Source organism: Photorhabdus sp. RM71S, assembly GCF_042879355.1.
In the GTDB taxonomy this organism is placed as follows: Bacteria; Pseudomonadota; Gammaproteobacteria; order Enterobacterales; family Enterobacteriaceae; genus Photorhabdus; species Photorhabdus kayaii.
This window is the reverse complement of record NZ_JBHFKV010000037.1, coordinates 1-52,461: the sequence shown is the minus strand read 5'-3', so window position 1 is coordinate 52,461 and position 52,461 is coordinate 1. Positions and strand designations below refer to the sequence as shown.

Sequence of the window (52,461 nt, the reverse complement as noted above, 5' to 3'; positions counted from 1 at the left end):
TGGCATCGCCCGGTAGCTAAGTGCGGGAGAGATAACCGCTGAAAGCATCTAAGCGGGAAACTTGCCTTGAGATGAGTCTTCCCTTGACTTGAGGTCACGGAAGGAACGTTTGAGACGAAGACGTGGATAGGCTGGGTGTGTAAGTGCAGCGATGCATTGAGCTGACCAGTACTAATGAACCGAGAGGCTTAACCTTACAACACCGAAGGTGTTTTGGCGCCGGAAGACAGTGAATAGCTGTCAGAAGCCGGCAGAGAGATGAAATTTTCAGCTTGTTCAGAGATTGGTTCGGGCGGTTGTGGCAGCAAGGAGCGACAACGGCCGGAATGAAACCGAATATGCCTGGCGGCGATAGCGCGGCGGTCCCACCTGACCCCATGCCGAACTCAGCAGTGAAACGCCGTAGCGCCGATGGTAGTGTGGGGTCTCCCCATGTGAGAGTAGGGAACTGCCAGGCTTTAAATACAGTAGAAACCCTCAGCGAGAGCTGGGGGTTTTTGCGTATCAGGGTCTGTATCATTTTATTTTTCCATATGAAAGGTTAAATCTATGGTCACCCTCGTTGTTGCAACACGCATTTTGATGAATTTGGGGCTTGCTTATGCTTAAATCTATCCGGCGTCACTATAGGCAAGGATGCCCGCGCCTCGATGAGTTACGCGCCTGATGTTCCTAAAAAACCACTCGGCTTTAATAAGCCATCTTAACCTTTAGGTTTCTCATCAGGTCGATAGGCCGTTCATGTCATCAATTATCAGTCTTCGCAAAACCAGTGGGATAACGTTTAAATTTATTCATAATGACGCAGGATCAGGCGTCAAATACCGTGTGCTGTGTCGTGATTAGGGGTCACGTCAAGCGGCTTTGCCCGGTATCCAACTGTCAGACAGGAGGAGATGCTGAGGTTAAGGCAAAACTATTTGTCATTGATAAAAGGGATGTGCACTTTATTTTTGGAGTTGCACTTTATACATCTGTTCTTTTCTTTAGAAAAAAGAATACCTTTATTTTATATTATCCTTTTGGTTTTTACTTCATTATTTGTAATAACCGATTTAACATTGGCTCATTATGTATATAAAATAAAACTGGATTATAATTATCTTTTCTTGCTTTTTAGAACTGTGTTTTATACATATATATGGATACCTTATTTTATTATATATATTACGATTAAAAGAACATTTATACCCGTCATCTTTCAAGTTGCCTCTTTGTTGGCTGCACTCGCTCACCCCGGTCACATAGTTATCTATGCTCCCGGGGATTCACTCCCTTGCCGTCGCGATGCATCTTGAAATCCATTGGGTATATAAAGTAATGATTAAAATTAAACTATTTTGCAAACAATATTCAGCAAGAAACAAGAGCAGGTAAATTTTTTGTAACTAATATTTATTTAAAAAATATGACAGTCAAAACTATCCTAGCCTTGTGAATTGTTCTCAAAAATTAGATAATTTAAATCACGCGTTCATTAAGGTCTGAGTCCTGTATTTTTCTGGGTCCAGACTATTTAATTTCTACCTGATTCGTAAGCGTGTGGAAAAAAGGGTAACAGTGTTATGGTCAAGAAAATGTAGCAGATTTCTTGGATGAAGGTTATGAGATGAATTATATTGGTAGTGTTAGTAAATTGGATAAATATGTTGGTTATGGAATGAAAAAGGAAAATTTGTTTTTTGCATCTCTCCAGAATTCACCTCTTTATCTAAAGTGAAAGGAATTTGTAGTTCAGTTGTTAATAGTGGCTATAATGGAGTAATGATTTTGGCGCCTAATTCTTTCTTTACAGCTAAACAATTAGTTGAATATTATACCGAGATTATCAAGGCCGGGGAAGGGGATAATTCAAAGGTTGTATAGACTTCCGGAAATAATTTCATCATTAAATAAATATTAATATATTGTAAGATGTAAAAGGTGGTTAATTGATTCCTATCAGATAGATGTTCACTCTATACCCAATGGATTTCAAGATGGATCGCGACGGCAAGGGAGTGAATCCCCGGGAGCATAGATAACTATGTGACCGGGGTGAGCGAGTGCAGCCAACAAAGAGGCAACTTGAAAGATGACGGGTATAAATGTTATCCCTTTCTTCCCTATACAAGGCTTGTATCTGGACTATTTGAGATAGATATGATCCATTATTTTTGTGGTTTATCTTAGACTCAGTTTTTTAACCTGATGGTAATACAGAACCTTAACAGGATTAACTTTAAAATTAATTATTGCTTAATTTTCTTATCTGGAGATTTTAATTTTACTTAAAAAATTTCTTGCTTTTTTAAAATGAGAATATTTATAAGAATTTTTTGATAGAATAGGATTTTGGTTCATATATTATTAGTGTGATTTATATTCAGGCAGTGGGGTAATTAAATCACATTTTTATTATTATAAATCTTTATAAATTAGGATTGAAAGAATCAATTGATTTAATAATAAGCTTTTCTCCGCATTTTTGACAGATATAATGACTTTCTCCTCGCAGAATTTTATTATGGCGTCGTAGAGTTAGTTCATGTTGTTGGCAACTACAGTAATAAGTAAAAGTTTGACTACGTACTGAGTCGACTTTAAATTTGTGTGTACGGCTAGCTGGAACGTTCAGTACTTTTTCCATCATCCAACGCCACTGTTTTCCATGTGGAGGCACTTTCCCAAAGTAGCGATAAACCAATAGATGAGCTAATTCGTGAGGCACAACTTCATTAATAAAAGTTTGTTGATTTTCAATCAATAATACTGGATTAAGGCGGATTTCCCAATTTTTTATATAGGCACTGCCCGCAGTAGTTCCCCTCTGGCGGTAGTTTATTGTAGGTTCAGGAAAATCACGGTTGAGATATAAGTTTGCTTGTTGCAGTTTTTGCTGCAAAATATTCATAATGGCTTGTTGTAGAGAAATTGGAACGTTAACTAATTTCATGTATTGAAAGTAAATAGGCAAGGATCAGTGAATTTTATTAGAAATCCTGAAACAAGCTGATAATAATATTGTTAGGGATTCTTCAATTGTCAGCTAATGCTAAAAAAGCCGAGTTCAGTTATCTAAACCGGGCTTTTTGTTTTTATACCCGTCATCTTTCAAGTTGCCTCTTTGTTGGCTGCATTCGCTCACCCCGGTCACATAGTTACCTATGCTCCCGGGGATTCACTCCCTTGCCGTCGCGATCCATCTTGAAATCCATAGGGTATATATTTTTACATATTCATCGCTGATAGCTTTAGACCCGCAGCATCACGCAGTGCTTCTGCTTTATCAGTGGCTTCCCACGGGAACTGTGGACGACCAAAATGACCATAAGCGGCAGTATCACGATAGATTGGGTGCAATAGATCCAGCATCTGAATCAAACCATGAGGACGTAAATCAAAGAATTCACGTACCAGTAGAGTCAAAGTTGCTGTTGAAACTTTTTCAGTGCCGAATGTTTCCACCATGATGGAAGTGGGTTCTGCAACGCCGATAGCGTAAGAAACTTGAATTTCGCAACGATCAGCCAGACCCGCCGCGACAATATTTTTTGCCACATAGCGTGCAGCATAAGCCGCTGAACGGTCGACTTTGGATGGATCTTTACCGGAGAATGCTCCGCCACCATGACGTGCCATGCCACCGTAAGTATCTACGATGATTTTACGACCAGTCAGACCACAGTCACCCATTGGGCCGCCAATGACAAAACGACCGGTTGGATTAATGAAATATTTGGTTGTTGGATTTAACCATTCAGCAGGCAGTACCGGCTTGATGATCTCTTCCATGACCGCTTCTTGCAGATCTTTCTGACTAATATTTTCAGCATGCTGTGTGGAAAGTACAACCGCGTCAACGCCGACAATTTTGTCGTTATTGTATTGGAAAGTGACTTGGCTTTTAGCATCGGGGCGTAACCACGGCAGTACACCATTTTTCCGAACTTCAGCTTGACGCTGAACCAGACGGTGTGCATAGGTGATAGGCGCAGGCATGAGTACATCAGTTTCGTTGGTTGCATAACCAAACATTAGCCCTTGGTCACCAGCACCTTGTTGCAGGGGATCTTCACGGTCAACACCTTGGTTAATATCCGGTGATTGTTTACCAATGGCACTTAATACTGCACATGAGTTTGCATCAAAACCCATTTCAGAATTAACATAACCAATCTCTCGAACTGTTTGTCGCGTAATTTCTTCAATATCAACCCAAGCGCTGGTAGTAATTTCACCACCAACCATGACCATGCCGGTTTTAACATAGGTTTCGCAGGCAACTCGTGCTTTTGGATCTTGTTCTAGAATAGCATCAAGAACGGCATCAGATATTTGGTCTGCAATTTTATCAGGATGCCCTTCGGAAACAGATTCGGAAGTGAAAAGGTATGTGGTCATTATATAACGTTACCTTAAAATATAATTTCAGTTTGGAAATGGATGGATTAACATCTAGATGGCTATTTTAGGGTAATTCTTATCCATGTGCTAGATTTTTTTAGTTCAGCGAGTAATTTTCATTGGATGAATGAATAATTTCTTGGTTTGTATGTCAGTTTTGTTCAATTTCATTTTGCAATTTTATGTGATTGCGAGTATAAACTGCGGCCGTAGTTGAACTATTTTTGCTACAGACTCGCAGAAAGCTAACTAGCTTCTGTTTCTCAATCGAGAAAATGGCTCCTTAGATATGAGTCATGTGTGGGGGTGAATGGGGTAATGAACCATTATCTGCTGATTGCTAATGGCCAACAGCCACACTTGTCGTCGGATGTATCCGCGTCTTTTTCCTTTCTTTTCAATATGTCTTTAATTCGATGTTATCTGTTGTCAGCAAACAGGCCGGATATGTCGGACAGTCGTATTGTCACTCGGTAATTTTGTCGTTGTTTAGTAGTAACTAAACGCTTTTTACAACCTGAGAGCATGCTGTTCCCTGATATTTCTCAACACGCGAGATTATGGTGTTTTGGGTTATTTATTAATTACAGGCGAAGGCGAAAAACTCTAACTCCCTTAAGGAGACTGCCATGAATGATAATATCGCTCGTAAAATGCAACAGACTTACAATATTGCATATTGGGGAGGGAGTTACTACTACGTCAATGATCTTGGCAATGTTAGTGTGTGTCCAAATCCTGATTTGCCGGGGGCAAAAATTGATCTTGCGGAATTGGTGAAAAAAGTTCAGCAGGAGCAGAAACATTTGCGTTTGCCAGCGCTATTTTGTTTCCCTCAAATCCTGCAACATCGTTTGCGTTCAATCAATGCTGCATTTAAACGTGCCAGAGAGTTATATGGTTATAAAGGCGATTACTTTTTAGTTTATCCCATTAAAGTTAACCAACAACGCCGCGTTATTGAATCACTGGCCAGTTCCGGTGAACCTTTAGGGCTTGAGGCTGGCTCTAAAGCGGAATTAATGGCAGTGCTGGCCCATGCGGGTATGACTCGTACCGTCATCGTGTGTAATGGATATAAAGATCGTGAATATATTCGTCTGGCGCTAATAGGTGAGAAGTTAGGTCACAAGGTTTATTTGGTGATCGAAAAGATGTCTGAGATTGCCCAAGTATTGGAAGAAGCTGAACGATTGAATGTGATCCCGCGTTTGGGAGTCCGTGCACGTTTGGCATCTCAGGGTTCAGGTAAATGGCAAGCCAGTGGCGGTGAAAAATCGAAGTTTGGGCTGGCGGCAACTCAGGTATTGCAATTGGTTGAGATTTTGCGCGCAGTGGATCGACTTGATAGTCTGCAATTGTTGCATTTTCACCTTGGCTCACAGTTGGCGAATATCCGTGATATTGCAACAGGTGTCCGTGAGTCAGCGCGTTTTTATGTCGAGTTACATAAACTCGGGGTAAATATTCAATGTTTTGATGTTGGTGGTGGACTGGGGGTCGATTATGAAGGGACCCGTTCTCAATCTGATTGTTCTGTGAACTATGGGTTGAATGAATATGCCAACAATGTCATCTGGGGTATTGGTGATGCTTGTGATGAACATGGTTTACCCCATCCTACGGTTATCACGGAATCCGGTCGTGCCCTGACCGCTCACCATACTGTCTTGGTCTCTAATGTTATCGGGGTTGAGCGTAATGAATTTACGCAGACGACACCACCGGCAGAAGATGCTTCCCGCCCGCTCACCAGTTTGTGGGAAACATGGCAGGAGATGCATTCAGAAGGAAATAGACGCTCTTTACGTGAATCGCTGCATGATGGTCAGCTCGATCTGCATGATGTTCATACACAATATGCTCATGGCATGCTGGATTTGACAGAACGGGCGTGGGCGGAAGAGTTATATCTGAATATCTGTCGCCGTATTCAACAGGATCTTGATCCAAGCAACCGTGCTCACCGGCCAATTATTGATGAGTTGCAAGAGCGTATGGCAGACAAATTCTATGTGAATTTCTCACTGTTCCAGTCTCTGCCTGATGCATGGGGTATCGATCAGTTATTTCCTGTGTTACCCATTGAGGGACTGGATAAGCCGTTGGATCGCCGTGCGGTATTGTTAGATATCACCTGTGACTCCGATGGTATTGTTGATCATTATGTGGATGGTGATGGTGTAGCCGCGACCATGCCGATGCCCGCTTATGATCCTGATTGCCCGCCAATGATTGGTTTCTTTATGGTGGGAGCATATCAGGAAATTCTTGGCAATATGCATAACCTGTTTGGCGATACAGCGGCTATTGATGTTTATGTATTCGATAATGGCGAAGTGACCTATAACCAAAGTGAAGAGGGGGATTCAGTCGCGGATATGCTGCAATATGTGAAACTGGACCCTAATGTACTGATGGCTCGCTTCCGTGATCAAGTAAAAGGCACGGATTTGGATACAGGCTTGCAAGAGCAATTTTTACTGGAATTTGAAAGTGGTCTTTATGGCTACACATATCTGGAAGATGAATAATCTTCTGGTGTTAATTAAGCCTCCTGTATACAGATAACGTTATTTAATATAAACCAGATGCGGAGATGCAGAGAAATAGGGTTATCTCAGAAATATCCCATTTCGTCATGGCATGGGCATCCTGGAATTAAATAGCTTTGTTCTGTCGGGAAACTTTTGAGGATATATCTCATGACAATAAGTACCTTGGGCAACCAACAAGATGACTCTCTGGTTTCTAATGCCTTCGGTTTCCTGCGCTTTCCGCTGAATTTCCAGCCATATTCCAGCGATGCAGAGTGGGTAATTACTGGCGTACCATTTGACATAGCAACATCAGGTCGTGCAGGTAGTCGCCACGGGCCTGCGGCCATTCGTCAGGCTTCTACTAACTTGGCATGGGAAAGCCGCCGTTGGCCGTGGGATTTTAAGCTACGCAATTGTCTTAAAGTTGTAGATTGCGGTGATGTGGTCTTCAACTTTGGTGATGCTCAGGATATGAGTGATAAATTACAAGCTCATGCTGAAAAAGTGCTGGCTTCCGGTAAGCGTATGCTCTCTTTTGGTGGTGACCACTTTATTACTTTGCCTTTGTTGCGCGCTCATGCCAAACATTTCGGTAAAATGGCTCTGGTTCATTTTGATGCTCATGCTGACACCTATCCAAACGGTAGCCAATTTGATCACGGTACCATGTTCTATCACGCACCAAATGAAGGGTTGATCGATCCGCATCATTCAGTACAAATTGGTATTCGTACTGAACATGGACGGGACGATGGTTTTACGGTGCTGGATGCTGATCAGGTTAATGACCGTAGTGTGGATGATTTGCTTGCTCAGATAAAAGAGACGGTTGGTGATATGCCGGTTTACCTGACTTTCGATATCGATTGTCTTGATCCAGCTTTTGCGCCGGGTACGGGTACGCCAGTCATTGGTGGCCTGACAACCGATCGTGCACTGAAATTGCTGCGTGGTTTGCAACCGCTAAATATTGTCGGTATGGATGTGGTAGAAGTTGCTCCAGCTTATGATCAGTCTGAAATTACGGCTCTGGCAGGTGCGACTATTGCACTGGAGATGCTTTATTTACAGGCATCTAAGAAGCGCTAAAGAGCACGTAGTCTTAGTATAGTCTTAGGGGATAGTGAAATAAGCTCGTACTGAGTTGTGGCGCTATCCCTTGAAACTCGGCTGTTATTTGGATTGATGTAACCTTTATATGCTTTTCTGGAGGCTCTTTGTCATTTTTTACATGTGAGCATCAATTAACCGGATGTCATATTGAGAGAAAATACTATTGGCTGAAATCAGTGTCAGTCCTTCCATCTGAGATTAAACAATTAGCTGCGCATTGCCATATATGCCCGTGGAGGGCTGCCTACCATATTTTTAAAAAAGGTGGCGAAAGCGCTATCGCTGGAAAAAGCCAGTTGACTGGCGACGTCAGATTGGCCGTATCCCTCTGCTAGTAGCTCAATTGCTTTGATTAGCCGCCATTGTTGCCGCCACTGTTGATAGTTCAGCCCAGTTTCACGCCGGAAGATGCGGCTAATGGTTTTTTCCGATGCGCCGATATAACTAGCCAGCTCGTACAGCGGCGGTACTGTGACCATATCGGCTAAATTTCTCAGGCGGCGGTCACTGGGTAGGGGCAGCAGGGTTAATTCGCGTGGTGCCAGTTGTATCTCATCCAGGCATACCGCTAGAATATTAGCGGTAGCACCGTGCTGCCAGTTGGTGTCGAACTCAGCGATGGCAATGCGCTCCAGCACTTCGCGTAGCAAAGGTGAAGCCGTCAGGACTTCTAAGCATTCAGGCAGACTAGGGTAATGGGAACGATCGAGATACACTGAGCGATAACCTACCACACCGCTGACTTGCACCCGATGCTCTACCCGCGGTGGAATCCAAGCGATACGACCCGGCGGGAGCATGCAGATGCTCTCGTTGAGCATAATGCGCATGCAGCCTTGCTGACTAAACAGTAGTTGCCCCATCCTATGCCAGTGTGGGCCAGAGTCATGCTGAGCCAATTCGGCTGCGATGCCCAATACGCTATTGTCGAACGAATCTGGATCAAAGGTATCCTGAGCGTTAAGCCATGTCATATTCTGTCCGATTATGTAAATTTTTTGTCTTTTATATTGTAGCAGACAACAGAGCGAGGATGATACCTTGGTGTCCTTATTTTACCTTCAGTCACAGGACTTGCTATGCAACGCAAACTTACCCTCACACTGGCAACATCTATGATGATGTTTCCCCAAGTGGTGGAAACGATCTACAGCCCAGTGCTTACTCATATTGCTGAAGGGTTTCATGTCAGCGCGGAAATGGCCGCGCAAACTTTGTCTTGTTACTTCTTTGCTTTTGCCTTCGGTGTTGTGGTGTGGGGGCGGATGTGTGATGTGATTGGACGGCGTCCTACGATCCTTGTCGGACTCGCGTTATATATGTTGGCATCGATCTTAGCGGTCTTCTGCGATAGTTTTACCATATTATTGGTGGCGAGGGTGTTGGCAGCCTTTGGTGCGGCGGTGGGATCGGTGGGCACCCAGACCGTCATTCGTGATCAGTTCAGCGGCTACGAATTGGCGCAGGTGTTTTCGGTGATGGGGATAGCTATGGCGGTTAGCCCGGCGATCGGCGTGCTGAGCGGTGCGTTACTGACCCATTATTGGGGCTATCAGGGTGTCTTTAGCGGTCTGGCAATATTAGCGGCGGCGTTGCTGGCTTATGCTGCATGGCAACTGCCAGAAACTCGCCCGCAAGAGGTCGTGAAAAGCTCCTTCTTCGGTACTCTGGGGCGTATGACTAAAGATGGTGACATCTGGCACAGTGCGCTGTTGGTCGCTCTATTCAATATCTGCATGTTCAGTTTTTACCAATTAGCACCGTTCCGTTTTGAAACACTGGGTCTTCCTGCGCAATGGTTTGGCTATACCGGGCTGGTGTTGGCAGCAGGTGTGGGCCTTGGAGCAGCCATTAACAAGCTTCTGATCGCCAAGCACTGGTTATTTACCGCGTTGCTGACACTGGCGTGTGTTCTACTGCTTTCTGGCGGTATCTTGGTGTTCTTGCTGGAAGAAACGGTATGGTTTGTCTTGCCAATGATGCTGGTTGTGATGGCATATGGTATTGCCATTCCCAATATTCTGGCGCGTGCCCTGCGGCACTATAAAGATTGCATGGGAACGGCGGGGGCGATCCTTGGTTTGATGTATTACCTGATGTTAGGGGGCGGCCTGGTTCTGGCAGGGTTAGCGCAACGCCTTGGCGTGGTACTGACAATCAGCAGCATTTGTGCACTGATGCTGGCAGGGAGTATCGTTCGTAGCGAACGGCAACCCGCCTTGCCAGAAGGTGAAAACGAACGCGCCTGAGTATTTAAACGTTGGTCGGTGCTAAATGGCCGCGAATTTCCACGGCGAGCGGGAGGGTGTAGCTACAATCATCGGGGTTAAGCGCACTCAGGTACCACAGCAGGTTCTGTTGCGGACTCAGCGATGTGCGTCGTTCCTCTGCAATTGCAATGGCGTGTTCTGTCGCGACGGCTTTGTTCTCAATATATTCAGCCAGTTTACGAATTGTATTGTGCTGGAAAATATCGGCGATATTCAGGCGGCAACAGAGATCACGTGCGGTGAGGGCCACAATTTTACTTATCGTCAGCGAGTGAGCGCCAAGATTGTCAGTCGTAGCGAAGATAAGAAAACAAATGAGGTTAGCTAAGTATAAAAAATGCCGAAATAACCGGCAATTTTTTGCTGCATAGAATTGAGATGCCGCAGTACTGAACTGGGCATCTATGGCATACTTTTTAAATCAAAGAAGAATATTTTTTAGCGTTATTTAGCGCTATTTCTAATTTCTTTTCTTTTTCCCACGCATGAGATTCAGTGTTTCCACTGCCATTGAGAAGAACATGGCAAAATAGATGTAACCTTTAGGTATATGCACTTGTACGCTTTCCAGAATAAGGGTAAAGCCTACAAGGATTAAGAACGACAGCGCCAGCATTTTGACGGAAGGGTGACGGTCAACGAATTCACCGATAGGACGAGCGGCGAGCATCATGACACAGACGGCTATGATAACGGCTGCCATCATAATGAATAGGTGATCGGACAGGCCAACAGCGGTGATGACTGAATCCAGGCTGAAAATAATGTCCAGCAACATAATCTGGATAATGGCCCCCAGGAAGGAGTGAACAGGACGTTTTAGCTCCCCTTCATTGTCACCTTCGATCGCTTCGTGGATTTCTTTGCTGGCTTTCCAGATCAGGAATAGACCGCCAAAGAATAGGATTAAGTCACGGGCAGAAATGTCATGTTCAAAAACTGTCAATATCGGGTAGGTTAGTCGAATAACCCAGGCAATAGAGGCTAACAGCGCTAAGCGCATTAGCATTGCTCCCATTAGTCCGATCTTACGTGCTTTATTTTGTTGATGGTTAGGGAGTTTTGCCACAACAAGTGACAAAAAGATAATGTTATCAATCCCTAAAACGATTTCTAGAATTGTCAGGGTGGCAAGTGCCATCCAGGCGTGGGGATCAACAATCCATTCTAACATTGCTTATTAAAACCTTAAGGTAAAAATCTAATTATACGCCTGATTAGATGTAAGGTAAGTATGTCGATGTAAAAATCAGTCAGAACTCAACGTTAAATCAAAAAATGACGGGCCAGTAGAGGAGCAGTGAAATTTTTCCTTAGATAGAACCCGCGAGGCAGAGTCATAATAGGCTGGCCGTGTACGCCGATTGCTTCGGTTAATGCTTTGCTGTTAGCCGCTTTTGGGCGCAACTGTAATACTTCGCCATGACGGGCGGTAACGCTCTCTACTTTGCCAAGCACGATGAAATCCATCAATTCTTCCCAGTCGCGACGTAGTAACTCTTCTTCTTCTTGATTGGGACTCCACAATAAAGGAGAGCCAACCCTGCGTTTGGCTAGAGGGATTTCCCGTTCACCTTCAACAGGTATCCACAGCACTCGCGATAATTTGCGTCTAACATGACAGCTTCCCCAGGTAATACCACTGTTCCCTGTTAATGGTGCAACGCAGACAAATGTTGTTTCTAATGGATAACCTCTTCTGTCTACTGGGATGGTTTTAAGCTCAATACCGATATGTTCGAAATCTTGCTCTGGTTTGCTGCCGGCACTTGCACCCAGATAATATTCTAGCAACATGCCTACCCAGCCTTTATCTCGTTTCAGATTGGGTGGGATAGGTAAATTTGCTTTTGCCGCGAGTTCTCCCATTGATAAGCCAGCCAGAAGTTGGGCGCATTCAAGCAACTGTTGCTCGTTGTCTGGTGGAGGTGGGGGGGAAAACAGTATGTTCATTTGAGATATCCGTTTTTTAGGTCAAAAAACAGCCTTAGTTTCTGTGAATAATAAATCTGAGGTTCATACAATAGCTAAAAAGTGATAATAGCATGATATACAAACATTTTTTATTGCTGTTTCAAATATTGTAAAATTGACTGCCGTTCTTGTTCACCTATTGCTGGTAATAATGAACAGGATCTTACACCATGTTATCCACAGTTTTATGGGATAAGTAGACAAAAATGAGATCACTGGTTTGATTTACAGGTTTGACTAACACTTTTTTCTACAAAAACCACTGTTTTTTGCTTAACTAAAAAGCATAACCTGTGGATAACATAATGTTTGATTGTTTTTTGTTCTCATCAACTAACGTTGTCCATTATAGTTGTGATTGACGCTAGAAATAGCGAGATAAATAGCTGCTATTTCAATGAAAAATAAATACTATTTCATTTTTTGTCTATAGATTGATAATTCATAATATAAAGCTATACCTGAATTACCCCTGCCTTTTTCACATAGATATCCACAGAAAAAGTGAATAAAAGCAAGTTTGCACACCTGTGTATGTTCATAACTCTGGCTTTTTCTGTGAATTACCCTTCATATGGGTTGAACCAGGCAGATTTGAAATCAAACCAACCAAAGGTGTTCATTTTGACTCCCCGCATACTTCTCTGTCCCTGTAACTCAAGCCAGTGGTGGAACAGTGGATGCAACCAATGTTCATCAACTATTTTTTCGCACCACTCTTCAAGCGATAACTCTTGTCGTCGCCATTGTGATACTTCTTTACTTAAGTCATTACCAAGGCACTTTTTCAATAATGGCATCTCGTACAGCGTAGCGAACAGCGAAAATTCCAGAGGATTATAAAAGTTGGCAGTAGCAAGCCAGAGGTCACTTTCGGTGTTACCATTGAACCATGTGTCATAATCCACGATGTTGATTTTCAATTCGACGCCGCACTTGGTCAGTATGGCTTGAAGGATCTGGCTGATTGTGTGGTATTCGTGATGTTGATGACAAAGCGTGACGGTCAGATGGGTAATATCCTCTGGTTTGTTCAATTCGGATATGAGCTTACTGTGATGCCAGCGTAGTAATAAACCATAAGCGGGTGACCAGTGACGTTGATAAAAGGGGTCACAATGCGCTAGCAGATTGATCGGTGTTAGCAGACTGCATAGCCATTGGCGAACGTCTTCTCTCTTACATTTAGTTGAACGATGGTCGTGTAGTAGGAAATAACAGCCTTCTTCTATCCTGCTATCTAGCGAGTTATTATCCGTGCTGTCACTTTCCAGATGCAGAGTTGTACAAACCAGTTTCTCCGCTAATTCTGGTAGAAACCATATATTCACCTGATCAATCAGTGCCCGAAAGCCAAAGTAATTATCAAAGGCACGAATTTGTAGTTTCTGAGCGCTGTTTTTTATGACCTGGTAAGGGCCAGTTCCCACTGGCATACGAGAGAAGTTCGGTAACTTTTGCCACTCTTGAGGCAAGATCATGGCATGTGGGCTGCCGATTAATAAAGGGAGCCAGAGATCAGGTTCTGAAAGAAAAATATCAATCACATAGGGTGTGGGCGTCGTGACTTTTTCAATATGAGAAAAAAGGGGCAGGTTGCGTAATCTTTGTAGCGAAGCGATGACATCCGCCATCTGTAATTCTCTGCCGTGGTGAAAATGGATGGCCGGCCGTAGATAGAAGCGCCAGTGATTTGAGGATAATTGTTGCCAATGATGAGCTAAGTCAGCTTCTGGTTCCCCATTTTCCTCATTTATGCGGGTTAGGCTATTAAATATCTGTCTGACCAGATGAATTTCAGAGCGGCGTAAAGGTGAACCGGGTAGAAGATTAGGGAAAGGGCGATAATAGAGTATCCGCAGTAAGTTTTTTCCCTGACGGAAACGGCGCTCAATCTGGGATAGTACCATATGACGGACTGTATCTTTATCACCAACCAGTTGGACCAACTTCTCAACGTTATGTTGCTCAAGCAACTCTTCAGCTCGTTGTTGTTGAAATTCCCATCCATCACGTAAAAAATTCAGTTGAGAACGTTTCCCTCTCCCGGACTCAGCCTGCCACTGTAACCAACCAGCTTTCTGCATATTGTTGAGCAGTGAACGGATATGGCGTTTTGAACAATGCAGTACATTTGCCAGTTCTTGTAACGTTGTTTCAGCCTCTTTTCCTTGATGGTGTTGCCATAATCGAATGAATTGTTGTTGTAAGCGTGAACTGGGCATAAAAGAGGAACTCCAGAGTATTATTCATCAATTTTTATTTTCTTATATTGCGACGATAATTATCCATATTGAAAGTAGCTCAATAGGCCAGACGAAATCTGGCTTCTCCCCCAATTTTCTTGAGTAATGGTGATTTGCCAGCCAGTAAGAAAGCTTACTGGCTTTTTTTCTTATTGTACATTGTGTACTCTCTACTTCTTTTACATATCAGTTTAAAGCGAGTAATAATCTGGTATTGGAGGCGTTTTGTCCAGCTACTATCGCTATTTCTATCTGTAAATTTATTTTAAATGTGATGGGGAATGGTAGAGTATTAGTTAAAGCCCTTTATATAGCTGAAAATGTGACTGTCTGCATGAGTATAGACGTGGTGGTACTGTTTTTGCCTTTGACACCGATAGAAAAATCCCGTAGTAGAAAACTACGGGATAAATCAATAACGGAAAAATTAACGTAGGAAAATCGGTTGTTCTTGCTCGTAGGTTATTATGGCATCCAGATGTTGTAATGTTAGGCCAATACTATCCAGACCATTCATCATACAGTGGCGCCGGAAACTATCGATTTCAAAATCATAGTCTTTATCGCCAGCATGGACTTTCTGTTGTTCTAGATCGACAGTAAAACGGCAAGCTTTGTTTTGCTGAACCAACTCAAATAGCTCATTGACATCGTCATCGTTCAGTTTTACTGGCAGTAATTGGTTGTTGAAAGCATTACCGTAGAAAATATCCGCAAAACTTGGGGCGATAACAACTTTAAAACCATAATCCGTTAGTGCCCAAGGTGCATGTTCACGGGAGGAACCGCAACCAAAGTTTTCACGAGCCAGAAGGATACTGGCACCCTGATAACAAGGCTGATTTAATACGAATTCAGGATTAGGTTTTTGTCCTGCGTCATCAAGAAAACGCCAGTCATGAAACAGATGCTGACCAAAGCCTGTGCGAGTGACTTTTTGCAAGAATTGTTTGGGAATAATGGCATCAGTATCGACGTTTGCCGCATCTAAAGGAGCAACTAAGCCGGTATGTTGAATAAACTTTTCCATCATTCTCTCCTTTATGACTTCTGTGCTGGATGGCGTATATCGATAAAATGACCATTAATCGCTGCTGCTGCTGCCATCGCTGGACTTACCAAATGGGTGCGTCCACCACGTCCCTGGCGCCCTTCAAAGTTGCGGTTACTGGTAGAAGCACAGCGTTCACCGGGTTGCAGGCGGTCATTATTCATTGCCAGACACATGGAACATCCGGGTAAACGCCATTCAAAACCGGCTTCTATGAAAATTTTATCTAAACCTTCTGCTTCTGCTTGTGCTTGAACGGGGCCTGATCCGGGAACAACGATCGCCTGAACACCAGGTGCAACTTTATGGCCTTGTGCGATGGTTGCGGCAGCCCGTAAATCTTCAATTCGGGAGTTGGTGCAAGAGCCGATAAAGACTTTATCGATCTTCACATCTGTTAGCTTAATACCGGGTTTCAAATCCATATACGCCAGTGCTTTTTCAGCAGATGCTCGTTCAACAGGATCACTAAAAGATTCCGGCGCTGGAATTGTTTGATCAATGGCGATCACTTGTCCAGGGTTTGTTCCCCATGTGACCTGTGGAGAGATCTCTTCTGCATTAATTGTAATAATGGTGTCATATTGTGCATCAGGATCGGATTTCAATGTCTTCCAGTAAGCAACAGCTTGCTTCCATAGCTCTCCCTTCGGTGAGAACTGGCGGCCTTTCATATAAGTAAAAGTGGTTTCATCCGGTGCAACCAAACCCGCTTTAGCACCCATTTCAATTGCCATGTTACATAAAGTCATACGGCCTTCCATGCTAAGTGCTTCAATCGCCTTACCACAGAATTCCACCACATACCCTGTACCACCTGCACTGCCTGTTTTGCCGATGATCGCCAGAACGATATCTTTGGCGGTAATAGCATCACCGACATCCCCCATCACTTCGATTTTCATAGTCTTGGCACGGGCTTGTTTCAGAGTTTGGGTAGCGAGTACATGTTCAACTTCAGAAGTGCCAATACCGAAGGCCAACGAACCGAATGCTCCGTGCGTGGCAGTGTGGGAATCACCACAAACAATCGTCATGCCTGGTAGGGTTATCCCCTGTTCAGGGCCGATGACATGAACAATCCCCTGATAGGGATGATTGAGGTCATATAATGTGATACCGAATTCGGCACAGTTTTTCATCAACTCCTGCATTTGAATACGTGCCATGTCACCACAAGCGTTAATATCTTTTGTTTGCGTGGATACATTATGATCCATTGTTGCGAACGTTTTACCTGGTTGGTGCACTGGGCGGCCTTTAGTACGCAAACCATCAAAAGCTTGCGGGGAGGTTACTTCATGAACCAGATGACGATCAATATAGAGTAACGGGGTTTCATTAGGTACTTCCCGGACAATATGAGCGTCATATAATTTTTGATATAAAGTCTTAGCCATGTTAAACACCCTCGGCTATATAACGGGCGATAGTGCTGCCCATTTCATCAGTGCTAATTGCTTTACCGTTTCCGGCTAAATCTGTTGTGCGATAGCCCTGTTCCAGAGCGTAGTTAACCGCTTGTTCAATCGCATTAGCGGCGTCATTGTGACCTAAGCTATAGCGCAACAGTAAAGCGGCAGACAGGATCTGGGCTATCGGGTTAGCAATACCTTTTCCGGCAATATCTGGTGCAGAACCACCAGCGGGTTCATACAGGCCAAAACCTTTTTCATTCAGGCTGGCAGAAGGTAACATGCCCATTGAACCGGTAATCATGGCGCACTCATCAGATAAGATATCGCCGAAAATATTAGAGCACAGCATCACATCAAACTGGGATGGATCTTTAATTAACTGCATGGTGGCGTTATCAATATACATGTGATTGATTTCTACATCTGGATACGCTTTTGCAATCTCAGTAACAACTTCTCGCCACAATACGGAACTCTGCAACACATTTGCTTTATCAATAGATGTGACTTTATTACCGCGTTTGCGAGCGGATTCGAAGGCGATGCGGGCAATACGCTCGATTTCAAAACGGTGATAAACCTCAGTATCAAATGCTCGTTCATATTTACCTTGGCCTTCACGTCCTTTGGGTTGACCAAAATAGATACCGCCGGTTAATTCACGGACACATAAAATATCAAAGCCTTTGGCGGCAATATCATGGCGTAAAGGACAAAATACCTCTAATCCAGCATATAAGCGGGCAGGACGTAAGTTGCTGAATAGTTTGAAATGTTTGCGTAATGGCAACAGTGCGCCACGCTCAGGTTGTTCTGCTGGTGGTAAATGTTCCCACTTAGGCCCTCCCACGGAGCCGAACAATATGGCATCAGCCTGTTCGCAACCTGCTACGGTTTTTGCCGGTAGTGAACAGCCGTGGCGATCGATAGCAATCCCACCCACATCATATTCGCTGGTGGTGATACGGATATTGAAACGCTTACGGATTGCGTCCAATATCTTATAGGCTTGTGCCATAACTTCAGGGCCAATACCATCACCGGGTAAAACTGCAATATGATAATTGTTCGACATGTTTACACCATTTCCTTTGTATTTTGCTGTATACGTTGTTTCTCTTTCTTAACTTGCTCTGTACGCCAAACGCAGTTCAGAGCATGAATCATTGCTTTGGCAGAAGATTCAACAATATCTGTTTCCAATCCCATGCCGTGGAAGCGACGCCCAAAGCATTCGACAACGATATTTACCTGACCCAGTGCATTTTTTCCTTGGCCTTTACCTGATAACTGATAAGAAACCAGTTCAACTGGGTATTCAGTTATTCGACTGATTGCCTGATAGACAGCATCTACCGGTCCATTACCTGTGGCAGCTTCTGATTTCACCTCTTTACCACACACTAAACGTACAGCGGCTGTTGTCATCACATTGGAGCCAGATTGGATATTAAAGTTGTCCAGATGGAAAAATTCGGGTTCTTGTTGTTGCAAATTGATGAACGCTAAGGCTTCCAAATCATAGTCAAATACCTGGCCTTTTTTATCTGCCAGACGTAAAAAGGCTTCGTATAAGCTATCCAGATCGTAATCTTTATCCTGATATCCCATCTCTTCCATACGGTGTTTCACTGCGGCGCGGCCAGAACGGGAAGTCAGGTTCAATTGAATTTCTTTCAGGCCGATGGACTCTGGTGTCATAATTTCGTAAGTTTCACGATTTTTCAGTACCCCGTCTTGATGAATCCCGGATGAGTGGGAAAATGCATTGCTACCAACAATTGCTTTATTCGCGGGGATTGGCATATTGCATAATTGACTGATCAACTGACTGGTGCGGTAAATTTCCTGATGGTTGATATTAGTATAAACGCCTAACATTTGCTGACGGACTTTAATCGCCATAATGACTTCTTCCAGTGAACAGTTACCGGCACGTTCACCCAGACCGTTTATCGTCCCTTCTATCTGACGGGCTCCGGATTGTACTGCTGTGATAGAGTTGGCGACAGACATCCCCAAATCATCGTGGCAATGGACGGATATTATCGCTTTATTAATATTAGGAACGCGTTCGATCAAGTTAGTGATGATGCCGCCAAATTGATATGGCGTGGTGTAACCGACAGTATCTGGGATATTGATCGTTGTTGCGCCTGCTTTGATAGCGTTTTCAACGATCCGACACAGATTATCAATAGGTGTACGGCCCGCATCTTCACAGGAGAATTCGACATCATCAGTGTAACGACGTGCCCGTTTGATTGATTGAGTTGCCATTTCCATGACATTTTCGAATGTTTTTTTCAGCTTGGATTCAATATGTAAATCGGAAGTGGCTAAAAAAACGTGGATCCGAAAAGCGTCTGCAATTTTTAATGCTTCTGCAGCCACGTCAATGTCTTTTTCTACACAACGGGCTAAGGCGCAAACACGGCTATTTTTTATCTGCTTAGCGATCGTCTGTACAGATTCAAAATCACCAGGAGAGGAAACTGGAAAACCGACTTCCATGATATCAACACCCATTTTCTCCAAGGCCAAGGCAATCTGGAGTTTTTCGTTCACACATAAGCTGGCTTGTAATGCTTGTTCTCCATCACGTAACGTGGTGTCGAAGATAATAACTTGCTGGTTCATATGTACGTTCCTCTCATGGTTGTTTTTTGCGCCCAGCAGGTAAAAAAAAACCGCGCTTGGCGCGGGTTCTTGTTAATGTCTGGTTTGGACCAACTCTGTTTTGAATCAACTCTGTTTTCTGTCCACCAGCATACCGCGCATATCAGATACGATGAGTAGTAGGTTTAGTAGACAAATTGAGTGAATCATATCGATCCAACCTTTCAGTAGTATTAATGAGTATTTGTGATTCATATGCTTTTATTGATACGTTATCTTAAAAGTGATGTCAAGAATTCATTTAGGCATATGATTCTTGGTTTTACTTTTCTCATGGTGGTAAATTGAAGTGTTGATCTGTTTATATTTAAAAAGCTTTTATTTTATCCTTTTTTGTTCTGGTTTGACTTTAATGATAAGCTCTGATTTATATAAAAAATAGCGCATTATACTGATTAATTAAAATTAAGTATTTTTTGTGTGATGAGCTGGAAGTCGATTTGTATTTTTCCGAAAAACATCATTTGTCATTGGAAAAATAGATACAAATAGGAAGTTATGTTATATATCTTTGAAAAAATAATTCTATAATATAATAACTCTGATAAAATTGTTTAATAATAATAAGTCAGTAATTTTATTGTGAATTGTGTAATTCTTTGATTTATCATCATATACAAAATATCAGGGTGAATAAATTGTTAACGTAATTGTACTTTTTTGTGAATGAATAATGAGCACTACATTGTCTACTAATTGAAATTATATATTTTTAACATTAATAAGGGGATGCGCTGGTTAGCTATGCGTATTCAGATTTGTACAAGGACGAGTCTTAATTATTTGTTATCGAAATGATTAAGACAATTGATCTCGTTAATAGTTAGAGTCATCGTAATATCTGAGTAATAAATGAAGGTATTTCCGATGTTTTGTTATTAGCCGGGATCATCTGCATCAGTTTAGTGGAGTTAAACAATGGCTGAATACACCTCAGTAACTGCAACCAAAAAAGATCCAAATGAAATTCATTTACGTAATGTGGATCTCAATCTGTTGACTGTTTTTGATGCAGTTATGCAAATGCAGAATGTAACACGTGCGGCACAGATATTAGGAATGTCACAACCGGCTGTCAGTAATGCGGTTTCTCGTTTGAAGCTAATGTTCAATGATGAATTATTTGTGCGTTATGGGCGTGGAATACAACCGACGGCAAGAGCTCATCAATTATTTGGTCCAGTCCGTCAGGCATTACAACTGGTATATAACGAGTTACCTGGGGTTGGTTTTGAACCTGATAATAGTGATAGGATTTTTAGTCTTTCAATTTGTAGCCCTCTAGATATTAGACTGGCTGCAAAAATAGTTGAACAGGTGAAACAAAATACACCCAATCTGGGGGTGACGATTAGATCATATCTACATGATAATATTGAACATCAGCTCAGGTATCAGGAAACTGAGTTTGTCATTAGCTATACGCAGCTAGAACGTATGGATTTTCATCATTACCCGTTATTCAATGATGAGTTGGTTTTGGCTGTTTCTAATCATCATCCAAGAATTGAAAATAGTATTAGTGAGCAGCAATTGTATGAGGAACATCATGCCGTTGTATCATTGGATAATATATGTTCATTCAGCGTTCCCTATTATGATGGAGGTGAACGTTTGCGTTCGGTGGTTTATCAGGGGACCGATTTGAATAGTGTGTTGCATATTGTCTCTCAAACCTATTTGGTTGCGATTGCGCCAAAATGGTTAGTTGAGCACTATAACGAACAATTAGCAATAAAAGCGGTTTCATTACCGTGGGATAAAGTAAGTCGTCCGTGTTATTTGGTTTGGCATGAATCTACAACGAAAGATAAAGGGCATCAATGGATGAAATCGTTGTTGAGTCAACTTAGTAGCAGATAATTAACTTGAAAACTCACTACTGGATAAGGGTGGTGAGTTTTTTTATTTTATCACAAATTTTTCAACTTTTGAGAAATAGGCTTTTCCTGTTGTTCAGGAATCGGTAGACTGCAAGGAAATAGCTAACACCTGTAAGCTGAAAAGCGAATAAGTGATGCGAAAAGGTATTATCAGAGAATAAAATTACTGTTTTTTCTCCGATAAGAAAAAAGTTTTTCGAACAGGAAAAAAATTGTGATAACTAAAAATTTACATCCTTATCACTTGATAAACCGGTTGCAACAACAAATCAAACAACACCCAGAGAAAATTGCTTTTCGCCAATGGTCTCCGGCTGAACAACTCGAACTAAACTGGAATGATATTGGTAAAAAGACCAATGCTATTAGCCGGGCGTTGTTGGAGATTGGCATTGATGTGCAAGAAAAAATTGGCCTATTTGCACATAACAGCATGGCGTGGTCATTGGCAGATATCGCTGTATTACAACTTCGGGCGGTCACTGTCCCTCTGTATGCAACCAGTAGTCAAGAACAAGCTGGTTTCATACTTAATGATGCTGGTGTGCGTATTTTGTTTGTTGGTGGACAGCCGCAGTATGATGTTGCTATTTCTTTGACAGAACGTTGCCCTCAGTTAAGTCACATTATTGTCTTAGATGAATCAGTCGATTTGCGGGATTGTTCATTAGCTCAGCATTTATCTGATTTCATGGCCGATAATAAATTACAACATCAATCTGCGTTGGAAACCCGTATTGCTAACCACAATCTGGATGATCTTTTTACACTTATTTATACGTCTGGTACCACGGGTGAGCCTAAAGGCGTCATGCTTGATTACCGCAATTTAGCCTATCAGTTGTATTCACATGATCATATCTTGACATTAACTGATCAGGACATTTCTTTGAGTTTTCTGCCGTTATCCCATGTCTTTGAACGCGCATGGAGTTTCTATGTCATGCATGTAGGAGCACAAAATGTTTATCTGACCGACACTAATTTTGTTCGTCAAGCGATGGCGGATGTCCGCCCGACAGTGATGTGTGCAGTGCCGAGATTTTACGAAAAAATTTATAGTGCGGTTTTTGAAAAGGTTTCTAAGGCTCCTTGGCATCGAAGAAAACTTTTTAATTGGGCGATTAAATGTGGTGAGCGTCAGTTTTTACGTAATTTGCAAAGTAAAAAAAGCTGTCCTTGGTCAACAGCAATGCATCGACTGGCTGATAAATTGGTGTTGAGTAAATTGCGAAATGTGTTGGGGGGCAGAGTTCGGTTTTTACCTGCTGCTGGCGCACGTCTGGACGAAACGATTATCCTGTTTTTTCTCGCTGTTGGGATAAATATCAAATATGGCTATGGTATGACAGAGACTTGTGCCACGGTTTCCTGTTGGGAAGAGCAAGGTTATATATTTGGTTCTATTGGTAAACCCTTGCCTGGCATTGACGTCCGTATCGGTGGAGAAGATGAGATACAAGTGCGTGGCCCAATTGTGATGAAAGGCTATTTCAATAATCAGCAAGAAACCACCAAGGCATTTACTCAAGACGGTTGGTTGCGTACAGGTGATGCTGGTAAGTTGGATGAAAATGGTAATTTGTTCATTACTGAACGTCTGAAAGATTTGATGAAAACATCGAATGGTAAATATATTGCTCCTCAAATGATTGAAAGCACGTTAGGGCAAGATCGTTTTATTGAGCATGTTGCTGTTATTGCTGATGCCCGTAAATTTGTATCCGCTCTTATCGTGCCTTGTTATGAAGCATTGGAAGAGTATGCAAGGTCAATTAATCTCAAATATCATGACCGGGTTGAATTACTGCGTCATAGTCAGATTATCGATATGTTTGAGCAACGCTTGAAAGAGGTGCAGAAAAACTTTGCTCACTTCGATCAGGTAAAGCGTTTCATATTACTGCCAAAACCATTTTCAATGGAAACAGGTGAATTAACTCCAACACTGAAATTGAGGAGGAAAATTATTATGCAGCGTTACCATGAAGAAATTGAATCTATGTATCAGGATTGATTTTCGGGATTTTCTACAAAGAGTTAGTGTTACCGGTTATTCAGGGAAAGTATGAGGGATATTGTAGTAATATCCCGCTTTGGGTTTATCCCATGAATGCCCGGCTTTAAAGAATTCAATATTGGACTAATAAACTTTTATCCCGCCTTAAAATCACAGATAAATTATACTATCTAAGATTATTCTGTAATTGTTAAATATTACAGATCGAATGAGCATGATTTTATGAGATTAGCATTACTTTCTTGGTGAATCATAGAGAATATATTGGTTGACAGTATTGTGCTATTCCTGTATTAAATATATGAATAAGATAATGGTAAAGTTTATATGGTAAATAAAATATAATTTGTATAATTAGGTGAATTGATGAATTTTGATAATGTAGTTATTGTTCATGGTCTTATGGCGACTCCTGATCATCATTGGTTTCCTTGGCTTAAAGCTCAGTATGAAAAGTTAAATGTTAATGTGATCGTGCCGGAAATGCCTGAATCTCATGCTCCTTCCCCCCATTTATGGCAAGAAAAATTGCAGGAGAGTATACCTAATCCTAATGAAAGAACACTTTTTATCGGGCATAGTCTAGGCTGCATTACTACACTCCGTTACATCGCATCTTTACCTGATAATATAAATATAGGGGGAGTTGTATTAATCGCGGGATTTTATGAAAAGTTATCAACTTTACCTGAATTAAATATATTTACTGAGGAGAACTTGAATTTTCGTCCCCTCATACAGAAAATAAAACAACGAATAGCGATATTATCGCTTAATGATGAGATTGTATCGCCACAGTTTACATTAAATTTAAGTCAGCAGCTCCGGGCTGAATTATATGGTTTCCCTGATGGCGGGCACTTTTTAGATCGCGACGGTTTTACTGTTTTTCCTAAGCTAGAAAAGGTATTAAAAGATAATTCAATGTTGTGAATCAGAGTTTCCTTATATAATGAATGTGACCGGTTTTTTCATGTTTTATGTAATTATGATAGGGTTTGTGTGTTTTAAATAAGTTGTCAAAATATCATTTACCTACTGTAAAATAACCCGCTCTGAATACAGAACGGGATTATAAGTATATTTTTAGTTACTTTTTTCTACTAATGGGATGGGTTTATATCCCATGAGAATTAAGAATTCATCCCAATGATTTATTATTTCTTGAGATATTCCTTTTTCCACAGTGCCCTTTTCAGCATTTATTTTAATATAATGATATGCCTTTTCTAAATCTTGCGGGCTATTCCCTGAACCATATAAATAATTTACCCCTATTATCTGATATCCATTTATTATTCCAGAATCTCCGGATCTCTTAAGTAGATCATTGGCTTTTATTTGATCTTCTTGTACTCCATAACCAAAACTATAAATTATACCGAGATTATATAAAGATTCCGCATGGTTTTTATCTAACTCTAAGGCCTTGCCATAATACGCTATGGCTTTTTGGTAATCCCTTTCTGATTCCTTTAATGAATTGTCAGTATAAAGTTTGCCTAATAAAAAATAGGCATCAGCGCTACCATTCTGAGCTTGTTTTTCCAGTTCCCGAAACTCTTCAACTGTTCTCGGTACTTTCAGTGGAAGTTCCTTAACCATACCTGTATATTTAATTCCATCAAATACAGTTCTAGGAATATTTGTTTCCATCGGTTCATCGGAGCACCTTGGGGAGCTACATGCAAGGTTATAGAAGGTGCGTTTTCAAAGTATGAAAGTTTATCGTCAGGTATGATTTCTTGATAGTTTTCAAATATTCCTACTGTTTTATGTTTAGGTTGTTGTAGTGCTTCATCAGGCATATGTGGTTTCTTCCTCATTGATTTAAAAAATAATTCTTATCTTCCAGATAAAGTGTTACTGAATTGGTTCTTTTTGTTTTAAAAGATGAATTGAGAAGTAATTGTCGTTCCAAAAAGCTTTCTTCGGTTTTGGTTTTTAACAGATTGAGCACATAGTCAATCATTTTCCGTCGGTCAGTTTTTATTTCTACCATTATGTTCATATTGGCAACTAGTATCATTTGTTCACCATTAACAGTCAGATAATTTTTATCTAACTGAATGATAATCGAATAAATTAGGTTGTATCTATTTATATTTCTTAGGACGATTATTGAATTGAGGGACACAACTTGGTTTTCTTGGCACGAAATGAAATGTTGTCTATCTGCATTCCAGACAGCTCTACATAAGGCAGGCGGAAAAAATCTTTTTTGATACTTTTTGTCTTTAAACCCAATTTATTAGCAGCAAGTAACCATAGGGTTTTATCTAATCCTGCAAGCGCCAAACCAGACTTCATCAAACATTAGAAGTTAAAATTGAACTATACCCAATGGATTTCAAGATGCATCGCGATGGCAAGGGAGTGAATCCCCGGGAGTATAGCAAACTATGTGACCGGGGTGAGCGAGTGCAGCCAACAAAGAGGCAACTTGAAAGATAACGGGTATATATATTGGATAATACCTATACGTTGTCATTCTTTTTAGGTATAGCCACTCATATTCTGCTTGTCCTTAGCTTCTTGATAGCAAGATAACGCTTGCAAGAGACATCTTGAATTTTCAGAAAGTGGTTATTCTTCCTTGTACTCACATTGCTAACACCCGTTTCTAGCGTTATGTTAATTGACTCAGCATCAATATATCGCTGAGAGGCCATTCGTCTTACTAAAATAAAAGTGGAAGTAACTTCTGATTTATTAACTTGCAAACAGAGCCTGGAGGAAAACCTATGGAGATGTTATCAGGAGCTGAAATGGTCGTCCGATCATTAATTGATCAGGGCGTTAAGCATATATTCGGTTATCCGGGGGGGGCAGTACTGGATATTTATGATGCCCTGCATACGGTTGGGGGCATTGAGCATATCCTGGTACGTCATGAGCAGGGGGCAGTTCATATGGCTGATGGTTATGCTCGTTCTACCGGGAAGGTTGGTGTGGTATTGATCACCTCCGGTCCAGGAGCAACTAATGCCATTACCGGTATTGCCACAGCTTATATGGATTCAATTCCAATGGTTGTATTGTCCGGTCAAGTCGCCAGTTCGTTGATTGGTAATGATGCATTCCAGGAATGTGACATGGTAGGGATATCCCGCCCGATCGTAAAACACAGTTTTTTAGTGAAAAAAGCAGAGGATATTCCGAAGGTACTGAAAAAAGCCTTCTATCTAGCTTCCAGTGGTCGTCCGGGACCCGTCGTTATTGATTTACCGAAAGACACGGTAAATCCGGCAGTAAAATTACCCTATATTTATCCTGATCAGATAAGTATGCGTTCTTATAATCCAACGATTCAAGGACACAAAGGGCAGATTAAGCGGGCATTAAGAAAACTATTGAATGCGAAAAAACCAGTCATATATGTAGGCGGGGGGGTGATTAACGCAGATTGTTCAGCAGAATTACTGGTATTGGCAGAAAAGTTCAATATCCCTGTTGTGAGCTCCCTGATGGGATTAGGCAGTTTCCCTGCAACTCATCCGCAAAGCCTGGGCATGCTCGGTATGCATGGTACATTCGAAGCTAACAAAGCAATCCATAATTCAGATGTGATTTTTGCTGTCGGTGTACGTTTTGATGATCGCACCACCAATAATCTGGAAAAATATTGCCCGGAAGCAACGGTATTACATATTGATATTGATCCAACATCAATTTCGAAAACGGTTTCCGCAGATGTACCTATTGTTGGTGATGCTAAACAGGTGCTTGGACAGATGCTGGCGTTGCTGGAGACAATGGAAGACACGCAAGATCCAGATGCGCTAAAAGATTGGTGGTTATCTATTCAGCAATGGCGTAGCCGTAAATGTCTCAGTTTTGATCGCAGCGGTGAAAAAATAAAACCACAAGCGGCTATCGAGGTTCTCTATCGTCTGACGAAAGGGGAAGCTTATGTCACTTCAGATGTTGGGCAGCATCAGATGTTTGTTGCATTGCATTACCCATTTGATAAACCAAGGCGTTGGATCAGTTCCGGTGGTTTGGGAACTATGGGATTTGGTTTACCGGCTGCTTTGGGCGTTAAACTGGTGAAACCGGAAGCGACGGTAGTCTGTGTTACGGGGGATGGCAGTATTCAGATGAATATTCAGGAGTTGTCTACCGCGTTGCAATATGGGTTGCCGGTACTGGTTCTGAACTTGAATAATCGTTTCTTGGGGATGATAAGACAATGGCAAGATATGATTTATGCCGGTCGTCACTCTCAATCTTATATGGAATCCTTGCCTGATTTTGTCAAATTGGCTGAAGCTTACGGTCATGTTGGCATTTCTATTCAACGTTATGATGAATTGGAAAGTAAATTGGCTGAAGCCTTGAAAGAGGTGATTGAAAATCAGCGGCTGGTATTTGTTGATATCACTGTGGATGAAACTGAACATGTATATCCTATGCAGATCCGTGGAGGAGCAATGGATGAGATGTGGTTAAGCAAAACGGAGAGAACCTGATTATGCGCCGGATTTTATCTGTATTACTTGAAAACGAATCAGGGGCTTTGTCCCGGGTTGTTGGTCTGTTTTCCCAACGTGGCTACAACATTGAAAGTTTAACTGTTGCTCCAACTGATGATCCGACATTATCGAGGATGACAATTCAGACTAAGGGCGATGCAAGGGTACTTGAACAGATTGAAAAACAGTTGCACAAGTTGGTAGATGTGTTACGAGTCAGCGAGTTGGCGCCGGGTTCTCATGTAGAGCGTGAGATTATGCTAGTCAAATTGCAGGCCAGTGGATATGGACGTGAAGAGATCAAACGCAGTACTGACATCTTCCGTGGGCAGATCGTTGATGTGACTTCGACCTTATATACCGTACAGTTGGTGGGAACCAGCGATAAATTGGATGCCTTTCTCGATGCTGTTCGGGATGTTGCTGAAATTGTTGAAGTTGCTCGTTCGGGTATTGTCGGTGTCTCTCGTGGGGATAAAATTATGCGATGAAAAATCGCAAACTGCGGGGCTATGTGCATACATTTATCAGGCTCTGCGATAAAGTAGGGCCTTTTTGGGGTCTATGAAGGAGTTAATGTGAAACTGGATGAAATCGCCCGCCTTGCAGGTGTTTCACGCACAACGGCCAGTTATGTAATTAATGGTAAAGCCAAGCAATACCGTGTCAGTGATAAAACGGTAGAAAAAGTGATGGCAGTGGTCAGAGAGCATAATTACCATCCTAATGCTGTGGCAGCCGGTCTCCGTGCAGGACGTACCCGTTCTATTGGTTTGGTTATTCCAGATTTAGAAAATACCAGCTATACCCGTATTGCTAATTATTTGGAACGTCAGGCTCGTCAGCGTGGCTATCAGTTATTGATAGCCTGTTCGGAAGACCAACCTGATAATGAAATGCGCTGTGTTGAACACCTGCTACAACGTCAGGTGGATGCAATTATTGTTTCTACCGCATTACCGCCGGAGCATCCTTTTTATCAACGCTGGGCAAATCGTTCTTTGCCTATTATTGCTCTCGATCGGGCACTCGAAAATGAACACTTTATCAGCGTAGTGGGTGATGATTTTGAAGATGCAAAGATGTTGGCACAAGAATTTCGCCAATTCCCTGCTGAATCTGTGCTTTATCTCGGTGCATTACCTGAATTATCGGTCAGTTTTCTGCGTGAACAGGGGTTCCGTGAAGCATGGAAAGATGACCCTCGTAAAGTGATGTATCTTTACTCAAACAGCTATGAGCGTGATGCGGCTGCTGAAGTGTTCACCACATGGTTAGAAACTCATCCAATGCCACAAGCGTTGTTCACCACCTCTTTTGCCCTGTTACAGGGAGTCATGGATGTTACGCTAAAACACAGCGGTCGTTTACCAAATCAATTGGTTATTGCGACTTTTGGTGATCATGAATTATTGGATTTCCTTGAATGTCCAGTGCTTTCTGTAGCGCAGCGTCATCGTGAAATTGCTGAACGGGTATTGGAACTGGTGTTAACAAGTCTGGATGAAAAGCAGAAGCCAGGGCCAGGTATCACACGGATACATCGTGACTTATGTCGTCGAGGAAGCCTGAGTCGGAAAATATAATAAAAACCCCTCATTAATTTTCTGATGGGGGGTTTTGGTTGTCAGATCTGTCTTAAAAGAAGTGTTTCAGCGCGAGCAAATAGCAATTTCGTTCATACATAAATTATTCAGTAGAAAGAAGCGCATGGAACAGCGCTTATTTGAGTTTGGGATTTGTCTATTTATCCCCGTTTTTTTACCGTCTTTTATATATTAAATTGATTTTAATAATATTTATTTTGTGGTTTTTTGCTGCTAGTTAGTTTGAGTGTTGAATGCATCAAATAGAATGATAAACATTGCTGCACGGTGGTTAAATAGTAATGAAATGTAAATTATGTAAATAAATTAATCACACAACTATTTTTTCATTATTTTGCCGTAAACATTTATTCTCCCTGTGCTTGTAAAATTATTCAGAATTATCATGGTGTTAATTATTATTGATATTGCTAAATTTAATAATTATGCCTCCCAACAGCCAAAATCCTGCCATCAAATATAGCTAAAGCGCATCGGCTCTGGCTTGACAAGGTTTTCGTCCCATCCGTAAACTCCTTATTGTGGGGATTAGTGGGATAAAGTGGTAATTTTTGATCACCAGGGGCGACCTGAGGATGTTTCGTGGAGCAACGCAGATAAATCTCGATAGCAAGGGGCGGCTCACCGTACCTACCCGATACCGGGCTATGCTAAATGAGGAATCACAAGGGCAAATGGTTTGTACCATTGACCTTCATCAACCGTGCTTGTTGCTTTATACATTATCTGAATGGGAAATTATTGAAGAAAAACTTTCTCGCTTATCCAGCATGAACCCGGCGGAGCGTCGGGTGCAACGTTTACTTTTAGGTCATGCCAGTGAATGCCAGATGGATAGTGCAGGACGTCTTTTATTAGCTAATACATTGCGTCAGCATGCAGGGCTAGTCAAAGAGGTCATGCTGGTTGGTCAGTTCAACAAATTTGAACTGTGGGATGAACAGGCTTGGTATCAACAGGTTAAAGATGATATTGCGGCTGAGCAATCCACACAGGAACCTTTATCAGTACGGCTACAGGAATTATCACTATAAATATGGCAAATAGTCATTTTAAACATACCAGCGTATTGTTGGATGAAGCAGTCAACGGGCTGAATATTCGTGAAAATGGCATCTATATTGATGGCACATTTGGCCGTGGAGGGCATTCACGTCTGATTTTGTCGCAATTGGGGACGGCAGGTCGCTTAATTGCCATTGATCGAGATCCTCAGGCGATTGAAGTGGCGAAAGCAATTACAGATCCACGTTTTTCAATTGTACATGGGCCATTTTCTAAATTGGCTCACTATACAGAAAAAGCCGGGCTAATCGGCAAAATTGATGGTGTATTACTGGATTTAGGTGTTTCTTCGCCTCAGTTGGATGATCCGGAACGCGGTTTTTCTTTTATGCGTGATGGGCCGCTAGATATGCGGATGGACCCGACTCGCGGGCAGTCAGCAGCAGAATGGCTGATGAACGCAACAGCAGATGATATTGCCTGGGTATTGAAAACATTTGGTGAAGAGCGTTTCGCCAAACGCATTGCCAGAGCAATTGTGGCACGCAATCAGGAAGAGCCAATTATCCGAACAAAAGCGCTAGCCGATTTGATTGCTCAGGCCAGCCCGGTAAAAGAAAAACATAAGCATCCAGCAACCAGGAGCTTCCAGGCTATTAGGATCTATATCAACAGTGAGCTGGAAGAGATTGAGCAGGCGCTGGAGGGAGCATTACAAGTGCTTGCACCGCAGGGGAGACTTTCAGTGATTAGTTTCCATTCGCTGGAAGATCGGATTGTTAAACGATTTATTCGTCAGAATAGTCGAGGGCCACAAGTACCGGCAGGATTGCCACTCACAGAAGAGCAACTGAAAGCACAAGGTGGGCGTAGCTTGAAATCGATTGGCAAGATGAAACCTCCAGAGGAAGAAGTGGCTAATAACCCACGGGCTCGTAGTTCTGTTTTGCGTTTTGCTGAAAAAGTTAGTGAATAATGGCAGGTGAACGTCACGGATTAACCGGTATTATCGGCAGCGATTTGCTCAAGAATGCCAAGATACCGTTAATTCTTCTAGTCGTTGTACTGGTTTCGGCCATAGTTGTTGTAACTACTGCACATGAAACCCGTTTGTTGACGGCTGAAAGAGAGCATCTGGTGGTGGAACGTGATGCATTAGATATCGAGTGGCGCAATTTGATCCTCGAAGAAAATGCTTTGGGTGATCACAGCCGGGTTGAGCGGATAGCTGTTGAAAAAATGCATATGCAGCATGTTAACCCTGCTCAGGAAAACATTGTTGTTTCACAGTGAGTTAATTTAATTATTAAAAAGGTAAGAGATGAAAGCAGTACGCTCCGTGAAGTTAAAAAGGCAAGAAGATAAAGCCAGTTTTGTTAGCTGGCGTTTTGCTTTGTTATGCGGGGGGATTGCCGTAGCTTTAATTGCCTTATTGCTGAGAGTGACTTATTTGCAGGTCATCAATCCGGATCAACTGGTTAAAGAAGGTGATTTACGTTCCCTGCGCGTGCAATCAATCCCTACCGCTCGCGGTATGATCAGTGACCGAATGGGGCGACCTCTGGCTGTTAGCGTTCCAGTCAATGCTGTTTGGGCAGATCCGAAAGAGGTATTTGAACAAGGGGGAATTACGGGTGATACCCGCTGGAAAGCTTTATCTGATGCCATTAATTTGCCTCTTGAGCAGCTTATTGACAAAGTTAGCGTTAATCCAAAAGGCCGTTTTGTTTATTTAGCGCGTCAGGTTAACCCATCAGTTGGCGATTATATTCATAAACTGAAATTACCGGGAATTTATTTGCGTCAGGAATCCCGGCGTTATTATCCGTCAGGTCAGGTAACGGCACATATTATTGGCGTGACCAACGTTGATGGTCAGGGTATTGAAGGCGTAGAAAAAAGTTTTGATCGTTGGTTGACGGGGCAACCGGGTGAGCGGACTGTACGCAAAGATCGCTTTGGCCGTGTTATCGAAGATATTTCATCTGTGGATAGTCTGGCGGCACACAATCTGGTATTGAGTATTGATGAACGTTTACAGGCGCTGGTTTATCGCGAATTAACCAATGCGGTGGCCTTTAATAAAGCAGAATCCGGTACAGCGGTGTTGGTGGATGTTAATACCGGAGAAGTGCTGGCAATGGCAAACAGCCCATCTTATAACCCAAATAATCGCATCAATACGCCAAAAGAAGTAATGCGTAACCGGGCTATCACCGATATTTTCGAGCCAGGTTCCACTGTTAAGCCGATGGTGGTAATGGCTGCGCTGAATGATGGTATCATCAAAGAAAATACCGTTATTAATACAGTACCTTATAGGATAAGCGGTAAGGAAATCAGAGACGTATCCCGTTATCCGGAATTATCTATCACTGGTATTTTACAAAAATCGAGTAACGTCGGTGTTTCTAAGCTAGCGTTGGCGATGCCCGCGACAGAATTGGTGGATGTTTATTCACGTTTTGGGTTAGGAAAGGCGACCAATCTGGGGTTGGTTGGAGAAAGCAGTGGCTTATATCCAACAGGAAAACAACGGTGGTCAGATCTTGATAGAGCGACCTTTTCTTACGGTTATGGGCTGATGGTAACACCATTACAGTTAGCGCGGGTCTATGCAACGATTGGTAGTTTGGGTATTTATCGTCCTCTGTCAATTACCAAAGTTGATCCACCTGTGCCAGGCACAAGAGTATTTCCTGAGCCTATTATGCGAACAGTCGTTCATATGATGGAAAGTGTGGCTCTGCCCGGCGGCGGCGGAGTGCGAGCTGCGATAAAAGGTTATCGGATTGCAATCAAGACGGGTACAGCTAAGAAAGTTGGGCCGGATGGCAAATATGCTAGTCGATATATCTCTTACGCCGCAGGTGTTGCCCCTGCAAGTAATCCAAGATTTGCACTGGTTGTGATTATTAATGAGCCACAGGCAGGTAAGTATTACGGTGGTGCGGTTTCTGCGCCGGTATTTGGCACCATCATGGGGGGTGTTCTACGCATCATGAATGTGGAGCCAGATGCTTTGGCGGCAGGTGATAAAAACGAATTTGTGATTAATAAGAAAGAGGATACAGGTGGCAGATCGTAATCTACGCGATTTACTTGCGCCATTGGGTATTGACGCCCCAGTGCGTGCGTTACGCGAAATGACATTGGACAGCCGTGAATCGGCTGCCGGAGATCTGTTTGTTGCCATTAAAGGGCACCAGGCAGATGGTCGAGACTACATTCCTCAAGCCATCGCACAAGGGGTTGCGGCGGTTATTGCAGAAGCCCGGGGCGAGGCCAATAGCGGAACCGTACAGATTATGCACGGTGTTCCGGTTGTTTATGTGAACGATTTGAATAATAAGTTGTCACAGTTAACTGGTGAGTTTTATTGTCACCCTGGTGATAAATTGCACTTGATTGGTGTAACCGGAACCAATGGTAAAACAACCACTACCCAATTACTTGCTCAGTGGAGTCACGGATTGGGGGAAACCAGTGCCGTGATGGGAACTGTCGGTAATGGTTTACTGGGGCATGTGGTGCCAACTGAAAATACCACAGGCTCGGCTGTTGATATTCAACTGGATTTGCAACAACTTGTTCGGCAAGGGGCGACTTTTGCGGCAATGGAAGTCTCTTCTCATGGACTGGTTCAGGGGCGTGTAGCTGCGTTGCCGTTTGAAGCGGCAGTGTTTACTAATTTGAGCCGTGATCATCTCGATTATCACGGTGATATGGAACACTACGAAGCCGCTAAATGGCTGTTATTTTCTACTCATAATGTGAAGCAACAAATCATTAATGCTGATGATGAGACTGGATTGAAATGGTTGTCCCGTTTACCGCAAGCGGTTGCTGTGACGATGGAAAACTGTCTGCCGGAAAATTGGCAGGGGCGTTGGTTAGCAGCGCATGAAATAAAGTATCACGATAAAGGGGTATCCATTACCTTCGAGTCCAGTTGGGGAGGCGGTACAATTGATAGCGCCCTGATGGGAGCATTTAATGTCAGCAACCTGTTGTTGGCGCTTTCCACCTTATTAGCTTTGGATTATCCGCTGGAAAAACTGCTTGCAACAGCTTCCTGCCTGGAACCTGTCTGTGGACGAATGGAAGTATTCACTGCACCGGGCAAACCAGTTGTCGTTGTTGATTATGCTCACACACCTGATGCGCTGGAAAAAGCTTTGATGGCTGCACGTTTGCATTGTCAAGGTAAGCTTTGGTGTGTTTTTGGTTGTGGTGGTGATCGTGATAAAGGTAAACGCCCATTGATGGGGGGCGTTGCAGAGCAGTGGGCCGATTATGTGATTGTTACTGATGATAATCCGCGTAATGAAGAACCACAGGTAATTGTTGCTGATATTTTGACGGGTTTTCTTGATCCGGGGAGTGCGATAGCGATTCATGGCCGTGTTGAAGCGGTAACCAGCGCTATTATGCAGGCAAAAGCAGATGATGTTGTATTAATAGCGGGTAAAGGCCATGAAGATTATCAATTGGTTGGCCATCGCCGCTTAGATTACTCAGACCGGTTGACTGTTGCTCGGTTATTGGGGGTGATTGCGTGATTTCCCTCACTTTGCAACAACTGGCGCAAGTAACGGATGGCGTATTAAATCAGGTGACTGAACAGCAGGCTGCAAATATTTGTATCAGTGATGTGACTACAAACAGCCGTCAGGTTGGAAATGGCAGTCTGTTTATTGCTTTGAAAGGTGAGCGTTTTGATGCTCATGACTTTTTTGCTGATGCTGTAAAAGCCGGTGCCAGTGCTTTGCTCGTCAGCCGCGTATTGGATATTAACTTTCCACAGGTCGTGGTTAAAGATACTCGTTTAGCAATGGGTAAATTAGCGAGTTGGGTTCGCCAGCAGAGTAATGCCCGTGTTGTTGCGTTGACGGGGTCGTCCGGCAAAACATCGGTAAAAGAGATGACCGCAGCGATTTTGCGCCAATGTGGCAATACGCTCTATACCGCAGGTAACCTGAATAATGATATCGGTGTGCCGCTGACATTGTTCAGGCTGACAGAACAACATGAGTTTGCTGTGGTTGAATTAGGTGCAAGCCATGTTGGTGAAATTGCCTATACCGTAGAAATGGTTCGGCCGGAAACGGCATTAGTCAATAACCTGTTTGCTGCGCACTTAGCGGATTTTGGCTCTCTGGCGAGTATTGCAAAAGCTAAGGGCGAGATTTTTACCGGTCTTTCAGAGAAAGGTATGGCCATTATCAATATGGAAAGCAATGATTGGACTCACTGGCAGCAGGTTATTGGCGACAAAACAGTACAGCGTTTTTCCATGCAACAAGCATCAGGTGCTGATTTTTACGCTACAGATGTTCAGGTTAAACAACTGACTACGGATTTTTGTCTGCATACGCCTATTGGTAGCACAGAAATCAATTTGCCGTTGCCTGGAAAACACAATATCGCCAATGCGTTAGCGGCCAGTGCGTTAGCAATTTCTGTTGGCGCAACCCTGCGAGATATCCGTTTGGGCTTGTCTGAGCTGAAAGCGGTACCAGGGCGGTTGTTTCCAATCAATCTGGCAGAAGGAAAATTGCTGCTTGATGATACTTATAACGCCAATGTCGGTTCAATGACCGTTGCAGTTCAGGTGTTATCACAGATGCCGGGTTACCGAGTGCTGGTTGTTGGCGATATAGGGGCATTGGGTGAACAGTCAGCAGATTACCATCGTCAGATTGGTGAAACCGCAGCTTCTCGCGGTATCGATAGTGTGTTCAGTGTGGGCGAATTAAGTATTCATGTTAGTGAAGCGAGCGGTTGTGGTCAGCATTTTGCGGATAAAGCTGCATTGATCGCAACATTGGTTCCACTATTACAACAACACAAAGTCTTTTCAGTGTTAGTTAAAGGTTCGCGTAATACCACAATGGAAGATGTTGTCCACGCATTACAGGAGAGCTTCACATGTTAGTTTGGCTGGCCGAATATTTGGTCAAATATCACTCCGGCTTTAATGTCTTTTCTTACTTGACGTTTAGGGCTATCGTCAGCCTGCTGACTGCTTTGGCTATCGCATTGTGGATGGGGCCGCGTATGATCGCCTTTCTGCAAAAATTACAAATTGGGCAGGTTGTTCGCAATGATGGGCCGGAATCTCACTTTAGCAAACGTGGTACGCCGACGATGGGTGGTTTGCTGATTTTACTTTCAATTACGATTTCTACACTGTTGTGGGTGCGCTTGAATAACCCCTATGTTTGGTGCGTGCTGGTTGTGCTGATTGGTTACGGCATTGTTGGTTTCGTGGATGATTACCGCAAAGTTGTGCGCAAAGATACTAAGGGGTTGATTGCCCGTTGGAAGTATTTCTGGCAGTCCGTCCTGGCGTTGGGGGTGGCGTTTGCAATGTACAGTTTCGGTAAAGATACTCCGGCAACACAATTGGTCGTGCCATTCTTTAAAGATGTGATGCCGCAACTGGGTGTGCTTTATATTCTGTTGACCTACTTTGTGATTGTCGGAACCAGTAATGCAGTGAATTTGACTGACGGATTGGATGGTTTGGCAATTATGCCAACCGTTTTTGTTGCCGCGGGTTTTGCTTTGGTGGCATGGGCGACAGGTAATGTCAATTTTGCTAACTATCTGCATATCCCTTATCTGAGCCATGCTGGTGAGCTGGTTATCGTTTGTACTGCGATTGTTGGCGCAGGACTAGGTTTCTTGTGGTTCAACACTTATCCGGCTCAGGTTTTCATGGGGGATGTGGGCTCTTTGGCATTAGGTGGTGCACTGGGGACGATTGCTGTGTTGCTACGCCAAGAGTTTCTACTGGTGATTATGGGCGGTGTATTTGTGGTGGAAACCCTGTCAGTTATTTTACAGGTGGGTTCTTTTAAACTGCGCGGGCAGCGTATTTTCCGTATGGCGCCTATTCACCATCATTATGAATTGAAAGGCTGGCCAGAACCGCGTGTTATTGTGCGTTTTTGGATTATTTCTCTGATGCTAGTGCTGATTGGCTTGGCAACATTGAAGGTACGTTAATCATGGCAGATTATTTGGGTAAAAAAGTCGTCATTATCGGGTTGGGGCTAACGGGTCTCTCCTGTGTTGACTTTTTTATGGCACGAGGTGTGATCCCTCATGTGATAGATACTCGTGCGGTACCACCCGGCAAGGATAAACTGCCCGATGGTGTTGAGTGTCACAGTGGAAGCCTGAATGTTGGCTGGTTGATGGATGCTGACTTGATTGTTGTAAGCCCAGGCGTTGCCTTGGCAACGGCGGAATTGCAGGCTGCGGCTAATGCAGGTATTGAAATTGTTGGTGATATCGAGTTGTTTTGCCGTGAAACAACAGCCCCGATAGTCGCCATTACCGGCTCTAATGGTAAAAGTACCGTTACCAGTCTTGTCGGTGAAATGGCGAAAGCGGCTAATTGGCAGGTGGGTGTTGGCGGTAATATTGGCCTACCTGCATTAGAATTGTTGAAGAAATCTTGTCAGCTTTATGTCTTAGAGCTCTCCAGTTTCCAGTTGGAAACTACATATAGTCTGAACGCAACAGCCGCCACTGTGCTTAATGTGACTGAGGACCATATGGATCGTTATCCTCAGGGGGTATCTCAGTACCGGGCAGCTAAACTGAGGATTTATCGTCAGGCGAAAAGATGCATTGTGAATGCTCAAGATCCCTTGACACTGCCTGAAACGGGTATGGATAGCCGTTGTGTCAGCTTTGGTGTCGATTGTGGTGACTACCAGCTTGATAGTGAAAATGCTTTTTTGAAAGCTCACAACCAATCACTGCTGGCGACAAATGAAATTAAGCTGACTGGACGACATAACTACGTCAATGGGTTGGTTGCATTGGCTTTAGCTGATGCGGTTGGTATTCCTCGTGAAGCCAGTTTGGCAACATTGACGGTTTATCCGGGACTTGACCACCGTTTCCAGCTTGTTCGCCTGAACAACGGGGTGCGTTGGATTAACGATTCTAAGGCGACCAATGTTGGTAGTACAGTGGCGGCGCTTGATGGTCTGAACCTGGAGGGCTCGCTTTATTTGCTGTTAGGTGGTGATGGCAAGTCGGCAGATTTTTCTCCGCTTAAATCTTTCCTGAGCGGGAATAAAGTTCAGCTTTACTGCTTTGGTCGGGATGGAAAACAGTTGGCTCAACTACGCCCGGAAATAGCGACATTGACTGAAACTATGGAACAGGCGATACGTGATATTGCTCCGCGTCTGGTGGCTGGTGACATGGTGCTGTTATCTCCTGCTTGTGCAAGCCTTGATCAGTTCCGTAATTTTGAACAGCGTGGTCATGAGTTTACCCGCTTGGCAGAGGAGTTGGGCTGATGTCTATTCCGGGATTCAGTAGATTAAAAGACTGGGTTATTGGTGGCCGTGAAACTGATGCCGCCAATATGGTGTTGTATGATCGCACACTGGTTTGGCTGACACTCGGATTAGGAATTATCGGCTTTGTTATGGTGACATCAGCATCGATGCCGGTTGGGCAGCGTCTTGCAGAAGATCCGTTTCTGTTTGCTAAGCGTGATGCGATTTATCTCTTGCTGGCTTTCGGGTTGTCATTGATTACATTGCGTATCTCAATGGATTTCTGGCAACGCTATAGCAATCTGATGCTGCTTATTTCCGTTATTTTGTTGCTGGTTGTCCTGGTGGTGGGAAATTCAGTAAATGGTGCATCGCGTTGGATTGCCATTGGGCCTTTGAGAATTCAACCTGCTGAGTTATCGAAACTTTCTCTATTTTGCTATCTCGCCAGTTATTTGGTGCGCAAAGTAGAAGAAGTGCGGAATAACTTTTGGGGATTCTGTAAGCCAATGGGCGTGATGGTCGTGTTAGCGGTGTTACTTCTGGCTCAACCTGACTTGGGAACAGTGGTTGTACTGTTTGTAACAACGTTGGCAATGCTATTTCTGGCCGGGGCAAAATTATGGCAGTTTCTAGCAATTATTGGTTCAGGGGTATTCGCGGTGGTTTTGTTAATCATTGCTGAACCTTACCGTATACGCCGTGTAACTTCCTTTCTGGATCCTTGGGAAGATCCATACGGCAAAGGTTATCAATTAACGCAATCTTTGATGGCTTTTGGTCGAGGGGAATTTTTAGGGCAAGGACTAGGAAATTCAGTACAGAAACTGGAATACCTGCCGGAAGCACATACTGACTTTATTTTCTCTGTTTTGGCAGAAGAATTAGGTTACGTAGGTGTGGTTTTGGTGTTGTTAATGATATTCTTCGTCGCTTTTCGCGCAATGACGATAGGTCGTCGCGCATTACAGATGGATCAGCGTTTTTCGGGTTTTCTGGCTTGTTCGGTGGGTATTTGGTTTAGTTTCCAAGCTCTGGTTAACGTTGGGGCCGCCGCAGGTATGTTACCGACTAAAGGTTTGACTTTACCTTTGATTAGTTACGGTGGTTCAAGTTTGCTGATTATGTCGACAGCTATCGTATTGCTATTAAGAATTGATTTTGAAACACGCTTGGCAAAAGCTCAAGCGTTTGTAAGGAGCCCCCGATGAGTGGCAAAACCCGGCGTTTGATGGTGATGGCAGGTGGAACTGGAGGACATGTCTTCCCTGGTCTGGCTGTAGCTCATCATTTAAAAGACCAGGGCTGGGACGTTCTCTGGTTGGGAACAGCGGATCGTATGGAAGCCGATTTAGTGCCAAAACATGGCATTGATATTGAATTTATTCAGATTTCTGGTCTGCGAGGTAAAGGGATCAAAGCATTGTTGGCTGCCCCGGTCCGGATTTTCAAAGCAATTCGTCAGGCAAAGGCGATTATGCGTCGCTATCAGCCAGATGTCGTGCTTGGCATGGGGGGATATGTTTCTGGTCCCGGCGGCATTGCTGCGTGGATGTGCGGTGTTCCGGTTGTATTGCATGAACAGAATGGTATTGCCGGGCTGACAAACCGGTGGCTGGCTAAAATCGCTACGACTGTTTTACAAGCATTTCCCGGCGCATTTCCAAAAGCGCCCGTTGTTGGCAATCCTGTTCGCGAAGATGTGTTGACACTGCCTATACCTGAACAACGTTTGACAGGGCGTGAAGGTCCGATTCGAGTTCTGGTTGTTGGTGGCAGTCAGGGGGCGAGAATTCTTAACCAGGCAATGCCTGAAATTGCGGCCCGTATGGGTGATAAAATTACTCTTTGGCATCAGACAGGCAAAGGGGCTAAAGAAAGTGTTCAGAATGCCTATGACAATTTAGTTAAATGCGAACATAAGATTACTGAATTTATTGACGATATGGCACAAGCTTATGCTTGGGCTGATGTGGTGATTTGTCGTTCTGGCGCGTTGACGGTTAGTGAAGTGTCAGCGGCGGGATTACCTGGGATTTTTGTGCCATTTCAGCATAAAGATCGTCAGCAATACTGGAATGCGTTACCTCTAGAAAAGGTTGGCGCAGCAAAAATATTGGAGCAACCCCAATTTACGGTTGATGCAGTAATCGAATTATTAACTCAGTGGCAACGGCCGCAATTGCTGGAAATGGCGGAAAAAGCCCGTTCAGCAGCAATTATTGATGCAACTGAGCGAGTATCGGCGGCATTAATCGATGCGGCAAAAAAATGATTTAGACCGCCTTAAAAGGGGCGGTGAAGCAAACATATATAGTGAAGAAGAAAACGTGAATACACAACAACTGGCGAAATTAAGAGTTTTCGTGCCTGAGATGAGAAAAGTCAGGCACATCCACTTTGTTGGCATTGGTGGTGCTGGCATGGGGGGGATCGCCGAAGTGTTGGCTAATGAAGGTTATCAGATCAGTGGATCTGATTTGGCCCCAAACCCGGTAACTCGGCAACTGACTAAGTTGGGCGCTCAGATTTATTTTAATCATCGTCCTGAAAATATACTGGATGCCAGTGTTGTTGTGGCTTCAAGCGCAATCTTGGCGGATAACCCGGAAATTGTTGCTGCTCGTGAGGCCCGAATTCCGGTTATTCGCAGAGCAGAGATGTTGGCAGAACTGATGCGCTACCGTCATGGTATTGCTATTGCCGGGACTCACGGTAAAACGACAACAACAGCGATGATTTCTAGCATCTATGCACAGGCTGGTTTAGATCCCACTTTTGTTAATGGTGGTTTAGTTAAAGCAGCAGGAACGCATGCTCGTCTTGGCAGTAGCCGTTATTTAATTGCGGAAGCTGACGAAAGTGATGCTTCTTTCTTGCATTTGCAGCCGATGGTGGCGGTCATTACGAATATCGAAGCAGACCATATGGATACCTATCATGGTGACTTCGAAAACTTGAAACAGACGTTTATCAACTTCTTGCACAACCTACCTTTTTACGGACGTGCAGTCATGTGCATTGATGATCCGGTTGCCAAAGAGTTAATTCCTCGTGTTGGGCGCTATATCACGACGTATGGTTTTAGTGAAGAAGCGGACGTACGTATCACCCATTATCAGCAAAAAGGTGCTCAGGGATATTTTACTGTTAGTCGTCAAGATATGGCGGATCTGAAAGTCGTATTGAATGCACCGGGTCGCCATAATGCGCTGAATGCGGCGGCGGCAGTGGCTGTTGCGACTGAGGAGGGGATTTCTGGCAGTGATATTTTGGCTGCGTTGGCAGGTTTTCAGGGAACCGGGCGCCGTTTTGATTTTTTGGGGAATTTTCCTCTGGAACATGTTAACGGCAAAGGTGGCAGTGCGATGTTGGTTGATGATTATGGTCATCATCCAACGGAAGTGGATGCAACCATTAAAGCCGCTCGTGCTGGCTGGCCGGATAAACGGATTGTGATGATATTTCAACCTCATCGTTATACCCGAACTCGTGATTTGTACGATGACTTTGCCAATGTATTGAATCAGGTAGATGTATTGCTGATGTTGGATGTTTACTCTGCGGGTGAAGTGGTTATTCCGGGGGCAGATAGTCGTTCGTTGTGCCGTACTATCCGTAGCCGCGGTAAGTTAGATCCGATTTTGGTCTCTGATCCGGCAAAGGTGACCGCTGCATTGGCACAGGTGCTGGATGGTAATGATTTAATTCTGGTTCAAGGGGCCGGCAATATAGGCAAAATAGCGCGTAATCTGGCTGAAACGAAATTACAGCCATCTTTGAATGAGGAAAAACACAATGGCTGAGAAAGTCGCGGTACTGTTGGGAGGAACTTCCGCTGAGCGTGAAGTTTCGCTGTTATCGGGACAAGCCGTGTTGGCTGGATTGAGAGAAGCGGGTATTGATGCACATCCAGTTGATACAAAAGATTTTCCTGTGACTCAACTTAAAGAAGCTGGATTTGAGAAAGTCTTTATCGCGCTTCATGGGCGTGGTGGGGAAGACGGTACTTTGCAAGGTGTATTGGAATTTTTGCAGTTACCCTATACCGGTAGTGGCGTGATGGCCTCTGCATTGTCAATGGATAAATTGCGGACAAAACAGTTATGGCAGGGAATTGGGTTGACTGTTTCGCCATATGTTTCAATTAATTCTCAGCAATTTGAACGATTGACTGATTCTCAACTCCAAGAATATGTAGCAGATTTAGGTTTGCCATTAATTGTTAAGCCAAGTCTGGAAGGTTCCAGTGTTGGTATGACTAAGGTTGATGAGATTTCAGAGTTGCGTGGCGCATTAGAGGTAGCGTTTCGTTATGACGTTGACTTGCTGGTAGAAAAATGGTTGAACGGCCCGGAATACACAGTAGCCATCCTTGGTGATACGGCTTTACCTTCTATTCGTATTCAACCCGCTGCTGTTTTTTATGACTATGATGCAAAATATTGGTCTGAAGAAACACAATATTTTTGTCCAAGTGGCTTAAGTGATGAAAAAGAGCAGCAATTGACAGAACTGGCGCTTAAAGCTTATCAGTCAGTTGGGTGCAGTGGTTGGGGGCGAGTTGATGTCATGATGGATACTGATGGTGATTTCTATCTGTTGGAAGTGAATACCTCTCCGGGGATGACCAGTCACAGCTTGGTGCCGATGGCTGCGCGTCAGGCGGGATTAAGTTTTTCACAGTTGGTGGTAAAGATTTTGGAGTTGGCTGATTGATATGTCTCAAGCGGCCCTGAAAGTGAGGGGACGGGATAATGAAAATAGCAGTTCCCGTCCTAGTAACGGCTCTTACCTGGCAGGGCTTATCTTCTTCCTGATGGTACTTGGGACCATTATTTGGGGAGGTTTGGCCGTCCTTAACTGGATGAAAGATGCTAACAGATTGCCTATTTCAAAACTGGTGGTAACGGGTGAGCGTCACTACACTACCAACGATGATATCCGGCAGGCAATTTTGTCACTAGGGCAACCGGGAACTTTCATGACGCAGGATGTGAATATCATTCAGCAACAAATTGAACGGATGCCGTGGATAAGGCAAGTCACTGTCCGTAAACAGTGGCCTGATGAACTGAGAATTCATCTGGTAGAATATATCCCTTATGTGCGCTGGAATGACACACAGATGCTGGATACCGAAGGTCAGGTATTCAGCATTCCGGCTGAATGGGGAACTAAAGGGTATTTCCCGATGCTTTATGGCCCACAAGGCAGTGAAAAAGAAGTACTTGATGGTTACCGAGCCATGGCTAAACTTCTCGCTGCCAATAAACTGAAATTAAAAGCGACGGCAATGACTGCGCGTCGTTCCTGGCAACTGACTCTGGATAATGGTATCCAGCTAAAGCTGGGAAGAATGGATACAACAGGCCGTATTAAACGTTTTATCGAGCTTTATCCGCTGTTACAGCAGAACACAGAGAAAAGGGTAGATTATGTGGATTTGCGTTATGACAGTGGTGCCGCGGTAGGTTGGGCATCTTTACCAATTGGTGATCCTAATGCTCCGGTCAAAGGGCAATAAACAATTACTGGCAATAATTATATGAGGCAGGCAGAACAACGATGATCAAATCGACGGACAGAAAATTAGTAGTTGGCCTAGAGATTGGCACAGCAAAGGTATCTGCCCTTGTTGGTGAAATTCTGCCCGATGGTATGGTTAATATTATCGGGGTGGGAAGCTGTCCATCCCGCGGTATGGATAAAGGCGGTGTAAACGACCTAGAGTCGGTTGTTAAATGTGTACAGCGGGCTATCGATCAGGCTGAATTGATGGCAGATTGTCAAATTTCCTCTGTTTATCTGGCGTTATCTGGAAAACATATCAGTTGTCAGAATGAAATCGGGATGGTTCCTATTTCCGAAGAGGAAGTTACTCAGGAAGATGTGGACAATGTTGTTCATACTGCCAAATCAGTTCGTGTACGTGATGAATACCGAATACTGCATGTTATTCCGCAAGAATATGCTATCGATTATCAGGAAGGCATTAAAAATCCGGTGGGGCTTTCCGGTGTACGTATGCAGGCGAAAGTTCACTTGATTACCTGTCATAATGATATGGCGAAGAATATTGCAAAAGCCGTTGAACGCTGTGGCTTGAAAGTCGATCAGCTTATTTTTTCCGGGTTGGCTGCCAGCTATGCTGTTTTGACCGAAGACGAGCGTGAATTGGGCGTTTGCGTGGTAGATATTGGCGGAGGGACGATGGATATTGCGGTGTATACCGGCGGAGCGCTGCGTCATACCAAAGTTATTCCTTATGCCGGTAACGTTGTCACCAGTGATATTGCTTATGCCTTTGGTACGCCACCAAGCGATGCAGAAACGATAAAAGTACGCCACGGTTGTGCACTAGGTTCGTTGGTCAGCAAAGATGAAAGTGTGGAGGTACCTAGTGTCGGTGGACGCCCACCACGTAGCTTACAGCGTCAGACGTTGGCTGAAGTCATTGAGCCGCGTTACATCGAATTACTGAATTTAGTGAATGATGAAATCTTGCGATTGCAGGAACAGTTACGCCAGCAGGGGGTTAAACACCATCTGGCGGCGGGTATTGTCTTGACTGGCGGTGGTGCTCAGATTGATGGTTTGGCTGAATGCGCTCAGCGTGTGTTTCATGCTCAGGTGCGTATCGGTCAACCTCTTAATATTACTGGTCTGACGGACTATGCGCAGCAACCCTATTATTCAACAGCGGTAGGGTTGCTGCATTACGGAAAAGCCTCTCATCTTAATGGTGATGCGGATATTGAAAAACATGTTTCAGTGAGCCGTTGGTTTAAGAGAGTCAGTAGCTGGCTGAAAAAAGAGTTTTAATTTTATACAGAGACTACATCTATTTTTAGTCTCGATATAAAGGCATAAAGCGGAGAGAAACTATGTTTGAACCAATAGAATTAACCAATGACGCGGTGATTAAGGTCATCGGCGTCGGCGGCGGCGGCGGTAACGCTGTTGAGCACATGGTGCGTGAACGCATCGAAGGTGTTGAATTCTTTGCAGTAAATACGGATGCTCAGGCATTGCGTAAAACTGCTGTCGGCCAGACTATCCAGATTGGTAATGGTATTACTAAAGGTTTGGGGGCGGGTGCAAACCCGGAAGTTGGTCGTACTGCTGCTCAAGAAGATCGGGATGCATTGCGTACTGCGCTTGATGGTGCGGATATGGTATTTATCGCTGCCGGTATGGGCGGTGGTACCGGTACTGGCGCCGCGCCTGTGGTGGCTGAGATTGCAAAAGAGCTGGGAATTTTGACAGTTGCTGTGGTGACTAAGCCTTTCAATTTCGAAGGTAAGAAACGTATGGCATTTGCCGAACAAGGGATCACTGAATTGTCCAAGCATGTAGATTCATTGATTACTATCCCTAACGACAAACTGTTAAAAGTACTTGGCCGCGGCATTTCACTCCTGGATGCTTTCGGCGCAGCTAATGATGTTTTGAAAGGTGCGGTTCAGGGTATCGCTGAACTGATCACGCGTCCAGGTCTAATGAATGTTGACTTTGCTGATGTGCGTACCGTGATGTCCGAAATGGGCTACGCTATGATGGGTTCCGGTATTGCGCAGGGTGAAGATCGTGCGGAAGAAGCTGCTGAGATGGCGATATCCAGCCCATTGCTGGAAGATATCGACTTGTCAGGCGCTCGTGGTGTTCTGGTTAACATTACTGCTGGCTTTGATCTGCGTTTGGATGAGTTCGAAACAGTGGGTAACACGATCCGAGCATTTGCATCTGATAATGCAACTGTCGTGATCGGCACCTCTCTGGATCCAGACATGAATGATGAGTTGCGTGTGACTGTGGTTGCCACGGGTATTGGTATGGATAAACGTCCTGAAATTACGTTGGTTACCAATAAGTCTTCTCAGTCAAGTGTAATGGAACACCGTCATCAGCAAATGCCTGGCGGTATGTCTTCATTGTCTGAAGAAAATAAACCAGCAGCAAAAGTGGTGAATGACCAAAGCGTACAAACTAGCAAGGAGCCTGATTATTTGGATATTCCTGCATTTTTGCGTAAACAGGCCGATTAATAGCTAAAAAATTGGATTCTCCGCTTTTTGTGCTAAACTTGCCCGCCAATCATAGTGTATAGTGGTTGGCAGGATGGATAACATTGCGAGATAAAACGATGATCAAACAAAGGACACTTAAACGTATTGTTCAGGCGACTGGTGTCGGTCTACATACCGGCAAAAAAGTCACGCTAACAATGCGCCCAGCACCGGCTAACACCGGGGTCATCTATCGCCGCACTGACTTGAATCCACCGGTTGATTTTCCGGCAGATGCAAAATCCGTGCGTGATACTATGCTCTGTACTTGCCTGGTAAATGAGCATGACGTGCGAATCTCAACGGTTGAGCACCTGAATGCAGCGCTTGCGGGGTTAGGTATCGATAATATTATTATCGAAGTTGATGCGCCAGAAATTCCCATTATGGATGGTAGTGCCAGCCCGTTTGTTTTCCTGCTGTTGGATGCGGGTATTGAAGAGCTGAACACATCTAAAAAATTCCTGCGTATTAAGGAAACCGTGCGTGTGGAGGAGGGGGATAAGTGGGCAGAGATGGCGCCTTATAATGGTTTCAGCCTGGATTTCACTATTGATTTCAATCACCCTGCGATTGATTCAAGCACTCAACGTTACTGTCTGGATTTCTCGGCAGAAGCGTTTGTTCGTCAAATCAGTCGTGCACGTACATTTGGCTTTATGCGTGATATTGAGTACTTACAATCTAAAGGGTTGTGTTTAGGTGGCAGCTTTGATTGTGCGATTGTTGTTGATGACTATCGTGTGCTTAATGAAGATGGCTTGCGTTTTGAAGACGAATTTGTCCGCCATAAAATGCTGGATGCAATTGGTGATCTGTTTATGTGTGGCTATAACATCATTGGCGCATTTACTGCGTTCAAATCTGGTCATGCGTTGAACAATAAACTATTGCAGGCAGTTCTGGCGCAAGAAAGTGCATGGGAGCTGATTACTTTCGAAGATGAAGCTGAAATGCCATTGGCTTTTCGTGCTCCATCAACTGCAATGGCATAACTCTCTAGTATGCTGATAATAATTCAATGATATATCAGTGGGTTATGTTATCAGTGATTTTGTTCTCGCTGATGTTTTTTACTCGGCGTTAGCACTTATCAGCGTTAGCACTTAAATTTATTTAGCGTTATCGCTTAGTCGTTTTAGCTGTACTGGCACTCTCTCCGGCCAGTGCAGCTAGTCGTTCTAATCTTTCCTTCAGCTTTTTTGGACTACGGTTCGCTAGCATTATTAATTCTTTCGCACTCTCTTGACTTAACTGACGTGTCGGTAAAGTTTTATGATCATCGCTCATCGTTTTTGCGAAGCTCTGCGCACTATTGCCATGCTTAATCATGAGTGATGGGTTAATCCTGATGTCGATAGATGACAATGATGGTAGAATTTCGCTTCTTAGTGTAGAAAGCAGCGTTGGCAGCTCGTAACGTAATCTGGTCATCCAACTGGCGTTTCCTGCTTCCAGTACCAGAATTTGTTTGCGATAATTAGCGACCCGGCACCACGGATGTAATTGTGCGGGAAGCAAGCTGACAACGGCACGGTTAAGTTTTAACAAAGCGACGGCACGTTGCTGGATAACATGAAGCGGGCTTTTCTCAACGGCGGCGGCGTCTTCAAAAAGAACATCTAATGATTGTGGGCGGCTATCGCGCATAATGAAAGTAGCTCCGGTATGATGAAGGATTAATGGGTATTCTAAATCTTTGGCGACAATTTGGCAGACGTTATTTCTGGTCACATCTGTTATTAGGGGTGGTTGCGGCAAGTATTGGCGTTCCTACCATTTTAGCGGGTGTTACCGATAATATTTCACAAGCTAATACCTCGCCTAGCCAGAGTTGGCGAAATCAGGCTTTATCGGCTTTTGATAATCTATTCTCATTGCAGAATGTTCAACACCAGCCAGCCAATGGCGTTAATTACTGGCAACAACATGCTGTACGTAACGTGATAAGACAGCTTTCTTTTGCTTTTTCTGTTTCGCAACCTATGAGCGATGAAACAGCAAAACAAAGTATCCGGTTAAGTTCTTGCAGTATTCAGCAGCTTGTTCTGGAAACCCTGAATACACTATTAGTTCGGGAACCTAAGCCACCTGAACCAGTCTTAGATATACTGTTCCTGAATGTTGCATCACAATCTTCTTATACTCCGACGTTTTGGATTGCTAAAGCCCAAGGTATCCGTGCAGGTCCTACTGCTTACCTCTGAATCTTCGTTTTTTTACAAATTTTCGAAATAAATAACTATTTGCTGGCTGCGAGATAACGGCCTTATCTGAGATGTAATTAACTATGCTGATTAAATTATTAACAAAGGTTTTTGGTAGTCGTAATGACCGTACACTGCGCCGTATGCGTAAAGTTGTTGATGTCATCAACCGCATGGAGCCAGAGTTTGAAAAATTGTCTGATGATGAATTGAAGGGTAAAACAGCCGAATTCCGTGCCCGTTTGGAAAAAGGCGAATCGCTGGAAAATCTGTTACCTGAAGCGTTTGCAACAGCACGTGAAGCAAGTAAGCGCGTGTTTGCTATGCGTCATTTCGACGTTCAGTTACTGGGTGGTATGGTTCTGAATGAACGTTGTATTGCGGAGATGCGCACTGGTGAAGGTAAAACACTGACAGCGACTTTGCCTGCTTATTTGAATGCATTAACTGGGCATGGTGTTCACGTAGTCACTGTGAATGATTATCTGGCGCAGCGTGATGCCGAAAATAACCGCCCATTGTTTGAATTTCTGGGATTGAGTGTTGGTATTAACCTGCCAGGTATGCCGGCACCCGTTAAACGCCAGGCATATGCGGCGGATATTACCTATGGTACTAACAACGAATATGGCTTTGACTATCTTCGTGACAACATGGCATTTAGTCCGGAAGAGCGTGTTCAGCGTAAATTGCATTATGCGCTGGTGGATGAGGTTGACTCCATTCTGATTGACGAAGCGCGTACCCCATTGATTATTTCCGGCCCGGCGGAAGACAGCTCTGAACTTTATATCAAGGTCAATAAGCTGATCCCTAAACTGATTCGCCAGGAAAAAGAAGATTCAGAGACTTTCCAGGGAGAAGGCCACTTTTCTGTTGATGAGAAATCCCGTCAGGTTAACTTGACAGAACGCGGTCTGGTTCTGGTTGAGCAATTGTTAGTGGAAGCGAAATTGATGGAAGAAGGTGAATCTCTGTATTCACCCACTAACATCATGTTAATGCACCATGTTACAGCCGCACTACGTGCCCATGCGCTGTTTACCCGTGATGTTGACTATATCGTGAAAGAGGGTGAAGTCATTATTGTTGATGAGCATACGGGCCGTACTATGCAGGGGCGTCGCTGGTCTGATGGATTGCATCAGGCTGTTGAAGCTAAAGAGGGTGTAGAAATTCAGAATGAAAACCAAACGTTAGCTTCAATTACCTTCCAAAACTACTTCCGGTTGTATAAAAAACTGGCGGGTATGACCGGTACGGCAGATACAGAAGCGTTTGAGTTTAGCTCTATTTATAAGCTTGATACCATTGTGGTTCCGACAAACCGTCCAATGATCCGTAATGATTTGCCAGATCTGGTTTATATGACCGAAGCTGAAAAAATTGAAGCTATCATTGAAGATATCCGAGAACGTACCAGCAAGGGGCAACCTGTATTGGTGGGAACTATTTCTATTGAAAAATCTGAACTGGTTTCCCGTGAACTGACTAACGCGGGTATCGAGCACAACGTACTTAACGCCAAATTTCATGCAATGGAAGCGGATATTATTGCTCAGGCGGGTCAGGCGAGTGCGGTAACTATTGCGACTAACATGGCTGGTCGTGGTACAGATATTGTGCTGGGTGGCAGTTGGCAGGCAGAAATTGCTAAATTGACAGAGCCCACAGAAGCTCAGATTGAAGAGATTAAAACCGCATGGCAGGAGCGTCATGACATGGTTCTGGCTGCGGGTGGTTTGCATATTATCGGTACGGAGCGTCATGAGTCTCGTCGTATTGATAATCAGTTACGCGGGCGTTCCGGGCGTCAAGGGGATGCGGGATCATCCCGTTTCTATTTATCAATGGAAGACTCACTGATGCGTATTTTTGCCTCTGATCGTGTCACTGGCATGATGCGTAAACTGGGTATGAAACCGGGTGAGGCGATTGAACATCCGTGGGTAACCAAAGCCATTGCTAATGCTCAACGTAAAGTGGAGAGCCGTAACTTCGATATACGTAAACAATTGTTAGAATACGATGATGTTGCTAACGATCAGCGCCGTGCTATTTATGCTCAGCGTAACGACTTGCTGGATGTGAGTGATGTTAGTGAAACCATTGGTAGCATTCGTGAAGATGTATTTAAAGCAACCATCGATGCTTATATTCCCCCTCAATCTCTGGAAGAGATGTGGGATGTGGAAGGTTTGCAGCAACGTTTAGTGACTGATTTCGATTTAGAGTTGCCGATCAAAGAGTGGTTGGATAAAGAGCCTGAGTTACACGAAGAGACGTTGCGTGAGCGTATCCTTGAACAGGCTGTTGAAGTCTATAAACGTAAAGAAGAGATTGTTGGCATTGAAATGATGCGTAATTTCGAAAAAGGTATCATGTTGCAGACTCTGGATATGTTGTGGAAAGAGCATCTGGCAGCAATGGATTACCTACGTCAGGGGATCCATCTCCGTGGTTATGCTCAGAAAGATCCAAAACAGGAATATAAACGTGAATCTTTCGCTATGTTTGCAAACATGCTGGAATCGCTGAAATATGAAGTGATTAGTACATTGAGCAAAGTTCAAGTGAGATTGCCGGAGGAAGTAGAGGCATTGGAGCAACAGCGCCGGGCGGAAGCTGAACGCTTGGCAAGGCAACAGCAATTAAGCCATGAGGTTGAAAAAGGCGCATTGATGTCTACAACAGAAGCTCAGATTGCCAGTGGAGCTCGTAAAGTAGGCCGTAATGATCCTTGTCCTTGTGGATCGGGTAGAAAATATAAACATTGCCACGGGCGCTTGCAGTAACAATGAAAAGGCGGGAAACCGCCTTTCAGACCGCTGACAAACCTCGTTGAAAATAACGGGGTCTGTTCCTTTCATTATGAATCATAATGCCATCTATTTTCCTCATTAACCCGGTTTAATCCCCCGCCAGGGCGCTATTTTCGCTTCTCCTACAATAAAACACTCGCTCTCCAGAGATAAAAACAACACAGCATTGCGACCAGCAAGGCTATCTTCTTGATATTTTGGGCTGTTGCCGCCAGGAGACACTGTATTTGCACTTTCCGCAACCCACGAAAACGGGCATAACGATGCCCATGATGTTGCTTCGCATCCGCAAAACTCCGTTCTATCGTTTCTTTTCGCCGCTTGTGCACCTTTTTACCCCACGGACTCAAACGGATTTCTCTGGCCTTTTCTTTGCCCGTTTCCCAG

42 protein-coding genes and 2 rRNA genes are annotated in these 52,461 nt (G+C 43.7%); 30 read left to right on the top strand and 14 right to left on the bottom strand.

The window, feature by feature from the left end; translation table 11 throughout:
* The 3 genes from ACGF5R_RS17500 to ACGF5R_RS17490 form a co-directional block, all read left to right on the top strand.
* Nucleotides 1-196 (top strand): 23S ribosomal RNA (locus ACGF5R_RS17500); the annotation flags it as partial.
* 145 nt (nt 197-341) lie between these two features.
* Nucleotides 342-457 (top strand): 5S ribosomal RNA (gene rrf, locus ACGF5R_RS17495).
* A 439-nt stretch (nt 458-896) separates the two neighbouring features.
* The gene (locus ACGF5R_RS17490) at nt 897-1,298 is read left to right on the top strand and encodes a DUF2569 domain-containing protein (RefSeq protein ID WP_262981025.1); all 402 of its coding nucleotides are present in this window, start codon (nt 897-899) and stop codon (nt 1,296-1,298) included.
* Between the two features lie 1,112 nt (nt 1,299-2,410).
* Here ACGF5R_RS17490 and ACGF5R_RS17485 read toward each other — a convergent pair.
* Together ACGF5R_RS17485 and metK are read right to left on the bottom strand one after the other, a co-directional pair.
* Entirely contained in the window at nt 2,411-2,935 is a 525-nt protein-coding gene (locus ACGF5R_RS17485; RefSeq protein ID WP_112878575.1) for a SprT family zinc-dependent metalloprotease, read from the bottom strand.
* 275 nt (nt 2,936-3,210) lie between these two features.
* Nucleotides 3,211-4,383 (bottom strand): methionine adenosyltransferase, encoded by a 1,173-nt coding sequence (metK, locus tag ACGF5R_RS17480; RefSeq protein WP_011147846.1) that lies wholly within the window; start codon nt 4,381-4,383, stop codon nt 3,211-3,213.
* A 632-nt stretch (nt 4,384-5,015) separates the two neighbouring features.
* On the opposite strand from metK, the gene speA reads away from it, so the two are divergent.
* Together speA and speB are read left to right on the top strand one after the other, a co-directional pair.
* The gene (gene speA / locus ACGF5R_RS17475; RefSeq protein WP_112878574.1) at nt 5,016-6,920 is read left to right on the top strand and encodes a biosynthetic arginine decarboxylase; all 1,905 of its coding nucleotides are present in this window, start codon (nt 5,016-5,018) and stop codon (nt 6,918-6,920) included.
* A gap of 171 nt (nt 6,921-7,091) precedes the next feature.
* A complete protein-coding gene (speB, locus tag ACGF5R_RS17470) occupies nt 7,092-8,015 on the top strand; it encodes an agmatinase (RefSeq protein WP_112878573.1) in 924 nt (307 codons plus the stop codon).
* Between the two features lie 230 nt (nt 8,016-8,245).
* Here speB and ACGF5R_RS17465 read toward each other — a convergent pair whose 3' ends face one another.
* Nucleotides 8,246-9,013 carry a helix-turn-helix transcriptional regulator gene (locus tag ACGF5R_RS17465; RefSeq protein WP_112878572.1) on the bottom strand — a complete coding sequence of 256 codons (768 nt, stop codon included), beginning with the start codon at nt 9,011-9,013 and terminating at the stop codon, nt 8,246-8,248.
* Nucleotides 9,014-9,118: 105 nt separating this feature from the next.
* On the opposite strand from ACGF5R_RS17465, the gene ACGF5R_RS17460 reads away from it, so the two are divergent.
* On the top strand, nt 9,119-10,288 hold the full coding sequence (locus ACGF5R_RS17460) for an MFS transporter (RefSeq protein WP_112878571.1): 1,170 nt from the start codon (nt 9,119-9,121) through the stop codon (nt 10,286-10,288).
* A 4-nt stretch (nt 10,289-10,292) separates the two neighbouring features.
* Here ACGF5R_RS17460 and ACGF5R_RS17455 read toward each other — a convergent pair whose 3' ends face one another.
* The 8 genes from ACGF5R_RS17455 to leuA form a co-directional block, all read right to left on the bottom strand.
* Nucleotides 10,293-10,613: a phosphopantetheine-binding protein gene (locus ACGF5R_RS17455; protein WP_255566985.1), complete on the bottom strand. Its 321-nt coding sequence runs from the start codon at nt 10,611-10,613 to the stop codon at nt 10,293-10,295.
* Nucleotides 10,614-10,769: 156 nt separating this feature from the next.
* Nucleotides 10,770-11,483, bottom strand: a complete 714-nt coding sequence (locus ACGF5R_RS17450; protein ID WP_112878569.1) for a TerC family protein — start codon at nt 11,481-11,483, stop codon at nt 10,770-10,772.
* 92 nt (nt 11,484-11,575) lie between these two features.
* Entirely contained in the window at nt 11,576-12,262 is a 687-nt protein-coding gene (gene mutH, locus ACGF5R_RS17445; RefSeq protein WP_112878568.1) for a DNA mismatch repair endonuclease MutH, read from the bottom strand.
* 584 nt (nt 12,263-12,846) lie between these two features.
* Entirely contained in the window at nt 12,847-14,508 is a 1,662-nt protein-coding gene (gene sgrR, locus ACGF5R_RS17440) for an HTH-type transcriptional regulator SgrR (RefSeq protein ID WP_112878567.1), read from the bottom strand.
* A gap of 448 nt (nt 14,509-14,956) precedes the next feature.
* Nucleotides 14,957-15,562, bottom strand: coding sequence for a 3-isopropylmalate dehydratase small subunit (gene leuD / locus ACGF5R_RS17435; RefSeq protein WP_112878566.1), 606 nt, complete (start codon nt 15,560-15,562; stop codon nt 14,957-14,959).
* 8 nt (nt 15,563-15,570) lie between these two features.
* Nucleotides 15,571-16,980: a 3-isopropylmalate dehydratase large subunit gene (gene leuC, locus ACGF5R_RS17430; RefSeq protein ID WP_112878565.1), complete on the bottom strand. Its 1,410-nt coding sequence runs from the start codon at nt 16,978-16,980 to the stop codon at nt 15,571-15,573.
* 1 nt (nt 16,981) lies between these two features.
* Nucleotides 16,982-18,073: a 3-isopropylmalate dehydrogenase gene (gene leuB, locus ACGF5R_RS17425; RefSeq protein ID WP_112878564.1), complete on the bottom strand. Its 1,092-nt coding sequence runs from the start codon at nt 18,071-18,073 to the stop codon at nt 16,982-16,984.
* A gap of 2 nt (nt 18,074-18,075) precedes the next feature.
* The gene (gene leuA, locus ACGF5R_RS17420; protein ID WP_262981032.1) at nt 18,076-19,638 is read right to left on the bottom strand and encodes a 2-isopropylmalate synthase; all 1,563 of its coding nucleotides are present in this window, start codon (nt 19,636-19,638) and stop codon (nt 18,076-18,078) included.
* A gap of 957 nt (nt 19,639-20,595) precedes the next feature.
* On the opposite strand from leuA, the gene leuO reads away from it, so the two are divergent.
* The 3 genes from leuO to ACGF5R_RS17405 all read left to right on the top strand — a co-directional run bounded on the left by leuO (nt 20,596) and on the right by ACGF5R_RS17405 (nt 24,513).
* The gene (gene leuO / locus ACGF5R_RS17415) at nt 20,596-21,540 is read left to right on the top strand and encodes a transcriptional regulator LeuO (protein ID WP_112878561.1); all 945 of its coding nucleotides are present in this window, start codon (nt 20,596-20,598) and stop codon (nt 21,538-21,540) included.
* Nucleotides 21,541-21,777: 237 nt separating this feature from the next.
* The gene (locus ACGF5R_RS17410) at nt 21,778-23,577 is read left to right on the top strand and encodes a long-chain fatty acid--CoA ligase (RefSeq protein WP_262981043.1); all 1,800 of its coding nucleotides are present in this window, start codon (nt 21,778-21,780) and stop codon (nt 23,575-23,577) included.
* Between the two features lie 369 nt (nt 23,578-23,946).
* Nucleotides 23,947-24,513: an alpha/beta hydrolase gene (locus ACGF5R_RS17405; protein ID WP_262981033.1), complete on the top strand. Its 567-nt coding sequence runs from the start codon at nt 23,947-23,949 to the stop codon at nt 24,511-24,513.
* Between the two features lie 153 nt (nt 24,514-24,666).
* Here ACGF5R_RS17405 and ACGF5R_RS17400 read toward each other — a convergent pair whose 3' ends face one another.
* On the bottom strand, nt 24,667-25,236 hold the full coding sequence (locus ACGF5R_RS17400) for a tetratricopeptide repeat protein (protein WP_262981034.1): 570 nt from the start codon (nt 25,234-25,236) through the stop codon (nt 24,667-24,669).
* Nucleotides 25,237-26,324: 1,088 nt separating this feature from the next.
* Between ACGF5R_RS17400 and ilvI the strand changes: the two genes are divergently transcribed.
* The 19 genes from ilvI (at nt 26,325) to lpxC (ending at nt 48,040) form a co-directional block, all read left to right on the top strand.
* Nucleotides 26,325-28,052: an acetolactate synthase 3 large subunit gene (gene ilvI / locus ACGF5R_RS17395; protein ID WP_112878555.1), complete on the top strand. Its 1,728-nt coding sequence runs from the start codon at nt 26,325-26,327 to the stop codon at nt 28,050-28,052.
* Between the two features lie 2 nt (nt 28,053-28,054).
* Nucleotides 28,055-28,546: an acetolactate synthase small subunit gene (ilvN, locus tag ACGF5R_RS17390; protein WP_167405300.1), complete on the top strand. Its 492-nt coding sequence runs from the start codon at nt 28,055-28,057 to the stop codon at nt 28,544-28,546.
* 87 nt (nt 28,547-28,633) lie between these two features.
* Entirely contained in the window at nt 28,634-29,641 is a 1,008-nt protein-coding gene (cra, locus tag ACGF5R_RS17385) for a catabolite repressor/activator (RefSeq protein ID WP_112878554.1), read from the top strand.
* 596 nt (nt 29,642-30,237) lie between these two features.
* Nucleotides 30,238-30,696: a division/cell wall cluster transcriptional repressor MraZ gene (gene mraZ, locus ACGF5R_RS17380; protein WP_011147826.1), complete on the top strand. Its 459-nt coding sequence runs from the start codon at nt 30,238-30,240 to the stop codon at nt 30,694-30,696.
* Nucleotides 30,697-30,698: 2 nt separating this feature from the next.
* Entirely contained in the window at nt 30,699-31,643 is a 945-nt protein-coding gene (rsmH, locus tag ACGF5R_RS17375) for a 16S rRNA (cytosine(1402)-N(4))-methyltransferase RsmH (RefSeq protein WP_112878553.1), read from the top strand.
* Nucleotides 31,640-31,960 (top strand): cell division protein FtsL, encoded by a 321-nt coding sequence (gene ftsL, locus ACGF5R_RS17370; protein ID WP_041380284.1) that lies wholly within the window; start codon nt 31,640-31,642, stop codon nt 31,958-31,960. Before rsmH ends, ftsL begins: the two co-directional genes overlap by 4 nt.
* A 28-nt stretch (nt 31,961-31,988) precedes the next feature.
* On the top strand, nt 31,989-33,755 hold the full coding sequence (locus tag ACGF5R_RS17365) for a peptidoglycan glycosyltransferase FtsI (RefSeq protein ID WP_387691987.1): 1,767 nt from the start codon (nt 31,989-31,991) through the stop codon (nt 33,753-33,755).
* Nucleotides 33,742-35,229, top strand: a complete 1,488-nt coding sequence (gene murE / locus ACGF5R_RS17360; protein ID WP_387691985.1) for a UDP-N-acetylmuramoyl-L-alanyl-D-glutamate--2,6-diaminopimelate ligase — start codon at nt 33,742-33,744, stop codon at nt 35,227-35,229. Before ACGF5R_RS17365 ends, murE begins: the two co-directional genes overlap by 14 nt.
* Nucleotides 35,226-36,605 (top strand): UDP-N-acetylmuramoyl-tripeptide--D-alanyl-D-alanine ligase, encoded by a 1,380-nt coding sequence (murF, locus tag ACGF5R_RS17355; protein ID WP_387691983.1) that lies wholly within the window; start codon nt 35,226-35,228, stop codon nt 36,603-36,605. Before murE ends, murF begins: the two co-directional genes overlap by 4 nt.
* Entirely contained in the window at nt 36,599-37,681 is a 1,083-nt protein-coding gene (mraY, locus tag ACGF5R_RS17350; protein WP_387691982.1) for a phospho-N-acetylmuramoyl-pentapeptide-transferase, read from the top strand. The genes murF and mraY overlap by 7 nt, the downstream gene beginning before the upstream one ends.
* A 2-nt stretch (nt 37,682-37,683) precedes the next feature.
* Complete coding sequence (murD, locus tag ACGF5R_RS17345; RefSeq protein ID WP_387691980.1) at nt 37,684-38,994, top strand: UDP-N-acetylmuramoyl-L-alanine--D-glutamate ligase; 1,311 nt, start codon at nt 37,684-37,686, stop codon at nt 38,992-38,994.
* The gene (gene ftsW / locus ACGF5R_RS17340) at nt 38,994-40,187 is read left to right on the top strand and encodes a cell division protein FtsW (protein WP_112878547.1); all 1,194 of its coding nucleotides are present in this window, start codon (nt 38,994-38,996) and stop codon (nt 40,185-40,187) included. The genes murD and ftsW overlap by 1 nt, the downstream gene beginning before the upstream one ends.
* Nucleotides 40,184-41,251, top strand: a complete 1,068-nt coding sequence (gene murG / locus ACGF5R_RS17335; protein WP_112878546.1) for an undecaprenyldiphospho-muramoylpentapeptide beta-N-acetylglucosaminyltransferase — start codon at nt 40,184-40,186, stop codon at nt 41,249-41,251. The genes ftsW and murG overlap by 4 nt, the downstream gene beginning before the upstream one ends.
* Nucleotides 41,252-41,306: 55 nt before the next feature.
* Nucleotides 41,307-42,782 carry a UDP-N-acetylmuramate--L-alanine ligase gene (gene murC / locus ACGF5R_RS17330; RefSeq protein WP_112878577.1) on the top strand — a complete coding sequence of 492 codons (1,476 nt, stop codon included), beginning with the start codon at nt 41,307-41,309 and terminating at the stop codon, nt 42,780-42,782.
* Entirely contained in the window at nt 42,775-43,695 is a 921-nt protein-coding gene (locus ACGF5R_RS17325; protein ID WP_387691978.1) for a D-alanine--D-alanine ligase, read from the top strand. The genes murC and ACGF5R_RS17325 overlap by 8 nt, the downstream gene beginning before the upstream one ends.
* A 1-nt stretch (nt 43,696) precedes the next feature.
* Nucleotides 43,697-44,503 (top strand): cell division protein FtsQ, encoded by an 807-nt coding sequence (ftsQ, locus tag ACGF5R_RS17320; protein WP_387691976.1) that lies wholly within the window; start codon nt 43,697-43,699, stop codon nt 44,501-44,503.
* A gap of 41 nt (nt 44,504-44,544) precedes the next feature.
* Complete coding sequence (ftsA, locus tag ACGF5R_RS17315; protein WP_011147813.1) at nt 44,545-45,801, top strand: cell division protein FtsA; 1,257 nt, start codon at nt 44,545-44,547, stop codon at nt 45,799-45,801.
* Nucleotides 45,802-45,863: 62 nt separating this feature from the next.
* The gene (gene ftsZ / locus ACGF5R_RS17310) at nt 45,864-47,024 is read left to right on the top strand and encodes a cell division protein FtsZ (RefSeq protein ID WP_112878543.1); all 1,161 of its coding nucleotides are present in this window, start codon (nt 45,864-45,866) and stop codon (nt 47,022-47,024) included.
* Between the two features lie 98 nt (nt 47,025-47,122).
* Complete coding sequence (gene lpxC / locus ACGF5R_RS17305; protein WP_112878542.1) at nt 47,123-48,040, top strand: UDP-3-O-acyl-N-acetylglucosamine deacetylase; 918 nt, start codon at nt 47,123-47,125, stop codon at nt 48,038-48,040.
* A gap of 127 nt (nt 48,041-48,167) precedes the next feature.
* Here the strand turns inward: lpxC and ACGF5R_RS17300 are convergent, their stop codons facing one another.
* Entirely contained in the window at nt 48,168-48,695 is a 528-nt protein-coding gene (locus tag ACGF5R_RS17300) for a DUF721 domain-containing protein (RefSeq protein WP_112878541.1), read from the bottom strand.
* Nucleotides 48,696-48,727: 32 nt separating this feature from the next.
* On the opposite strand from ACGF5R_RS17300, the gene secM reads away from it, so the two are divergent.
* Nucleotides 48,728-49,252 (top strand): secA translation cis-regulator SecM, encoded by a 525-nt coding sequence (gene secM, locus ACGF5R_RS17295; protein ID WP_387691974.1) that lies wholly within the window; start codon nt 48,728-48,730, stop codon nt 49,250-49,252.
* Nucleotides 49,253-49,335: 83 nt separating this feature from the next.
* Complete coding sequence (gene secA / locus ACGF5R_RS17290; RefSeq protein WP_262981039.1) at nt 49,336-52,047, top strand: preprotein translocase subunit SecA; 2,712 nt, start codon at nt 49,336-49,338, stop codon at nt 52,045-52,047.
* A 149-nt stretch (nt 52,048-52,196) separates the two neighbouring features.
* Here secA and ACGF5R_RS17285 read toward each other — a convergent pair.
* Nucleotides 52,197-52,461 (bottom strand): transposase (locus ACGF5R_RS17285; protein ID WP_387691972.1); only part of this gene is annotated, 265 nt, incomplete at its 5' end.

Bases quoted from the DNA above. Each gene is read 5' to 3' on its own strand.
- ACGF5R_RS17490 (WP_262981025.1), top strand. From the start codon at position 897: ATGCTGAGGTTAAGGCAAAACTATTTGTCATTGATAAAAGGGATGTGC.
- ACGF5R_RS17485 (WP_112878575.1), bottom strand. From the start codon at position 2,935: ATGAAATTAGTTAACGTTCCAATTTCTCTACAACAAGCCATTATGAAT.
- metK (WP_011147846.1), bottom strand. From the start codon at position 4,383: ATGACCACATACCTTTTCACTTCCGAATCTGTTTCCGAAGGGCATCCT.
- speA (WP_112878574.1), top strand. From the start codon at position 5,016: ATGAATGATAATATCGCTCGTAAAATGCAACAGACTTACAATATTGCA.
- speB (WP_112878573.1), top strand. From the start codon at position 7,092: ATGACAATAAGTACCTTGGGCAACCAACAAGATGACTCTCTGGTTTCT.
- ACGF5R_RS17465 (WP_112878572.1), bottom strand. From the start codon at position 9,013: ATGACATGGCTTAACGCTCAGGATACCTTTGATCCAGATTCGTTCGAC.
- ACGF5R_RS17460 (WP_112878571.1), top strand. From the start codon at position 9,119: ATGCAACGCAAACTTACCCTCACACTGGCAACATCTATGATGATGTTT.
- ACGF5R_RS17450 (WP_112878569.1), bottom strand. From the start codon at position 11,483: ATGTTAGAATGGATTGTTGATCCCCACGCCTGGATGGCACTTGCCACC.
- mutH (WP_112878568.1), bottom strand. From the start codon at position 12,262: ATGAACATACTGTTTTCCCCCCCACCTCCACCAGACAACGAGCAACAG.
- sgrR (WP_112878567.1), bottom strand. From the start codon at position 14,508: ATGCCCAGTTCACGCTTACAACAACAATTCATTCGATTATGGCAACAC.
- leuD (WP_112878566.1), bottom strand. From the start codon at position 15,562: ATGATGGAAAAGTTTATTCAACATACCGGCTTAGTTGCTCCTTTAGAT.
- leuC (WP_112878565.1), bottom strand. From the start codon at position 16,980: ATGGCTAAGACTTTATATCAAAAATTATATGACGCTCATATTGTCCGG.
- leuB (WP_112878564.1), bottom strand. From the start codon at position 18,073: ATGTCGAACAATTATCATATTGCAGTTTTACCCGGTGATGGTATTGGC.
- leuA (WP_262981032.1), bottom strand. From the start codon at position 19,638: ATGAACCAGCAAGTTATTATCTTCGACACCACGTTACGTGATGGAGAA.
- leuO (WP_112878561.1), top strand. From the start codon at position 20,596: ATGGCTGAATACACCTCAGTAACTGCAACCAAAAAAGATCCAAATGAA.
- ACGF5R_RS17405 (WP_262981033.1), top strand. From the start codon at position 23,947: ATGAATTTTGATAATGTAGTTATTGTTCATGGTCTTATGGCGACTCCT.
- ACGF5R_RS17400 (WP_262981034.1), bottom strand. From the start codon at position 25,236: ATGGAAACAAATATTCCTAGAACTGTATTTGATGGAATTAAATATACA.
- ilvI (WP_112878555.1), top strand. From the start codon at position 26,325: ATGGAGATGTTATCAGGAGCTGAAATGGTCGTCCGATCATTAATTGAT.
- ilvN (WP_167405300.1), top strand. From the start codon at position 28,055: ATGCGCCGGATTTTATCTGTATTACTTGAAAACGAATCAGGGGCTTTG.
- mraZ (WP_011147826.1), top strand. From the start codon at position 30,238: ATGTTTCGTGGAGCAACGCAGATAAATCTCGATAGCAAGGGGCGGCTC.
- rsmH (WP_112878553.1), top strand. From the start codon at position 30,699: ATGGCAAATAGTCATTTTAAACATACCAGCGTATTGTTGGATGAAGCA.
- ACGF5R_RS17365 (WP_387691987.1), top strand. From the start codon at position 31,989: ATGAAAGCAGTACGCTCCGTGAAGTTAAAAAGGCAAGAAGATAAAGCC.
- mraY (WP_387691982.1), top strand. From the start codon at position 36,599: ATGTTAGTTTGGCTGGCCGAATATTTGGTCAAATATCACTCCGGCTTT.
- murD (WP_387691980.1), top strand. From the start codon at position 37,684: ATGGCAGATTATTTGGGTAAAAAAGTCGTCATTATCGGGTTGGGGCTA.
- ftsW (WP_112878547.1), top strand. From the start codon at position 38,994: ATGTCTATTCCGGGATTCAGTAGATTAAAAGACTGGGTTATTGGTGGC.
- murG (WP_112878546.1), top strand. From the start codon at position 40,184: ATGAGTGGCAAAACCCGGCGTTTGATGGTGATGGCAGGTGGAACTGGA.
- ACGF5R_RS17325 (WP_387691978.1), top strand. From the start codon at position 42,775: ATGGCTGAGAAAGTCGCGGTACTGTTGGGAGGAACTTCCGCTGAGCGT.
- ftsQ (WP_387691976.1), top strand. From the start codon at position 43,697: ATGTCTCAAGCGGCCCTGAAAGTGAGGGGACGGGATAATGAAAATAGC.
- ftsA (WP_011147813.1), top strand. From the start codon at position 44,545: ATGATCAAATCGACGGACAGAAAATTAGTAGTTGGCCTAGAGATTGGC.
- ftsZ (WP_112878543.1), top strand. From the start codon at position 45,864: ATGTTTGAACCAATAGAATTAACCAATGACGCGGTGATTAAGGTCATC.
- lpxC (WP_112878542.1), top strand. From the start codon at position 47,123: ATGATCAAACAAAGGACACTTAAACGTATTGTTCAGGCGACTGGTGTC.
- ACGF5R_RS17300 (WP_112878541.1), bottom strand. From the start codon at position 48,695: ATGCGCGATAGCCGCCCACAATCATTAGATGTTCTTTTTGAAGACGCC.
- secM (WP_387691974.1), top strand. From the start codon at position 48,728: ATGGGTATTCTAAATCTTTGGCGACAATTTGGCAGACGTTATTTCTGG.
- secA (WP_262981039.1), top strand. From the start codon at position 49,336: ATGCTGATTAAATTATTAACAAAGGTTTTTGGTAGTCGTAATGACCGT.